Below are 57,671 nucleotides of genomic sequence, written 5' to 3' on the forward strand. Positions count from 1 at the left end.
TAGTCGCCCAGCAAATCCTCCAGGAATATAACCTCCAAGACCCAGAGCTTTGGGCTGATTTGGTCGAGACCTATCGCGGCAACCCCCTCAAGCTCCGGCTAATTGCCACGGGGATTCAAGAATGGTACGGCGGTTCTGTGGCGCAATTTCAAAACCAAGAAACAATTATCGGTGGCAATACCCTACGGGATATCCTCTACAATCTCACCTGCCGCATTAGCAACTCCGAACAGGAAGTGCTCTACTGGCTGATGTTGTGGGGCAAATCCATTACCCTCGAACAACTGCAGGCTAACTTTCATGTAGAAATGCCCTTTGCCAGTGAAGTTTGGGATGCGGTGCGCTCCCTTGACCGACGTTTCCTCCTGGAGAAAAAAGAAAATCATCGCCCCTACTTTGGCCTGCAACCGTCTATCCAGCGTTACCTCGCCCAGGAATTTACCCGGGAATGTTGCCAAGAAATTATCCAGGCGATCGCCACTCTCCCCCAAACCCACTTTAATCACCTCAAACATTTCCCCCTCATGCCCCAGGGAGCCGATCCAAATATCCTGACTTCCCCCGTTATTTGCCCGATCCTGAAGGGACTGCAAAACCGTTATCGGGATTTTTCACAAATCCAAGCAAATTTGCGGCGACTTGCCCAAAACACGCCCCCTGCAAACTCCCTCCAGCACGACTATCGCCAAACCAATCTCACCCTTCTATATGAAACCTTAACGACCTATTTTCTCTAGCCCATCCGGAGATATTTAAAGGAAAAACTTTTCTGGGAATCTTCTGAGGCGATCGCCCTTCTCTGATAGACTTTGGGGTGTTTACAAAAAAACTAAATGACTGGTGGTTTTGATCAACAGTCGCAGTCTGGAGGATAAAAAGCGTGGAAAGCACCCTCGGTTTAGAAATTATTGAAGTTGTCGAACAAGCGGCGATCGCCTCTGCCAAATGGATGGGGATGGGCGAAAAAGATACCGCCGACCAAGTGGCCGTTGAAGCCATGCGGGAACGGATGAATCAAATTCATATGCGCGGTCGCATCGTTATCGGTGAAGGGGAGCGGGATGATGCCCCCATGCTTTACATCGGTGAAGAAGTCGGTATTTGTACCCGTGAAGATGCAAAAACCTATTGCAACCCCGATGAACTGATCGAAATTGACATCGCCGTTGACCCCTGCGAAGGCACCAACCTCGTCGCCAATGGTCAACCCGGTTCCATGGCAGTCCTCGCCATTTCCGAAAAAGGCGGTCTGTTCCATGCCCCCGACTACTACATGAAAAAATTGGCCGCGCCCCCAGCCGCCAAAGGGAAAGTTGACATTCGCAAGTCAGCCACCGAAAACATCAAAATTTTGTCTGAGTGCTTAAATCGTAGCCCAGAAGAATTAGTCATTATCGTGATGGATCGCCCCCGTCACAAAGATCTGATCAAAGAAATTCGGGCCACTGGCGCCCGGGTTCGTTTGATTAGCGATGGGGACGTTTCTGCGGCAATTTGTGCTGCCTTTGCTGGGACGAACATCCATGCGCTGATGGGAATTGGGGCCGCTCCTGAAGGGGTGATCAGTGCCGCCGCGATGCGTTGTTTGGGTGGTCACTTCCAAGGACAACTGATTTACGATCCCGCCGATGTGAATACCCCCGAAAGTGCGGACTGGAATCGCGAAGAAAATATCAAACGCCTCAAGTCCATGGGTGTTGAAGATCCGGACAAGGTTTACGAAGCAGAAGAATTGGCTTCCGGTGAAACAGTTCTGTTCGCGGCCTGTGGGATTACCCCCGGCACCCTCATGGAAGGAGTTCGTCTGTTCCATGGTGGCGCACGCACCCAGTCTCTGGTTATTTCTAGCCAGTCCATGACGGCTCGCTTCGTCGATACCATTCACATGTGGGACAACCCCCAAAATATTCAACTCTAGGATCGGGCTTGACGGCGATCATTGGAGTTTAATCTGTCTGCAACAAAAGGGCGATCGCCAACGAGGGGTCGCCTTTTTTTCGTGCGCTGTCAGCGATTAGGATGCCGTAAAGTTACATAAATTTTCTTTACAAAACCTTTTGTCCCTAAATGTTCGGAGACTACATTGCATAGGAAGTTAAAAAAATCCTTTAATAGAACTCTGCGCTTCCCTTGGATGTTGGAGCCCTAGAGAGATAAAACCTTTAGAGAAAACCCCATGAATATCGTTGTTGTTGGCCTGAGTCATAAAACAGCCCCCGTCGAAATCCGCGAAAAACTCAGTATTCAAGAAGCGAAAATGGACGAGGCGATCGCCCACCTCAAATCCTACCCCCACGTAGAGGAAGTCGCCGTTATCAGTACCTGTAACCGCCTTGAAATCTATGCCGTCGTGCAGGAAACAGAACAGGGCGTGCGGGAAATTTGCCAATTTCTCGCGGAAACCGGACAACTCCAACTCAACCGCCTGCGCCGTTACCTCTTCACCCTGCTGCACCAAGATGCCATTCGTCATTTATTGCGAGTCGCTGCGGGCCTAGAAAGTCTCGTTCTCGGCGAAGGCCAAATCCTCGCCCAGGTCAAAGCCGCCCACAAACTCGGTCAACAGCACAAAGGCCTAGGGCGCTTACTGGATCGGATGTTCAAACGGGCGATCACCGCCGGGAAGCGCGTCCGCAGCGAAACCAACATTGGCACCGGGGCCGTTTCCATTAGCTCCGCCGCCGTGGAATTGGCCCAGATGAAGGTCAAGGATCTTTCCGATCAAAAAATTGCGATTATCGGGGCCGGGAAAATGTCGCGTCTGTTGGTGCAACACCTCGTTTCTAAAGGGGCCGAAGACATCACTATCGTCAACCGTTCCGAACGGGGAGCGCGGGATCTTGCGAAAAAATTCCCCGATGTGGATCTGCAATTAGAACTGTTGCCAGAGATGCTCAATGTCGTTGAACAGGCGGACATTGTCTTTACCAGTACCGGGGCGACAGAACCGATTCTTGACCGAGCGAAACTGGAAAATCTCGATCTTCACACCTTAATCTTGATCGATATTTCTGTGCCCCTTAACGTTGCTGCCGATGTGGAAGAAATCGCCGGCGTTCGTTTATATAATGTAGACGCCCTCAAGGAAGTAGTGGCCCAAAACCAAGCATCCCGCCGCAAAATGGCCGAAGAAGCCGAAGCCCTTTTAGAAGAGGAAGTAGAAAACTATATCCAATGGTGGCAGTCCCTCGAAACCGTTCCGACCATTAGTTCCCTACGCAGCAAAGTCGAAAGCATTCGGGAGCAGGAGCTGGAAAAAGCCCTCTCTCGCCTCGGTGCAGAATTTGAAGAGAAGCACCAGGAAGTCATTGAAACATTGACGCGGGGGATCGTTAATAAAATTCTCCATGATCCGATGGTGCAACTGCGGGCCCAACAGGACATCGAAGCCCGTCGAGTTTGTCTACAATCGCTGCAAATGCTGTTTAACCTCGAAACGGAAGAGGCGATTTAGTAAGAGTCTAAGGCATTATTAAACCCAATAAATTTCGGTTTGAGCCGGTGTTTTCGCTAGGATGATGAACGCGGAGACTCCGGCTCTGTAAGTTTATTTTTTAATTTCTTTTAAATTTCTGAGGTAAATAAATGCGCCAAAATCGATGGAAAAAGGCGATCGCCAGTTTGTTGATCGTGATCAGTTGTACGTTGGCTGCTTGTGGTGGCGTCGGTAGCCTCCAGGGCTATAGCAATGGCACCTATGGCTATCAGTTTCTCTATCCCAATGGTTGGATTCCCGTTGACGTCAGCAAGAGTGATACTGGCGTAGATGTGGTGTTTCGGGATTTGGTGGAATATTCCGAAAATTTGAGCGTCATTATCAGTGATGTTCCCGCCGACAAAGCCTTAGGTGACCTGGGAACTCCCACCGATGTTGGCTATCGGTTTATGAAAGAAGCAAGCCAAAATAGCGATCGCCAACCTGAATTGATCCGGGCCGAAAGCCGCACCGACAAGGGCCAAACCTACTACACCCTCGAATATCGCGTCACCCTCCCTGAAGGTCAAATGCGCCATGACCTCGCCACCGTTGCCGTCAAGCTAGGCAAACTCTATACCTTTAATCTCTCGACCCGCGAAAGCCGTTGGCCCCAAGTGGAGAAACTCTTTAACGCGATGGTCAATTCCTTTAAGGTCTAATTGATGAGCCATATTGAAGCAATATTTTTGACACCTTGATCCGCCAGTGTATCCACCTGGGTATGCTGTAATTGCCTTTGTTTGCGCCGCCTTACCTTAAAACACCATGGAATTTGTCCTTGCGTCCGCTTCCCCAGCCCGTCGTCGTTTACTCCAAGGCATTGGGATCAACCCCATTGTCCACGTGAGTCACTTTGATGAATCCCAAATTCACCATGATGATCCGGCCCAGTTGGTCGAAGCCCTCGCTGCGGCCAAAGCAAAAACCGTGGCCCAACATCGTCAAGATGCTTTAATCCTCGGCTGCGATTCGGTGCTCCATGTCCGGGGCGAAATCCTGGGGAAACCGGCCTCCCCTATTGAGGCGATCGCCCGGTGGCAAACCATGCGGGGCCATTACGGTTTGCTCTACACAGGCCATGCCCTCGTGGATCAAACCCAAAACCAACTGCTCGTGCGCCACGGAGTTACAAAAGTCTATTTCGCGGCCATTGACGATGACACCATTGCGGCCTATGTGCGCAGCGGTGAACCCCTACAATGTGCGGGATGTTTTGCCCTTGAAGGAAAAGGGGGACTTTTTATCGAAAAAATTGAAGGCTGCCATAGTAATGTTATTGGCTTGAGCCTGCCGCTATTGCGGGAAATGTTGACCCACCTCGGCTATACCGTTCAGCACCTGTGGCCCTAGGATCAGCGGCAATGTTCAACAAATAGGGCAATGTTACATTTACTGGCATTTTACCAACGACATTTTAGGGATGGGATATTCTGAGAAGAAATAACATCCGCCCAGCCACCATCCCCAGGCTTTTATCCATACCGCGCCCCCATTTTTGCGCCAACCCAGTGACCAAGGAGATTCCACCATGTCCTTAAGCGATGAATTTAAGCAAGCTCTCCGCAGCGGCGACCTTTCCAAAGCCTTTACGATGGTGGCGAGTAAGGCAGCAACCCTAAATATTACGACTCGCATTGTCCGTCATCCTGACCAGGGTGAGCCCTACCCTCCCGATACGAGTCTCCATACCCAAGTCGATCTCATTAATGGCACCGTCGAAAATGATGTCGGCGAGGCCGTACTCAATACTGCTCAGTACCAAAATCTCCAGCATTTTCACCAACAGCAAGTTGCCCTAGGTCACCGTAAAATTCAAGAAAACTTCCAGGGTTTGCAACAGCTATTTCAGTTGCTCGTGACTCTGCAGCAATATGACCGCTTGATGAATGCCGAGGAACCCCTAGATTTGAAGTTTCTTGAAATTCCTAACCAAACGCTCATGGCCGCCACGGTTAAGGTTGTTGAGCCTTTTTCGGAAACGCCGCCGGATAGTGACAAAATTCCCCCTCTGCCCCATAATCCCCTGCCAACGGTAGCCCCAGAGGCCCCGACCGAATCAGCTGCGGAACCTCAGCCCAGCCTTGTCGCAGAAAAGAACGAGGCGAAGGATCTAGCGGATGCTGATTCTCTCAACTTTTTAGATAATTTTGCGGAAATTGCCCTGGATGAAACGCCAGAGGCATCTCTGACGATCCATGAGGCCCCAGAAATTGAAGATTGGGAAACCCCCGTTGATACCACGGCGGCAGAACGGGCTAACGGCGATCGCCCCGATGCCTATGTTCCCAATTTGGCAGATTTTGAAGTAGACAGCGATCCCTTCGGAGATGAGGCAGTAGACGATTTAGAATTAGAAGATTTACTCGAAGACCCCGAAACTCCCGTAGCAGAGACAGCGACATCGTTAGAAACCACGGATCTAGATGCGGTCGATGATGAGACTTTATTTACATTTTTGAATCAGGATTGGCACAATCACCCAGGCGTCACAGAGATCAAGTCCCTCGATGGGCCGGAGACAGACCGATTGCCTTTACCTCCTCTTCCGGAAAATTGGTTGGAGCAGGAACTGGCCGCAGAAGCAGAGGCTTTACCCGATCTGGCAGAGTCCGAAGCTAATGATGGTGATAGTGAAGCAGATTTAGAGGACTTCAATGAAACCATCGCTGACTTTGGGGAGGATATTTTCATCGAGGATCTGGCCCTCGGCGGACTCCCGGAAGATGAACTTGGCGATCGCCTAAGCCAAGCCTTCCCGGATGTCACCACCGCCGATTTTGACAGTGACCCGGAAGCCTCATCAGGGTTGACGACAGATGAGGCCTTGCCCAGCGAGGAATTCAGCGAAGAAGAAGAATTAGACTTAACGGACTCTGATTTAGAACGTTTAGAGACTTTGGCCGCCGCTGACTTGGACGATCTTCTGGGGAGTAATGAAGAAACGCTCATTGAAACCACCGAAGCAGATGCGGCGATCGCCCCCGAAGAAACCATTGCAGATCACCAAGACCTACCCACGGATCTAGAGGATTTGGACGCCTTTGATTTCAACCTCTTCCCCACAGATTTAGACGAAAATACCCTCGGCCCCTTAAATGCCCCAGACCTTGGCAGTTCAGACTTAGCCCTGGATCTAGAATTAGATGACGACGAAGATCTAGACCTCGATCCCGATGCTTTTGATGCCGATTTTGAGCTTGGGGCGGATCCCTTGGCAACGGCAGATCCCCTAGCCGAGGAAGACTTCGATCTGCCCAGTGATTTTGAGCTTGATCTCGAATCCATTGATCATTCCAACAATATCAGTGATGATTCTGGGTCAGATACCGATTCCCTAGAAGCTCCAGAAGCTCTATCTGAAGAAGATTTCGAGCAATTTGACGATTTTGAGTTTGACCTCGATCAGATGGATCTCTCTGGGGAAATGGCCCTTGATCCCCTCGATGCATCCTTTGATTTAGATCTAGAACAACAAGACTTCACCGAGGATATTCACGTCGCCCCGGCTGATCCTGATGCCCCACCGGAATCCACGACGGATCCCGACGCTTGGCTGTCAGAGGGAGCCGACCCAGAGGAAGAAGACGCTGATATCTTTAACCTAGGGGAACTCGATGAGGCAGCACTGCTTGACTTTGATCTCGATCAAGACCATCTCTCCGAACTTGAAATCGAAGCCCTTGATCACCAGGAAAATTCCCACGACTTTGAGGCCAGTGAGTTCAGCAAAGAGACTGTGATTCAGGCAGATTTTCAACAGCCAGATGACCTTAGTCCGCAAGATGCTACAGCCCTGGGTTTTGACGACTTAGACCTTGACCTTGACCCCCAGACTTTGCCACCGGAGGCCATGGCCCTTTGGGATGATGATCTTGACCTTACAGCCGATCTCCCTTCCCTAGGAGATGAAAGCAACGGCACCAGCGAGGCCAATCATCACCATGACGCAACAGCCGCCCCGACCAATGATTTCAGCGATGATAGTTGGTTAGAGGAACTTGATCTATCGGGTGAACTAGATCCTGATTTCGATCTTGCCCTTGATGACGAAAATTCAGCGATAGATATCACCAGCCTCGATAATCTGGATCAAGACAGTGCCATTGATCTATCCGCCAGCGATGAGGCGATCGCCCCCGATGGGGATCTAGATTTAGAAGAAGCGTTAGCAGATTTAGAAGAGCTGAGTGCCTTTGATAGCAAGGACTTTGATGATTTTGATTTTGGAGACGAGGCGCCTCTTTTTCTAGAAGAAGAGTCCTAGGTGTTACTGCTAACGACGCTCCCAATTGTTTCATCCCACTTTTTTGGTCTCCCATGAATCGTTCTGCTCCCGAAGCCAAATCCCCTCAGCTCCAGCCTGCTGCCATGGACCCATTTATCCAGGCTCTAAATCAGGTTTTTCTGGATGCAACCACCCTAGAGGTCAGTACGATGGTGGTCGATGCCATTGATGGTCAGCGATTCATTCCCCAGGAGGTTTACCAAGATTTGTATTATCTCAGGGAGGATACGCTCAGCCAGCAGCATTACTCCCCCGATTTACAGGCGGCCTACGGCAATTTGCGATCGCAACTGGCGCGACAATACCACGCCCTCCTCAGGGAACCGACACACCCTTTGTATCATGGTGAAAACTCCGGCCCTCTACCCCCACTCCCCAATCCCACGGGCGATGCCCAAGATCAGCGGCAAATTCAAAATCTGCTTGGCGATCGCCAATTTCTCTGTTGCCTACGCAAACTAGGAGAACTCAAAATTGCCCTTGACCAACGCAAACGACAGCACCAACAAGCGAAACAGCCCCTCCCAGAAGGCATTATTTACGCGAAAACAATCCTGCAACTGGATGGCACCATTGCGAATACCTACACCGAAGCCCTGATGAGCCATCCCCACTGCACGACAGTCCTCCAGGCCCACCAGCACAATATCCAAACCAGCGAACAGCAATGGCAGGGACTCTTAAGATTTTTTATCAGTCTCATTCAAGGCACGTTCAAACGACAACCCAAACCGAGTTCACAAACGTCCAAAGCCCGACCAAGCCTCCCCAGAGCGCCCCTTGCCAAGCCCCAATAGTTTCCTCTGTCATTTAAGCTTTTTGCCCTTTCTCCCGTGACTGTTTCCGCCCACCCCTACATCCAACTGGATCAAGAACAGCTAACGCCGCCACCGCAGTCCACACTCTGCCACGGGGTTTTATTTGTGTTGGATCACGATGACCTTTTGCAGCTCCTAGCGCTCAAAAACCAAGGGCAAACCCTAACGTTTACCGATGAGTTCAACCTCGCTTGGCGAAAATATGTGCTTTTTCGGAAAGGTGATTGGCCCCAGGCGTCCCTCTCTTTTCTGTTGCGTTACGAAGGGATCAACGTTTTAAAGACCCAAATTGGACTTGATGGCGGTGTGTTGCACCAAGTGGTAGCGGATCTACTGCCGTCGCCTTCCCTCTATCAACAGCTAGCCGAAATTCAAGGGTGGTTTATTGGGCAATTATTGACGCAATTACCCTGGCGACAACGAAAGTATGGCTTCAGTTATCTTGCCTGGCCCTTGGCGATCGCCTTTGTATTCATCTCTGTGATCTTGGGTTGGTCAACGCTGATGACGCAACCCTTACTGTGGATCCTCGTTCCCATCGTCTTGGGTCTGCTCGGCTGGGGATTGCAGACCTTATTACGACAATGGCGATATCCCCTAAAACGCTGGTTGCTCTCCCAGGTACTTTATGGCCGCTTTGCCCAGCGCGATCGCCTTAGAAACTGGGGACTCCGCTGGCTCCATTTCCTTTGATCGTTGATCAATTAACGTTAAAGCAAACTTTGGCCTAGGAGTTCATTGGCTCCGAAACCTGAGTTGTCTCCCCGTGGTTTACCCGCGACGGCAACTCCAGGCAGTAACCCGCCCCATAAACCGTTTTGATGTACTGGGGACGACGGGGCTCCGGCTCTAACTTCGTGCGCAGGTGGCGAACGTGCACCCGGATGGTCTCAATATCATCGGAAGGATCATAACCCCACACTTCCTTGAGGATTTCGCTGGGAGAAATGGTCTGACCGTGACGTTGCAGGAGACAGTGGAGCAATTCAAATTCAAGGTGAGTCAACTTGATGGTCTGATCAAACCAAATCGCCTCGAATCGCTCTGGGATTAACGTTAACGGGCCGTAGTTTAAAATTTCTGTGTGTTTGGCGGCCTGGGGAATGCGATCGCTCCGTCGCAATAAAGCCCGCACCCGCACCAACATTTCTTCGACTTCAAAGGGCTTCGTGAGGTAATCATCGGCCCCCGCATTAAAGCCATCCACCTTATCTTGGGTTTGCCCCAGGGCGGTTAACATCAAAATGGGGATATCTGCTGTGCGTTCTTCCCGCCGAATTCGTTGACAAACGGTAAACCCGTCTACTTTCGGCAACATCAGATCCAGCATGACCAAATCGGGTTGTAGCTGCACCGCCAATGCCTGACCTTTAATACCGTCTTCGGCACGACTGACGTCATAACCCGCCATTTCAAGGTTTATCGCAACCAATTCGGCGATCGCCGGATCATCATCAATAATTAAAATTCGAGGCATCACAACCAAGCTAAAGCAACTGCTTCTATCTTAAAAGGAAAATTCAAAAGGATTAAGGAATTTTCACAAAATTTCCCGGTCATGACAATCAAAATTTATGGATAATCGGCCTTATTCTTTGATTTTCAAAGGTTTCACCCACTCGATCTATTTAGAAAGAACATTACAGATTACCAAGCAATGTTAACTTTTGCGTAAATTTATCGGCACTCAGTCTCAAAAATCTAAAGAAAATCTTAAGGCGACAAGCGTGCTTTTTGGGCGCGATTCTTATGGTACCAAGCTGCAATTTCTGGACACCAAGTTTCAAAGTGAACAAATAATAATTCACAAAGTTGTTGGGCTTCTAGTTGGGCGTCTTTTTTCCAACGCAAATCTAACAAATGCATCAGCGATCGCACATTGCAACTCATAACAAAGTGTTGCCGCGCATCAAAAGGAATCAAACTCCGAGCGTGCTCCTCGGCCAAGCCTTCTTCAATCCGTTGCCGATAGCGATCGCAGGCAGCCAGACACCATTCCTTATCCGCCTGGCGTTGTTCTTCTGAGTAAAAATATTTTTTCCCTTGACGATTGTCATACTTACCCACAGGCCGTAGGTAAAAGACCTCTTCTACGTCCCGCTTGCCTTCCGCAACATCAATAATCCGCTGTCCTGTATAGCGGAAAGAATTGTGCACAACAACACCATTTGCCACAAAATTATGCCAAGGCCCTTGTACTTCCAGATCGTAGGTGGGCTGGATCCCAAGATATTCCACGGCAACCACCTTCACCGGATGTGCTTTTAAACGACGACCCTTAGATTTAGGTTTTGCCGCCCACATTTCAGGTTTTCGGATGGGGTGAAATCGTCTGGCAAAATCCTCTTCCAAGTGATTTTGATGTAGAGATTGATGGCAAGTCTGACAAAGAGAAACTAAATTCTCAAATTCGTAGGCAAGGGATTTATCCGCAAAAACGGGTACGAGATGATGGGCATGTAATTGTTTACCTTGTTTGCCACAAGACTGACAAATATAGTCGAATTTTGCATGGACTTGTGGAGCAATTTGTCGTGTCCAGGCCCCAATCTGTTGCCGCTCTGTGGCAGTGCCGCCTCTCCAAAAATGAGAATCTGCACCACGTTTGGTGAAACGTTGCGCATTCCATCGCCGTGTTTCCATAGCTGTCTCAGACAATGTAAGACGATAACCCGTTAAACCTTTATTCCAAGGTTGTTTGGTTCCAGGGGAGCGTTTATTGAGTTGGAGGCCATGATGGTAGCTCCACTTTTTCACAGATTCGATAGAGCAATTCGCTAAAGCAGCAATTTCATCGACATGTAACCCTCGTTCATGTTGCTGTTGTAGCCAAGCACGACTGCGATAACAGCCATTACCGACAACTGTTTTTAGCCCTCGCCGATGACCCGCAGGAAGTTTTAATTGAAATTTCTTGGCCCAATGGCGAATCACGTCTGGGGAACAGTCACAAATAATAGCAATTTGCTGAGCTGTTAACCCTTGTTTTACCTGTGCGGCTAACCAAGATTGCTGACTGTAGAGAGCATCGGGACGGACAACGCCGTTGGTCATGACTTCACAGGTTTTTGTCACTGCTAGGACTTGATGATCTTCATCGGTCATTAAACCCAGGGCTTCTCCCATGCGTTGCCAGCCTTGGGTCGTGTAGAGACGATGATTAACGGTGCAGTCCAGGGTTTTTCCATCGGCTAAGGTCAGGCGATAAACGGGCTGCTCACCGCTACTCATTACATCTTGGAGATGGCCAATTTCAAAATTACCAGTGTCCTCGTTCAGCACCCTTAGTGACATTTTTCGCAAGCGAGTTTTACAGTCGCGGCGGTAAAAGCCTGGTTGTTCACCTTTGCGACCACGAATTTTGCGTTCCCGTATGGCTTTTTCTCCGTTGTGCCAGAGGTCATGGAGATCGCTAATTTTAATTTTGCGGAGAGATCCAGAGGCTTGGACAAAGGTGATTTCTGTATCTCCGGCGAGACACTGTACATCAAAGGAGACGCCCACGCGATGAGTCCGGATTTGCTGCATCATCGAGTGGGGAAAATAGCCCACATTAAAAACAATCTGGGGATGTTCCAGGGGGCCATAGTGACCGCGACCACCCGCCAAAAGATGTTTGACAATTAACTCCCCTGCTTTTTGTTCATCTGGAAAATTACTCTGTTGTTCCCACACAAATTCCTCGCAGTAGTCCTGGTGCATGGCACTCCAGATGGTTTGTTGGGGGTTGGGGGTAGAGCGGAGCACTTCAACGCGAAATTTATCCATGACAATTCAAACTCAGGAGCAAATGGAGATGTAGGGAAAGAAAAGATTTGATTTCACCATAGACAAAAATAAGCGATGTCCATGGGGGTTGTAATAAAAATTGGGGCGATCGCCAAACACATTCAGAATCTATCTAGACCCTGGGCAAAGTGACTTTCCCGGCTTGGTTTTGGTATTTGCCCCCCCGATCAGAATAGGTGGTATTGCAAGGATCACCTTCAAAGAAAAGTAGTTGCACAACCCCTTCATTGGCATAAATACGGCAGTCGGTACTAGAGGCATTGCTAAATTCAAGGGTGATTGCACCGCACCAGGAAGCCTCTAGGGGAGTTGTGTTCGCAATCAGACCGACACGGGCATAGGTGGACTTACCAAGACAGATCGCGGTGACGTTGGGGGGCATCTGAATTTTTTCGAGGGACACGCCCAAACCATAGGAATTAGCCGGAATAATAAAGTAGTCACCGTATTCATCGCGCTTGAGGTCAACCCGTTCAAGGTTTTCCGGGCTGAAGGCTTTGGGGTTTACAACGGTGCCAGGGATGTGGCGGAAAATGAGAAATTCTTCGGGGCTGAGGCGAATATCGTAGCCATAGCTAGACAGGCCGTAGCTGAGGGCCGGTACAGTTTGCTGGGGGGACAGTTGGATCTTGCGGATCAGTGAGGCTTCAAAGGGAGAAATCATCCCCTGTTGGGCTTGTTCGAGGATCCAAATATCGTTTTTCAGCATGTTCCCTACGGCAAAAATCAGACATTATATATTCCCACAACTGCTTACAAATTTATAGGCCTACGGCCAGGCGATCGCCCCTGAAATATCCCAACCGCGCCCCCGGAATTCCCCAACCGCCAAAAAACACTCCCTGCTTTAAAATACCGTTTGTAGCCAAATCGCTTTAAAATCAAGCCATTATAACCAGACAAAGGAGTATTTCCATGAGCGCAGAAAGTATGATGTTCAACGGCTTTATCATTGCCATCACCGCAGTTCTCTTTGGTGTAGCTTGGGGATTTTTGATCCTCAAAATCCAAAATAAAGCAGGCAAAGCCGAATAGGTTCAGCACACGATTGTTAGGATAGGGGTATAGCCTTATATCCCTCCCTCACTGGCGATCGCCCTCTAAAATCATGTTTAACTTCTTCAAAAATAAACAAACCGAACCAGCCGCCCCACCCCAACCAAAAGACCCAACACCACGGATTGAATTTTTCAACGGCATCAGCGAAGAACTCAGCAACGTTAGCCTGCAGCGCAACCCCAAAACAGGGGTCAAATCCGTCTCCATGACCTTTGCCCAACTCAATGCCCTCGACCGTTTTCAGAGCTTTACCGCTGGTTCTAATGGCATTGTCCGACTGATCGACGAAGAAGGAGACATCGCCGTTACCCCCTCCAGTTGCCGCATCGTCTTTGGTGGTGAAGAAGGAGACGAACTGCGGGGCGTCATTTGTCGCTTTGAAATTGATAATGCCGACCACTGGGAAAGATTCATGCGTTTCATGCACCGCTACGCCGATGAACATGGCTTTGCCTATGGTGAAAGTGCTGAAACGTCCGATGAACCATCTCCATTAGCATCAGAAACAGATTCAGAAGCTTAGGATGCAGGATTAAGCCCCTTGTCATCCCAAAAGCGCATCGATCCCCATAAAGAGTATCAGCGGTTACGAATTTAGCGAAGAAAGAATGTGATTCTTTATCACAACTTCTTGCGGTGGCGAGAGATTTTTAGGCCATTCGAACTATCAGCAGGAAAATAAACAATTGTCGGAATCAAATAATATTGGTCTCCTCACAATGGGAAAGAATAATCCCCTCGTTTATTTTCTTGATATTCATAATTAATTGATTAGTTCGAACTCCCATAAGGTCGAAAATTGACAGTCTGACCTGCAGCTTGAGAATACTCTTTTTAGGATGGTAAACAATGCTTGGAGAAATGTGGTCATTTAATGGCAGGTATAAGATCCTGCACATGACCTGGTTTGCTTTTTTCCTGTCGTTCGTGGTGTGGTTTAATTTTCCACCTTTCGCAACCACCATCGCCCAGGACTTTGGCTTAGACAATGCTCAACTAGGCACAATCGGGTTGTGTAATGTTGCTTTGACGGTGCCCGCACGGATCATTATTGGGATGCTGTTAGATAAATACGGCCCCCGGTTAACCTACTCATTATTGTTGATCTACGCTGCGGTTCCTTGTTTGATTTTCGCGACGGCCCAGAGCTTTAATCAACTGGTATTAGGACGCCTCTTGATGGGGATTGTTGGGGCTGGTTTTGTGATCGGGATTCGGATGGTCGCAGAATGGTTTCCCCCCAAAGATGTGGGTACAGCAGAAGGCATTTACGGGGGCTGGGGCAACTTTGGCTCGGCATTTTCGGCCTTTACCATGGTGATTTTTGGGATCATTTTGGCTTTCCTCCCCGGTGCGTTTAATTTCGGCCAGCCGGAAAGTTTTAAGATTCTCTTTTTCCCGGAATTTAATACGGCTATTTTGAATTGGCGGGCGGCGATCGCCGGTACAGGGATTATCGCGGCTTTGTATGGGATGTTGTATTACTTCAGCGTAAGTGATACCCCCCCTGGGAAAACGTACCACCGCCCGAAGAGTGCCCGGGGCATGGAAGTCACCACCAAAAAGGATTTCTGGTTCCTGTTGGCCATGAATTTGCCTTTGACCCTGATTTTGATGGTGCTGGCGTGGCGTTTGCAAAAGGTGAATTTTTTAAATGGCACTGGCTTGGCGATCGCCATCCTGGCGCTAGTGGGCCTCTACCTGTTCCAGACCTACAACTGCTGGACTGTGAATAAGGACTTAATGACCGGGAAAAAACGCTATGCCCCGGAAGATCGCTATGACTTTAGCCAAGTGGCCATTTTAGAACTGACCTATATTGTGAATTTCGGTTCTGAGCTTGCGGTGGTGACCATGTTGCCGGCTTTCTTTGAAGGCACCTTTAGTTTAGACAAGGCAACGGCGGGAATTATTGCTTCTAGCTATGCGTTTATGAACTTGATGTCCCGCCCAGGGGGAGGCTTGATCTCCGATAAGATGGGCAGCCGGAAATGGACAATGGTTGTCCTCACGGTGGGCATGGGGATTGGTTATCTCCTGATGAGTTCGGTAGCAGGTACTTGGCCCTTGGCGATCGCCGTTTTGTTAACGATGGCCTGTTCTTTCTTTGTGCAAGCCGCAGAGGGGTCAACCTTTGCGATTGTTCCCCTCGTCAAACGACGCATTACCGGGCAAATTGCTGGAAACGTTGGCGCCTACGGCAATGTGGGAGCAGTAGCCTATTTGACAGTGCTATTGTTGCTCACCGAAGCTTCGGCAGGGGCCAATGGGGGCGAACCCGTGATGGCAGCGGTGAATGCCGGTTTCTTCCAAGTGTTGGGGATTACAGGTTTAATTGTTGCTTTCCTCTGTGCCTTTTTCCTCAAAGAACCCAAGGGTTCCTTTGCTGAGTTCCATGAAGGCGAAACAGAAATGACAGCGACTCCTCCCGTTGAGGAAGAAGCAACCTATTAGGTTTTTGAGATTAGTTTAGGCACAACCTGTAAAACAAAAGTCATGGCAAGTAATGGCGTTTTACAGGTTTTTTCTATATACGTGCTTTGGGGCCATGGTAAGTCTCTCTTGATCATCGCCCCAGGGGATTTTTTCCTTAATGAATGCCATTTAATTTTCTGGCATTTTTTAACTCTATTATTGAAGTCTTAAAGTTAGCGGTTTAGCAATGGATCAACGCAAAACGAAAACCCTTTGTCCCTATTGTGGTGTTGGTTGTGGCCTCGAAGTTTCTGAGGTGATCAAAAATGAACAACCCACCCTCAAAGTCATGGGCGATCGCCAACATCCATCCAGCCTCGGTAAAGTCTGTGTTAAGGGCGCGACCATTGCCGAATCCCTCGATCAAGACCGCTTACTTTACCCTATGTATCGGCGATCGCTACAGGATCAATTCCAGCGCATCAGTTGGGATGACGCCTTTGAGCTAATTGTAGAACAGATCAAAACGGTACAGGCAACCCTCGGTGTTGAAGGCATTGCCATGTATGGCTCCGGACAACTCCAAACCGAAGACTATTACACCGCCCAAAAACTCCTCAAGGGCTGCCTCGGTACCAACAATTTCGATGCCAACTCCCGCCTTTGTATGTCCTCCGCCGTGGCGGGCTATATCCAGAGCTTTGGGGCCGATGGGCCGCCCCCCTGCTACGAAGACCTAGAATTAACCGACTGCGCCTTTATCATCGGCAGCAATACCGCCGAGTGTCACCCGATTGTGTTTAATCGCCTACGCGAACACCACAAACGCTCTAAAGCAAAATTAATTGTCGTTGATCCCCGCCGCACCAAAACTGCTGAAGTGGCCGATCTTCACCTGGCGATCAAACCCGGCACCGATATTGATTTACTCAACGGCATTGCGCATCTATTACTGAAATGGGGCAAAATCGATACCCTCTTCATCGATGAATGTACCAAGGGCTTTTCTAAATATGCGATGCTCATCCAGAGCTATACTCCCGAAACGGTGGCCCGACGCTGTGGGATTCGCATTGATCACCTCGAACAAGCGGCCAAATATTGGGCCAATGCGGACAATGTTCTGTCCCTGTGGTCGATGGGGATGAACCAATCCGCAGAGGGCACAGCCAAGGTACGCACCCTGATTAATTTGCACCTAATGACCGGGGAAATTGGCAAGCCGGGGGCCGGGCCTTTTTCCCTCACGGGTCAACCCAATGCCATGGGGGGCAGAGAAGCGGGGGGACTGGCCCATTTACTGCCGGGATATCGCCTCGTCAAAAATCCAGAGCACCGCGCCACCTTAGAAAAAGCCTGGCAATTACCCCCAGGAACTATTTCACCACTACCCGGAAAAGATGCCTGGGCGATGATCGAGGGGCTAGATATGGGGACAGTGGGTTTGCTGTGGGTGGTGGCGACGAATCCAGCGGTGAGTATGCCCGACTTGGAACGCACCAAGGCCGCACTGTTAAAATCTCCTTTCACCATTTGCCAGGATGCCTATTACCCCACGGAAACGTCTAACTACGCCCATCTCCTCTTGCCAGCGTTGCAGTGGGGCGAGAAAACAGGCGCAATGACCAATTCGGAGCGAGCTGTGACCTATTGTCCCCAGTTCCGCGATCGCCCCGGTGAAGCCTGGGCTGATTGGGAGATTTTCGCCGAGGTGGGACGCCGCCTTGGATTTCAGCAACAGTTCCGGGCGGTATCTTCAGCAGAGGTTTACGCAGAATTTGTGCAGCTCACGGGCGATCGCCCCTGTGATATGACGGGGCTAAGTCACCAACGTTTGGCCACCGAAGGGCCGATCCAATGGCCCTGTCCCGCTGGTGAGACCAAGAGTGAACCAGAAACAACAGCCGACAACCGGGGTTTATTGCAAAAATTATTCCACCAGGACGAACCCCTCAAGGGCAAACGGCTTTACACCGACCGACGGTTCCATACCCCCGATGGCCGGGCCAGATTTGCGGCGTACCACTCCCGGGGTCTGGCAGAGCCGCCAAACACCGACTATCCTTTTGTGCTGACCATTGGACGACTTTATGGCCATTGGCATACGATGACCCGCACGGGACGAATCAAAAAAATCCAAAAAATGCACCCAAATCCTTTCCTGGAAATTCACCCCCGCGATGCAGACCGTCTCAGCATTACCGACGGGGAAATGGTGGAAGTGCGATCGCCGCGCGGTATGGCCCGATTTCCAGCGCTGATCACGAAAAATATTACCCCTGGCACCGTTTTTGCGCCGATGCACTGGGGCGCTTTGTGGGGAGAAGATACCGAAGCCAATGCCCTGAGCCACGCTGAAGCCTGTCCCGATTCATTGCAGCCGGAATTAAAAGCCTGTGCCGTGAATGTGCAAAAAATCACCGGCCCTGTTCCCCAGGAAAAAGCGACAGCCGAGCCTGTATTGCAGCAGCTTTAGGACGATCCGAAACCTGGGTTATGATATCCCTTTTGAACGTGAGCAATTGGGGTTGGTATGGCAGTGGACTACGACTTGGTGGTGATTGGGGCAACGGGGGCCGGCATTGCGACGGCAAAACGGACGATCGCCTCTGGCAAAAAAGTTGCTTTAGTGCAGCAAACAGGGGAGCCACTCCAGGATCAACAGGTACTCGCCCTCGAAAAAACCTTGCTACACCTGGCCGAACAGCTCCAACCAATGGATATTGCCGCCTGGGTTAAGGGAGCGATCGCCCCGAATGATTTCTATGAACCCTTGGCACGCCTGGCAGAAGCGGGCGTTGATGTAATTCCAGAAATGGGTAGTTTTGTCTGGAAACCCAGCACCTGTTTTGTCACCGCAACCCGTCGCCTCCAAAGCAAACATTATGCGATCGCCACAGGTACCACTTGGGCTACGCCTCCCCAGGATGTTTTTTTAAGCCCCACTGACCTCTTAAATCCAGAAATTTGGCGCACCCTGCCAGAAAAAATTGTCCTTGTCGGTCACGATCCCCATTGTCTTACCCTTGCCTACTGCCTCGCAAAATTGGGAAAAACAGTCACGTTAATTAGCGCAAAAAGCCTATTGCCCACGGAAGATCCTGACTGCGTCCAACGGTTACAGACTTGCCTCGAAGTGGCGGGGGTAACGCTCCAGTTTGGGATCATCCCAGACCTTTTTAACCAGGAAAATAAAGCCGTCATTTGGGCCAAAGAGCGCCGGGGTTTAACGACGCAACTGAATTTGCCCCCCGATTTTTGTCAGCCGCCCCAGATGTGGTTACGGGTTGACCCTGAGCTTAGAACTCCCCGCAGCAATATTTATGGGGGCGGGCCAGTGCTTGGTGGTTATGCTTTGCCGGAATTGGCGATCGCCGAAGCGACAACCCTCGTGAACAATATGGCCCAGCGCCGGAAAATGCCCTGTGTCTACGGCGAAATTCCCTATCGTTTGTTTGAACCGCTACCTTTTGATCATGTGGGTGCCCAAGGTCAAAATCTGCCCCCCGACGCAAAAATCCTGAGTAAGACTCTAATGATCGATCGCGTTGATCAACTGCAATTTCCCCAAGACTTAACGCTCAAATTGTGGCTCGATGGCCAGGATCAACTGTTGGGGGCCACCATCCTCGGCGATCGCTCCGGCAAACTGATTTACCATTGCCGTGATTTGATTCAAACTAAAAAACCTTTCCAGACATGGGACAATCTCCTAGAAAATGCGGGCCTTTTGGCGGAGATGGTGTGGTGATGCAGCGTAAAACCCAGGCAAAATTTATCGTTTTTGAAGGGATTGACGGTTCCGGTAGTTCAACCCAAGCCGAGCTTTTGTACCAACATTTTCAGCGACAAAAGATCCCCGCCGTCCTCAGTCCCGAACCCTCCAATGGCATTATCGGCAACCTCGTTCGAGAAACTCTGCGGCAACGGCTGCGCTTTACCACCGATCCAACCCAACTAAATCGGCAACTGGCCTATCTCTTCGCTGGCGATCGCCATGATCACCTTTACAACGAAATTGACGGCGTCTTCAAACAACTTGCCGCTGGGATCCAGGTGATTACGACCCGCTATTATTTTTCTTCCCTCGCCTACAACGCCAGCAATGCCGCCGAATACGAATTTATTTACCGTCTCAATCAAGATTTTCCCAATCCCGATCTGGTGTTTTACTTCGATCTTCCCGTGGAGGTGGCCCTAGAGCGCGTCCAAAGGCGATCGCACCAAGAAATCTACGAAACCAAAACCAAACTTACCCAAGTGCGCCAAAACTACCAACAAATTTTTCAAACCTATCCAGGGAATTGGCAACAACTCGACGCCACCCAACCCCCTGAAACCATCCACCAGCAAATTCTCCAAACTATTGCTGATTATTTTGTAACTGCTCCTGAATCTGGGTCGGACTAGGCGGTGTCCCAAATTCCTCCAGGGGCTGCAACTCCAAATCAAACCCATTCCCATTGGGCGGTGGTAGCGGCGTGCCACTATCGAGGGGCTCAAGCTGAAAATCATTATTCGGATTGACTCCCGGCACCTGGGGAATCGTCGGCGTGCTGGGATTCAGGCCCGGAGTTTGTTGACCCTCAAAGAAAGAATCGAGGGCTTGCTCTCCCTGGGTTCCTGCCCCTGTTCCCAAGGCTACCCGCTCCCCACCAATGGATTTGAGCCAATCTAAAACCTGAATGACTTCCTGATAAGGACGCTTTTCCGACGCATTGAGAACGACAACACCATTAGGATTGCGCCCTAAATAATCCTCAACAATTTGTGAAAATTGAGCCTGGGTCTCAATCAGTTGTTTTTCCACATAGATTTGCCCAAAGTCCGTCAAACTCACAATGACCATATCGGGCATTTGGGTCGTTGCGCTCTCCGCCACAGGTAAATTTAAGTTAATCGCTTGCTGTCGCGATAAATTCACTGCCGCCAGGATAAAAAAGGTCAGCACACAAAAAATCACATCGATCAGCGGAATAATTTCGATGCGCAGATCCGGCGCAGAATTTTCTTGCCAGAGTTGGAACGGCCTTAAACCCAAAGTTTCTGGCTTAATTGGCTCACGCTTCATTTTGGTCTCCTTCAATGAGCATTGCATCTACATTGTCAACAGAAGCAGGTAATCCTTCGAGATAATTTTGGCGATAGAGCATTTCCAGTTCACTGCCTGCTTGACGGAAAAGGCGCACCTGATTGCTCGAAAGCGCTTGGAATAAACGGTAAAAAGCTAGGGCCACAATCGCGACGATCAAACCCATCGCCGTCGAAAAGAGCGACTCACTGATCCCCAAGGTCACCCCCGTGGTCGAATCTGTACCTAAATCACTCAATTGGATTGATCCTAAGGAGTTGATTAAGCCCAAAACAGTTCCCAGGAGTCCCAACAAAGGTGAGAGGGCAATGACCGCTTCTAGGACTTTTTCACCGCGACGCATATTCGCCAATTCTTCATCAGCGGCCGCTTCGAGAGCCAAGTGAAAAATTTCTGGGTCGGTGGCCTGTTGCTTCAAAGGAGCATAGAGAAAGCGACCAAGGGGATGTTTTTGGCAGGTGCGGGCTATTTCACTCACCGCTTGCCATTGGTAATGGGCCGCATCCAAAATTTTGTCCTGGACCCGCTGGCTTTGTTGGATCACTTTCCACCAAAACCACAGCCGCTCAATAATCGTACTCAGAGCCATAATCGACAAGAGTACTAAGGGCCACATCGCTGGCCCCCCACGGTTTAGGATATCTAGAACATTCACCGAGGCACCTCACTCCGGTCACACCAAAAAAAAGACTGCTCCAATTCTAAGGTTTTTAATGGTGTTTTATTCGTCTGTTGGAGGGCAGAAATTTTTAGGGAAGTTTCTGGATTTTTTGATTATTGGATCGGATTGTGGATCGTTACCAGTTTCGTCCCGTCGGGAAAAGTCGCTTCTACCTGTACTTCATCCACCATTTCGGCGACCCCGACCATGACATCATCACGGGTTAGCCAAGTCTGTCCTTCGCTCATCAGTTCGGCGACCAGTTTACCTTCCCGTGCTCCTTCCAGGATTAAGCCTGAAATGTAGGCCACCGCTTCAGGATAGTTGAGCTTGAGTCCTTTATTTTTCCGGCGTTCCGCCACTAGAAAGGCCGTGAAAATGAGCAGCTTGTCTTTTTCCTGGGGCGAGAGTTGCATGGTTTGGACTGATACGCAGATGAATGTGATTTTAGTCTACCTTGACTCCCCTAAATTCAAACCCACTACCCCAGTAATCAGGTCGAGAACTTTTTATTTTTTCTGAGCTAATCAGTAAAGTAATATGGATAAAAATGTGTAAAGCTATATGTACTCATCGTTTGAGTGGCATCATCAACGGAATATTAGTAACAAAGCAAAACATGGAGTTGATTTTGAAACGGCCCAATATGCTTTCTTCGATCCCCATCGTTTAATTGTCCATGATGCTCAGCATAGCGAGGTGGAAGAACGATGGTTCTGCATTGGTAAAGTAGAAGAGCGTATTCTGACGGTGCGGTTTACCTATCGCCATCAGGTTATTCGTATTTTTGGTGCTGCTGAATGGCGTAAATGGAGAAAATTTTATGAGCAATATCACGCCGGATCCCGCTAAACCGATTGGTGAAGTTACTGTGGTGAGAGATTTTTTACCGGCACCGGAGGAATTGATTCCCAAGAAAAACCATGTGCGGGTGACGATGGAATTTACCCAGGAAAGCATTGAATTTTTTAAACAAGAAGCAAAACGCCACAACGCTTCCTACCAAGCGATGATTCGTAATCTTGTGGATGCCTATGCGAGACAACACCAGTAAGGTTTTGAAACTATTGCGCCACGACAAAGGGGGCCAGTAACCCGATCGCCATTCCACCCAAGACCAGCCAGAGAGAATTGATTTTGTATTTGATCAAGAGAGATAATGCGGCGATCGCCACTCCAATGGTCAGAGGATCAACTAAAGAAGATTGCGCCAGAAACACGGTGACAACGGTCATAAGACTCAGCGCACCAATATTCACCCCATCGAGAAAGGCCCGGAATGATTTGGCCTGGAGCAGTTTCGGCAAAATTGGATTGAGAATCACCACAAACAAAAACGAAGGCAAGAACATCCCCAAGGTGGCAACCCCGGCCCCTGGTACTCCACCGAGCAAATAGCCGATAAACGTCGCCGTCGAAGATAAAGGCCCTGGGGTGATTTGACCAATGGCGATCGCATCGAGGAGTTGCTGATCCGTTAGCCAACCGAGGCGCTCCACAAAATCTGCCCGCAAAAAAGCCACGAGGACGTAGCCACTGCCATAGAGCACCGCCCCCACCTTAAGAAACATTAAAAAAAGCCAGCCCAAACTGAAATTTGCAGGGGTGCCATTCAATAACAACAGCAACGGAGCGGGAACAATGCTACGGGTTTGTTTTGTTTTTAGCCATTGGCCCCCTAGTTTTTTCCCTAGGCCAATGAAGCCACTCAGAAACAACAACCACAGTTCATGGAGGCCGACCAGGGATAGCACCACATTAAATACCGCTAAACCGATCCCAAATCTATCTTTAATTGCCTTTTTCCCAAGCTTCCATAGGGCCTGGGCAATAATGGCGATCGCCACTGGTTTGACCCCATAGAGCAGCCATGTCCCCTGGGGTGTTGTGCCAAACTGCTGATAGGCGATCGCACAGAGCAGCATTAAACCCACCGCCGGAGCCGTAAAACTAAGGCCCCCCATGAGCAAGCCCCACCAACCGGCGCGCTTAAAACTGAGGTGGATTGCCATTTCCGTGGAATTGGGGCCAGGAATTAAATTTGTTGCGCCGAGAATGTCGAGAAATTCCTGTTCCGTAAGCCAGTGGCGTTTTTTTACCACCTCGTCGTGCATCATCGCAATGTGAGCCACAGGGCCGCCAAACGCCGTAAAACCTAATCGCAAAAATAATCGAGAAATCTCCTGCAGTTCAGACCATTGCGCCATGATGAATGTTATCGAAATGTTTAATCATTTCCCCCTCTGCCTAGGCCACAACCCCTAATAAATTCGTGCCACAATAAGTGAAAGATGACTATTGCATCACAGTGTAGGAGGGTTACCTATGGTTGCTACGCCAATTAAAACCGAAAAGCGGTTAACGATCCAGACAGAAAAGGTTAACGACAACACCACAACGATTCGTTCACTGGACTGGGACCGCGATCGCTTTGACATTGAATTCGGTTTGCAAAATGGCACCACCTACAATTCCTACATTATCCGGGGCGAAAAGATTGCCCTTGTGGATACCTCCCACGCGAAGTTTCGGCAGCTATACCTCGATGCGCTTACCGGCGAGATTGACCCAAAAACCATTGACTACATCATCATCAGCCACACAGAACCGGATCACAGTGGTCTAGTGAAAGATGTTTTAAAAATTGCCCCCCAAGCAGTGGTGGTCGGCGCAAAAATTGCGATTAAGTTCCTCAAGGATTTGGTACACGATCCGTTTGAATTTATCGAAGTGAAAAGTGGCGATCGCCTCGATTTAGGCAATGGTCACAACCTTGAATTTGTCAGTGCACCGAACCTCCACTGGCCCGACACGATTTTTACCTACGATCCGGCAAGCGAAATTCTGTTTACCTGTGATGCCTTCGGGATGCACTATTGTTCTGATGCCACCTACGACGAGGATCTCCAGGCGATCACACCGGATTACCGTTTTTACTACGAATGTTTGATGGCTCCCAACGCCCGCTCGGTACTGAGTGCAATGAAACGGGTGGACAAGCTCGACGGGGAAATCTCCTTAGTTGCCAATGGCCATGGCCCCCTGCTGAAGCACAACACTAAGGAAATGATGGAATGGTACCGCCAGTGGAGTGAGGCCCAAACCAAGGGCGATAAAATGGCGGCGGTATTCTATGTCTCCGATTATGGCTACAGTGACCGTATTTCCCAGGCGATCGCCAAAGGGATTACCAAAGCTGGAGTTGCCGTAGAAATGGTCGATCTCAAAGTCGCAGATCCCCAGGATGTCCACGAAATCGTTGGTCGCGCCGCAGGGCTAGTGATTGGCATGCCCCCCATCGACAGCGCCTACAACGCCGAATTAAGCAAAGCCGTGGGCACCATTCTCGCCGCATCAAAGGATAAACAAGTTGTGGGACTATTTGAATCCTACGGCGGCAACGACGAACCCATTGATCCGTTGCTGATGCGCTTCCGGGATGCTGGCCTGATCAAAGCTTTTGATTCGATCCGCGTCAAGGATGAACCCAGCGAAGGTCTTTATCAGCTCTGTGAAGAATCTGGTACTGACCTCGGCCAATTGCTTACCCAAAAAGAAAAGCTCAAACAACGGAAAAATATCGATACTGAACTCGATAAAGCGATGGGACGCATCAGTGGCGGTCTGTATATTATCACCGCCCAGAAAGGCGACATGAAAGGGGCAATGGTCGCCTCCTGGGTGACCCAAGCCAGTTTTGAACCCCCCGGTTTTACGGTAGCCGTAGCAAAAGACCGAGCGATTGAATCCCTGATGCAAGTGGGCGATCGCTTTGTGTTGAATATCCTCGAGGAAGGGAAATACCAACCTTTGATGAAACATTTCCTCAAGCGTTTTCCCCCCGGCGCAGACCGATTTGAAGGGGTAAAAGTGCAAACCGCGAAAAATGGTTCCCCGATTTTGAATGATGCCCTGGCCTACCTCGAATGCGAAGTGGTCAGTCGGATGGAATGTAGCGATCACTGGATTGTGTATAGCAAAGTCGCTGCGGGTCGCGTCTCCAACCCCGATGGTTTAACTGCTGTTCACCACCGCAAAGTGGGTAATTACTACTAACTAAATAACTTGAATTTTTAGCTTTCACAGGGGAGTATTCATTATTGAGTACTTCTTTTTTTCTTGGATTAAAATAAAACAGTAAACATTGCAGGCGATCGCCATGGTTCATCCCGCTCTTAGTGCTATTCTTGAACGACTGCGAGACTCTCTCAAAAGAATCTATGGGCCAGAACTCAAAGACTTAATCCTATTCGGGTCACAGGCGAAAAATACGGCAAAAGAAGACTCAGACATTGACATTGCCATTGTTTTAAAACACAATTTTGATTTGGATCAAGAATTAGAAAAAACCAGCGCCATAATTGCTGATATCTGCTTGGAATATGACATTTTAATCAACCGCATTTTTATGGACAATGAATATTTTGAAAAACACCGGAGTGCTCTAATTCGAAATATTCAGCGAGAAGGTATTTATTTGTGAATTGCCAGCAGCAAAACTTAATGAGTAAGGCAACTGAAAGTTTAGAAGCAGCCAAATTATTACGAGATAATCAATACTTTGATTATTCGGTTTCGCGAGCTTACTACACAATGTTTTACTTAGCCGAAGCTTTTTTAGAAGGAGAAGCAAAAACTTTTTCGAGTCATGCTGCTGTAATTTCTGCTTTTGGTCGAGATTTTGCTAAATTAGGTAAAGTGCCGCGGGAATTCCATCGTTTCCTTATTGATGCCCAGTCTCTTCGACAGACAGGTGACTATGGAAAGTTCCAGGCAATTTCTGAATATCAAGCGAATCAACAGATTGAAAATGCTACAAAATTTCTTACTTTTGCTAGGGATTATTTCAAAGAATTTTAAGAATTATGTTGCCTAGAAAGCGATCGCCAAAGGGACTTTTACACTGCAACTATCGTCTTTTAATAAAAGTGAGTTCCGTTCGCTGTGAAACCCCATTATTTTCTTTCTTCATTCCTGCTCTGTAGCTGTTTTTCTGTCTCCCCAGCGGCCCTAGCTGAATCAGAATCCAAAAATCAATATACCCAAACCGTCACTCGCACTGTTCTAGCTGAAGGGTTGCCGGAAGCGGCCCCCAATCAAATTTTGGAGTTGGTGCGTTATGAAATTCCCCCCTTTGCGACCCTGCCACCCCACATCCATCCTGGCTTGCAAATCGCCCGGGTGGAATTTGGCTTGTTGACCTATGCAGTGATCGAAGGCACGGCACTCATCACCCGCACAGATGGCACAAAAGAAACCTTAACTGCGGGACAAAAAACCCTCCTCAAACCTGGGGATGCGGTAACAGAATCCGAGGGAATGGTACATTTTGGCCAAAATGAAACCCCTGACCCAGTTATTTTGCTCGCCACTTCTCTGTTGACCGTCGGGGAACCAAAAGCAATCCTCATGGAAGAATAGTTAATTGAGAGGATAGTGGGTTTCTAAATAAGTTAAAGCAGAGGGGCGATCGCCAATGTTTTGGTCGAGGGTTTGTTTGAGAAGATCTGATAAAATATCGCGAAATTGTGGCCCCGGTTTATAGCCTAATTCTTTTAAATCAAAACCATTAATGGGTGCTTGGATAAATTGCCAGCGGCGGAGATAATGCCATAAATCGTGACGCATTTTTTTCGGGATGATGGCAGCTAGCAAGATAATTTCTGGCAAGGATAAATGCTTAAGGGCAAAGACTTTTTCACTCAGTTTTGTGGCCTGGAAAAGTTTGGGCAAAATTTGCGCTTCATGCTGGGAAATTGTCTCTAACCGTTGCAAACTATCCTTTGGTAATTGCAGGCGATCGCCCACTTTTAAGCGTTCTGCTGTGGTCAAATTTAACAACAAAGCTTCCAGGCGAAGACGCCAATGTTCCAATTCATAATCGGGGTCATGATAGCGTAACCAACGATCCACACAGCGAATTTGCCACCAAACCGCATCTGTTAAAGCCAGATTTTTATGGATGCATTTCAACGCGCCCAGATCGTCTAACAATTGTAATGCGGGCTTCCAATATTTTGCTGTTAAAAGATATTTTAATTCCGCCCTTAATCGCGTCGTGAGTGCTGGGGCCTGGGGTTTTTCGTGGTGCAATTTGTCGTAAATGCCAGAGGCGATCGCATAGCGAATATATTCCTCCGTCTGCACTTCTAGCTGAAAATTTAACCGCACCGCAAACCGCACCGCCCGATAGATGCGCGTCGGGTCTTCGATGAAACTGTTGGCATGGAGCACCCGAATTTGCCGTTTTTTGAGATCCCAAAGCCCCCCGAAAAAATCGAGCAATTCCCCCGATCGGGGTTCCGTCAGGCGCAAACAGAGGGCATTGATCGAAAAATCGCGCCGATACAAATCCTGTCGAATCGAACTCGCTTCCACTTCTGGATTCGCCGCTGGATAGGGATAAAACTCCGTTCGGGCCGTGGCAATGTCCAGCCACAGGGAACCCAACACCGGATCTTTGTGCCACAAAATCGCCGCCGTTTGGAATTCCCCATGCACCGATAACCGCGCGTTGGGTTGGCGCTCGCAAATGTAATTCGCCAAAGTCACCCCTGCTCCCACATCCGCCGCCGTATGGAAACCATCTACCACCAGATCAATATCCTGGAGCAGTAATTCTTCGTCGGAATCTGAAAGCAATACGTCCCGCACCGCCCCACCGACGAGGTACAAATGCCAGCCCCGTTTTTCGGCTTCCGTTGCCACCCCTTGCAATAACTGCCACAGGGAAGGGGCCAGCCGTTCCGCAAAAATTTCCCGCAAAGGATAGCGATTTTTGTCATCCTTGGGAGTGGGTAACAGATCAAGAGGCTGCTCGTCCTGGTGATGTTGTCGCAAAACATCCGTCCGCGTCACAATGCCCAAAAGTTGATCACCCTCGATCACTGGTAATCGCCCCACATCGTCCGTCACCATAATCGTTTCAATGTCGCGCATGGTCGTGTCCGGCTGGATCGTGCGCACTTCTCGACTCATATAACCCTTAACGGGGGCATGGTGAAAGCCATGGTGAATCGCCAAATCTAGATCCCGCCGCGAAATGACCCCAACCAGTTGTTGCCGATCATCCACCACCACTAACCCGGAATGGCCGTAGCGAAACAACACCCGCTGGGCTTCCTCGATGGAAGTTTGGGGCAAAATCGTACGCACGGGGGCCGTCATTAAATCCCGCGCCGTCAGGGCAGGGGGCACCTGGGCAATGAATTCGGCATAAATTTTGTGTAACATTGCCTCTGGTTTGTTGAGGCGCAAGCTTAGGGATGCGGCTTGATCGTGACCACCGCCACCATAGGGCGTAAACAGTCGATTGAGACTTGTTCCCACAATTCGCGATCGCCCGATGATCACCATTTTCCCTTCCGCATCGGTCTGATGATAAAAATGCCCCAGTAACAGCGCATCGAGGTCGGTCATTTGCATCATCTGCTCGACGAGATTCGACAGTCCCGGCACAAAACTCGCTGTTTTTAGCAAGACTCGCGCTACCCGATGGCCATCAACATTTTCCCGCTCCAGGTTGGCGATCGCCTCCGAAAATAAATGTTGCACCAAAGGCGAAAAACCGGGTTCAGCATACTCCGCAATAATTTTCACCATGGCACCCTGACCCATTAGCCACGTCAAAGCCTGGGCATCCCGTACCGTTGTTTGGTCAAAGGTGAGTGACCCGGTATCCACATGAATCCCCAAGGCCATCACCGTCGCCGTATAGGGATCGAGTTCTACCCCCCGCGCCTGCAATTTTTCTGCAATGATCGTCGTTGTCGCCCCCACATCTTCAATTTCCACGTAGGTCGCCGGAATGTCTCGCTCCTGATCAAGGTGATGATCATAAACTTCGATCTGCTTCACCTGGGGTCGATCTAGCCATTCCTGGGCCTTACCCAGCCGTTGTCGCTGCTGATTGTCCACCACCATAATCGTCCGCAACTGCTCCGGGTGCACCGAGCGCATCTCAATAAACGGAAACTCCCCCCGATAGAGTGCGAGAAACCGCTTTACCCCTGGATGTGCGCCGCCAGTCAGCACGACCCGCGCCCCAACCCGCAAATATGCCAAGCCAATCGCTGCTCCCAGGGCATCAAAATCAACGGTTTGGTGACAGAGAATTACATCCATAAAAAAGACAATCGACAAAAATTCAATACTTAATATTTATTTAATCCAAAAGAGTTTTGGTAGTCACCAATTAGAAAATCTATCATTGCAATTAATAAAGATGATTCAAAAGAAGCTCAATAAAAAAGAGGGAAATACTAGTCATAATTAGAGCTGGTCAACTAAAATTATGCGTACTTAATTTTTGGTATTTCTTAGGCAACCAGATAACTCAATCCCCAGAAATAGCACACTTGTTCTCAAAACAAGATTCATTTAAGACTTCCAAATAACTAAAATCACACCAGCAGTAATTAGCCCCGAACCAACTATCCTGCTTATAGGAATGTTTTCACCGAATAAAAAATAACCAATAAATATCGAAAAAATGTAAGTAACAGATAATGCTGGTGCGGCAATGCTTAAATTCACTCTAGCCAATAAGAAGATATACGCCCAAGTTCCCAGACTGTAAAAGAGCAATCCGCCAACTAACTCTGGAATCAATAAAATTTCAATTATACGATAGACAATATTTTCAGAGACAATTTCATTTATTTTTAAAGCTCCTGTTTTCAAAAAAAATTGGCCGCCAATACTTGTTATGATATAAATAGAAAGTAAAATCAACTCATACAATCCCAAAACACTCAAGCCTCTAATTTTCAAGTTATATGTAAGCTTGTATAATAAAAAACATCGACAACAAAACCCAGTACAAATACATTATTTATTTTTGATAACTTAACCTATTCTTAGGATAAATTTGCTGGGCAAATGGTATGTATTCATTATCTGGAATTTTAGAACCCGCACCAATACTGGAACGAGCTCCTAAAAAGACATTGTTGCCAATTTCAATAGTTTTAACATAAAGCAACAAATTATTACGCCTAGGTTTAATTATATGTGAACATATAGTAACTTGGCCGCCAAAGATAACATTGTCACCAACAATTAAAAGACTACGATCAACTACCTGAATACCAGAAGTCCAATATATATTTTTGCCAATTTTCGCTCCCCATAATCTTAACCACAAAGAAAATGCCCCTGGGAAAAACAACAGTAGCTGTTCAAACATAGGGAAAGTACTATAGAAAACTTGTAACTGATGGCTTCCCCACCAAGGACTATACTCGGAACCAACTAAATAACTGATACCTTCTTCAATAGGATAAAAGTATTGATGTATGCGATGAATAATTGGCGGAAATATGTATATTATAAAAAATAATAACAAAAGAATACTTATGCTAGGTTTGTAAGACAGCATAATCAAGCATAACAATATGCACGTAATTAATAGAGCTGGAAAAAAAGCAATGCTTCTACCTAAAAAACTCATGTTTTCACTATTTTAGCTAAATTAAATTATCAAATTCAAATACCTTCAATTTCAATTTTAAACTATACACATTGCTGAGCAGAAAAAGGCTTAAAAGAATCTTGCTCATCTAACCTTTGAAGTACACTAGGAGGAAGACTATCAGTCATCATAAAACGCAGCAAATCTAATCTTTGTTGACTATAGATTTCTGTTTGTAACTCCTCAAGAATCTGAACTTTATTAGTTCGCGAAAGATAGCCTTTACCTTGCTCTATGGCATTGAGTAGACGCTGAGGACCATACTGAACCATTTGCAAAAATTCTGTGAGTGCATAGTAAATACTTTCTAGGCTTTCAGGAGTATAGTCCCATTCCTGAAGTGTCACCACTCCTGCTGCATGATGGCGCGATTCAGCTTCGAGAAATCCTCTTAAAGTAGTTGCCATATTCTGTTGTAAACATCCTTTCGCCAAAGAACGATAGTGACTAAAGCCCCAACCTTCAAGAACAAGCTGTACTAAAGTCATCAAAAGTGCCTTATCAAAAGATTCAACAATTTCCCCCATAAATGCCAAGAAAGTGTCTCCGTTAAAGATGGGGGGTTTGTCTAAAAAAGTTTGAATTTGACTGAGATGAGTTGCTTCATCTGCGGCAAACAGACTATAAAGCATACGCTCTTCTCTGGAATCAGCCAACAATAACATTTTAGACATATATCCTACCCCTGCATGCTCAACCCAATAAATTTCTTCTAACAAATCTCGATTTGCCTTTTGAAGAATAATAAATTGTTCAGACTGGTTTGCTTCCTGAAAAATACTTACTTGATCTAGTCCTAAAAAGGAAGCATCCCAATATAAAACTTCATTTAATGGGCTAGTGTTATGGTTGGAATCTTTTAATGCTCCTTTTAGAATTTTTTTTAAAGGAGTAAAATTGGAAGAAAATGGTAAATTATATGAACTAAAATTCAATGAATTCATGATTGTCAATTGTCATTATATAATCTTGATGTCGAAACGAAGTAATTGGCTTTCGTCAATTTATCATCCTGCTAGTTTAGACACAGGTTCCGGCAATTCTCCTGTAGCTACCATACGCAAGCCTGCTTTCGTCATATTAGTTTCTGATAAATCAGTGAGGCAAACCAATTCATCACCATCGGAATGACCTGGATTTGATTTTTCAAAAAATGATATATGCGGGTTTTTACGTCTATTTTCGGGTATTATTTTTAGCTCTGGACTAAGAATTTGAGGATTAGGAAATCTAACAACACCATGATCGGAATCATACAAATCTCCGAACTGATGATCCGCTAATTCCTTCATAAAGATTTCAAAATGCTCTGGAGTCTTAATATCATAACGTGGATAAAAGTCTCGAAAAAAGGTACAGAGCAAGCGATAAGTTCGATAACCTGAAGAAATAAGTAGCCAGTATAATTTTTGGGAGGAAAGGCCATGAATACTTTTGACAGCTTTAATCCAAGCCTGAGAAAGGATAGGAGATGACCACATTGAAGGGTCAGTGATTGTGTCACCAGAATAAACAATTTTTACTAATTCATTTTGAAACTTAGTTTCGTAAAATAAGATTGTGGAAAAGCCTTTCAATTCTTTCGTCTCAATTGAATATAATAAAATCGCCCAGTCCTTTTGTGATAAATCTTCTATAAAATCATCCCAGCGCCTACCGGGAAAGTGTGTCTCATGCAAAGCAAACATTTGCTTTCTTTGAGCGACAGATAATTCTTTAATGGCTATTAGATATGAGTGTATCATTTTATACTTTTTTAACAAAAAAACCTAGTTAATGATCATCTTAGTAGTGAATCATAAAATAGTTCTAAAAATATAATAATAGATCAAGAAACTTTAGATAGGCAATGCTTATAAAGGTATGTTTATACTAACATCTTAGCTGTTATGATTGCGTTGTGATAAGTCCCTAATAATCTTCTGTTTTGGTTTGTTAGGATTAAATAGGATTAAAGCGGATCCACAGTTTGTTGTGTTGTGTAGGTAAAAAATGAAAACTAATGCAAGTCTACTGTTCGGGTGTTTGATAGGAATCTCTCTTTTGGGATATCTGAGTTTTCGTTACAAATCTTCAGATACACAATCAGAGTTAATGGCCCAAGAAATCGTTCCGGAGCAGTCACATATTTTTGCGGTAGGTCGCCTAGAACCAAAAGGCGAAATTTTAACTATTTCTGGACTACTTGGGAGTAGAGTGGCAGAAATAACTGTACAAGAAGGAAATTGGGTCGAAAAAGGGCAAATTCTTGCTTTTCTTAGTGATTACCAAGTACAGTTATCTCGGCGTAATTTTGCTGCCAGTCGAGTAAGAGAGCTCTTTGCACAGTTTCAAGCCGAAACAAATGCAGCCAAGATCCAAGTTCAAGAATCGCAAGCCCAATTAAGATTAATAGATCAACCCCAAGCATCAGAAATAGAAGCTCAACAAGCTGTCCTAGAAGGGGCAAAGGTAGAATTGGAAAACTCTACGATAAGATATGAGCGTTATCGACAATTACGAGATAATGGTGCGATTTCTGATCAAGCCTTAGAAGATCAACGATTACTAGTAGAACAAGCTCAAACAAAAGTTGAACAAGCTCAAGCAACCTTTGATCGATTAACATATTCTCGTTTGAGTAGCCTTCAAAAAGCCAATATAACCGTAAATTATTCTCAAGCAAACCTCGAACAAATCAAGAATCGGATCCCCTTGGAATCAGCTCAGCGAGAACTGGAGCTTGCTGAGGCGCAACTTGAGCAGACAATTATTCGTGCACCTGAATCAGGGAGAATTCTTAAAGTTTTCACTCATCCTGGTGAAGCTTTAGATTCACGAGGGCTTCTAGAACTCGGTGACACCCGTAATATGTATGCAATAGCAGAAGTATATGAAACAGACATCACAAGGGTTAAAGTTGGTCAAGTTGCAAAAATTCATAGCCCTGTTTTCGATAAACCTATTCTGGGGTATGTAGAAAAAATTGGACAATCTGTTTATAAAAATCGCTTAATTAGTGACGATCCTGGAGCGCGTGTAGATTCAAGGATTATTGAAGTTGCTATCAGACTAAAATCAAGTGATGAGGCCGCAAGCCTGAGTCGCTTGCAAGTAGATGTAGAAATTGATTTATAACTCTGATTTTTTATGTTGAATAAAAAAGTATGGAGTAGTCTTCTACTAGCCTGGTCTAATCTTACCTATTCTCCAGGGGGCTCTTTCTTGGCAATTATAGGCAGTGGCTTTGCTGTTTTACTAGCCTTTGTTCAAATAGGGATCTTGGGATCTGTCCTAAGTAGTGCTGTATTGATTTATGAACAGCTTGATTTTGATCTTATTTTAATTTCTAATAAATCGTTAGAATTCAGTTTTACGCAGCCTTTTTCGCAGCAACAACTGTATCGCATTCAAGGTTTAGAAGAAGTAGATAGTACTGCCTCTATCTATCTGTCGTTTGCAGACTGGAAAAATCCTGATACAAGGGAACCCAATACAATTTTTGTATTAGGTTATGAGCCAGAAAAGTACCCTTTTCAAGCACCTGACATTAATCACAAGACAGAAATAGTAAAACAGCAAAAAACAGTACTTTTTAACGAAAAGAGTGATTTCGATGATTTTGGTGCAAGTTCATTTGAAGTTGGAACGATGACAGAAATAAAAGAAAGAGAAGTCAAAGTTGGTGGCTTTTTTTCTATGAGTAATAGTTTTAGATTTAATGGCTCTATTTTGATGAGTGCAGATAATTTTACTCAATATTTCCCACAGCGTTCTTTAGATGATGTGAGCTTGGGCTTGATAAAGTTAAAATCCAGTGTAAATCATAAACTTATCGCCCAAAAAATTCAAGAAATAATACCGGATAATATCAGCGTTTTTAGCCGCCAAGAAATCAAGAAAAAGGATCAGTATTATTGGCTGACATCCACAGCAATAGGAACAGTAATACTATTTGGAACTATTAGTTCTTTTCTGATTGGAGCTATTATTATTTATCAAATTTTAAGTGTTGACGTAACTGAGCGTATACCTGAATATGGCGCCCTAAAAGCAATAGGATATAGTAATCGCGAAATTATTAATGCTATCATTAATCAATCTAGTATATTAGGATTTTCAGGATTCCTTGTTGGCTGGGTATTATCTTGGCCAATGTATAGTTTCATGCGCTCAGAGACAGCACTTAGTATTTACATAGATCCAGTAACAGTAGTTTTCGTTTTATTTCTTACAATATGTACATGTAATATTTCAGCAATTCTAGCATCTCAAAACATCATGAAATTTGACCCCGCTGATATTTTTTAAAAAAAACTAGAATTATATGATTCACCAGATCAAAATTCATATTTTATTATTTGAATTTTCTCTTGCTTGGCGTAATCTAACTTATAACTTTAAGCAGTTCATAGTTAGTATTATTGCCGTAAGCTTTGCTGTGGTTTTAATGCTAACTCAAATTGCTTTTCGTGAGGGTATGATTGAGAGTAATGTTGCATTTTTAAAAAAACTAGATGCCGATATCATATTAGTCGACTCAGAGCGTAACTTTACTTCATTAGAGCGGACATTTGATAAATATAGACTGTATCAAGCTAAATCACTAACAGAAATTATTTCTGCTGAACCACTATATTTAACACTAGCCACATGGAAAAATTTTTCAAATAATACTGAACGTATTATTCGTGTTTTTGCATTTGATATTGAAGAACCTGTCTTTTTATTTCAGAATATTCAAAACTATCTTCCTAATTTAAGCCATGAAAATACTGTTCTTGCGGATACAGCTTCCCGAAATGTATATGGACCACTCACAATTGGTACACAGACAGAATTGTCTGGACAAAGAATCAAGGTGGTTGGAAATTTTCAATTAGGATCGGACTTTGTAGCAGATGGAAACATTCTTATGAGTGATGAAAACTTTTTAAGAATTTTTGGAAGCAGACCTTCCGGATTTTCAGGTGACTTCAGAAAAACTCTTAATAATGTTGACCTAGGTCTTATAAAAGTCCAAGATCAATCGTCGATTGAGCAGGTAATTTCAAACTTAAAAAGAATTCTACCCAAAGATGTCGCTATTTTTACTAAACTAAATTATGTTGAACGAGAAAAAAACTTTTATAGCGAAGTTACTCTTGGGTTTATTTTTAAGTTTGGTGCAATTACAGGCTTTTTTATTGGTATATTCATAACATATAATATTGTTAGTGCAGACATCAGGAAAAATATGCCTCAATACGCAACATTAAAGGCAATAGGTCACTCCCAAAAATTCCTCTTGAATGTGGTTTTATTTCAGGTGATTCTAATAGCCATTTTAGGTTTTATACCAGGATTGTGCCTAAGTCAGATGTTATGTGATTTTATCAGCCAAATAACAGGTCTTTTGATTCCAATAACCTATCAATCAATGCGATTAATTTTCTTTGCAAATATCTCAATGTGTCTGACAGCAGGAGTATTTTCTGCCCAAAAATTGAATTCAATCGATCCTGTAGATATTTATAGTAGAAAATTTTAGTTTGAGTTAAACTTTTCTCGCAAAAATATTTCAGAATATGATTCAAATCAAAAACATCAACCATTACTATGGAAAAGGACACTTTAAAAAGCAAGTCTTATTCAATATATCCCTCGATATTCAGCCTGGTGAAATTGTGCTTATGACAGGGCCTTCTGGTTCAGGGAAAACAACTCTTTTGACTTTAATTGGAGGGTTAAGATCTGTACAAGAAGGAAGCTTAAAAGTTTTTAAAACAGAATTATTTAAACAGAGAAAAAAATCTCTAGAAAATATACGAAAAAAAATTGGGTTTATTTTTCAAAGCCATAATCTTTTGAGTTCATTGACTGCCTTGCAAAATGTGCAAATTGCAAATATATTGAGCGATGTTTCTTCTGTACAAGAGTCTAAAAATCAAGCAGAAAAAATACTCAAAGCAGTGGGATTAGAAACGCATTTAGATGCTTATCCCTCTCAGCTTTCTGGTGGCCAAAAACAACGTGTAGCTATAGCTAGAGCTCTCGTAAATAAACCAAAGCTTATATTGGCAGATGAACCAACTGCTTCACTCGATAAACTCAATAGAGAAGATGTTTTAAGATTGCTTCATCAATTGGCTAAGGAGCAAAATTGTACAGTTCTATTTGTGACCCATGATACACGAGTATTGGGAATCGCTGATCGAATAATCAACCTAGAAGACGGAAAAATAACTAATTCATTAGAGTGCTGAGATTGTCATTCCATTAGATATGAATTAAAGTTTGAGAATCAATAAATCAATTGGACATTAATATTAATTAGTCTCATATTACGTAACTTACAATATTAATATTCTCTACAAGAAATGTTGCATTTATTCAGGAAATGGAAACAAAGCAGCTATAATGACTCACCATAAATTCAAGGCCAGTGAGCAAAAAAAATCTATTGTGGTATCCCAGCGGATTTTAGCAGTTGTGAATGGTAAAGGAGGCGTTGGTAAAACAACAACCGCCGTTAACCTTGCGGCCATTTTTGCCGAAAAACAGCAGGTTCTCTTGGTGGATAGCGATCCCCAGGGATCGGCCTCTTGGTGGGTAGACCGTAACCCCGATGAATGGCAACTGGATGTCAGTAGAGAACATCAACCAGATTTACTTCAAAATCTCCGACAGATTAAAGGCTATGACTTGATCGTGGTGGATACCCCTCCGGCCTTGCGATCGCAGGCCCTCAAGACCGTCCTCCGGATTGCGGATTATGTGATCTTGCCGACACCACCAGCGCCGATGGACTTAAGCGCCTTAATTGAAACGGTGCAAACGGCCATTAATCCCGTTGAAATTAGTCACCGAGTGCTCCTGACAAAAGTCGATAGTCGCAGCCTCCGGGAGAGCATTGATGCCCAAAATACCTTGATTGAGTTGGGGATTCCGGTGTGCCATGCCTTTGTGCGCAGTTATAAAGCCCACGAGCAAGCTGTCCTCGCAGGCGTTCCCATGACCCAAATGCGTGGTAAAAAGGCTAAGGATGCGGAAACGGATTATCGTCGTGTCGCGGATGAACTGCAACGAGATTGGACTTAACGGTTATGGCTAGCAGCAAACAAAATTTATCGGATTTATTACGGCAGGAGGCAAAGCAGGACAAAACCAAGGCTGCTGCCCCCGAAACGGCGGTTAATGATACACCGGAGAAACCTTCACCAACGGCCCTTTCCCGGATGACGAAGGCGCAATTACTGGCCCACATTGAAACCCTCTACGCCCAACAGGAAACGGTCGCGACAGATTCTGTTGATCAAACATTGCTCACGGAGAAGGAAACCTTGGCGAGGGAAGTAAAAGCCCTGGAAGAAAAAATTGCCGCCCAACAAAAGGCGATCGCCAACGCGGAGAAAACCATTAAGACCCTCGAAGCGGATTCTTCTGAAAAGACAAAGCTCGAACAAGAGTTAGACGCACAACGGGGCCTCGTCGAAAAGTTATACGGTCAAATCCAAAGCCTCGAAGCGCAACAGACGGAAAAAGAAGCCGCCATAGAACGCACCGTTGAGGAAGACCGCGCCCTTGTACTGGCCCGCATTGCCAGTTACCAAGCAAATTTGCAATTTCCCGATCAGCCCCCCTCCAGTATCCCCGATGAGGAAATCGGTTGGTTTGATTAGGGGAAAAACCGCCAATGCTCGGAATTCTGGGGCTTGATAGAATAGATCTCAGGATTTTTACGCAGCACATTTAACAACTCAATCATGATTAAACGGTTTTTTTATGGGGCGATCGCCATTGTCTTGGCTTTTACCCTGATCTTTACCCCAGCGGATAATGCTTGGGCGGCCCGCAGTGGAGGACGTATTGGTGGCGGTTCCTTCCGCAGTGCCCCTAGCCGCAGTTTTTCCCCTGGCCCAGCACGACGGGCTCCCGTTGGGGGTGGCTATGGCTACGGATTTGGGGGTGGATTTGGGTTCCCCTTCCTGCTGCCTTTCTTCGGATTCGGTGGTTTTAGCGGCATTTTTGGTCTTTTCATTATGTTGGCGATCGCCGGCTTCCTTGTCCGCACCTTCCAGAATGTGATGGGGGGTGGCATGAATGAGGGCGACAGTCTCGGTTACTCTGCCCCCAGTAGCAAAATTTCCGTCGCCAAAGTACAGGTGGGGCTGTTGGCCCAAGCGCGGGATCTCCAGCAGGATCTAAATCGCCTGGCGAGCACCGCTGATACTGGCACCCCAGCCGGACGCGCCAAGGTTCTACAGGAATCGACTCTGGCCCTGTTGCGCCACCCAGAATATTGGGTCTATGGTGCGAGCGAATCCCTCGAAGCTGGGGTTGATGCTGCCGAAGCCAAGTTTAATCAATTGGCCCTGAACGAACGGAGTAAATTTACCGCCGAGACCCTCAGCAACGTTGACAACGAACGGGATGTGGCTGGGAAGCGTGCAAGTGCTGATTTGGTCAAAAGTGACGGCACACCAAACGAATACATCATGGTAACAATCATCGCTGGGGCCATGGGAAAAGTGGATTTACCGAAAGTGACAGATTCCCAATCTCTCGAACAAGCGATCCGGCAAATTGGTGCCCTCGGTGGCGATCGCCTTTTGGCCCTCGAAGTTTTATGGACGCCCCAAGCGATTGGTGACACCCTCAGCACCGACGATATTTTGACTTACTACCCCGACATCAATCTCGTTTAATTAGGTTCAACGCTAAAGCAATTCAACGCAAATCATGACGATTTAAAGAATCCCCTCAATATAGGGGATTTTTTTTGATTTCTATAGAAATTTGCCCTAGCAATCTCCTCCTGATTGAATTGTTGTTAAGCTTTACAGGCTTCAATGACGCAAATTTCCTCGGCGGTTCTAACAATGCGCGTCAGTTTTAAGTCTGCCGCCGCCAACAGGGTTTCAAACTCAGCGGCGGTGCGTTCTTTGCCACCGGGACACATCACCAGCATATTGATATCGAGCATTTTTGCGCCACTAGGTTGATTTCCCTCTGGAACCACCGCTTCACAGATCAAGATTTTGCCGTCATCCGGCAGTACAGCGCGACAATTTTGCAAAATGGCGATCGCCTGGTCATCGCCCCAATCGTGAATAATGTGTTTGAGCAAATAGGCATCGCCCCCCGCCGGAATTGTTCTAAAGAAACTGCCGCCAATCCGTTGACAGCGATCGCCGACCCCATGGCGGTTTAACGTTGGTGCCGCATTATCCACTACATAATCTTCATCGAACAAAATACCTTGTAATTGGGGATATTTCGCCAAAATGCTGCCGAGCAATTCCCCGTAGCCCCCACCCACATCAACGATGGTTGAGAAAGCCGAAAAATCATAATGGGCCAAAATTTCCGGCTCTTCATTCCTGGAGAAACTGTTCATCGCCTCTTCAAAAATGGCAGCCGCTTCTGGATGATTGCCGAAATATTCAAACACCCCCTGGCCATAGCGATGGTCAAAGGCAGGTTCACCGGTTTTAACGCTGTGGAGAATATTACTCCAGGCTTCGTAATGCTCTGGTTCGCCCAACATCACCACAGAACCTCGCATGGATCGGGGATGATCACTGCGGAGAAAATCGGCAAGGGGCGTCAGGGCAAAGGTTTGGGGGGCCGTTTCTTGGAAAATGCCCACACTGGCCAAGGCCCGGAGAATGCGATACAAAGCTGTTTCGTCTGTTTCGGTGAGATGGGCTAACGCACGGCAAGGTTGTTCTCCGGCTTTGAGGTGATCGGCGATCGCCAATTTTGCCGCCACATAAATGCACTGGGAAAGCCAATAACCGGAGGCCATTTGGAGCAATTGGGTATGGAGAGGGAGGGTTGGCGGTTCCATAGCGTGAAAAATCCTGATTTAAGTAAGGAAATCACTGCAATTTTAGAAATTCTGCCCCTGTCCCTAGCCACCCTGTAGGATTTATTCACGAAACGGGATCTTGCCAAAAAATTCGCCCCCAGCACTACAGACCAGAGACGAAAATTTCAGTGTGAAGTTTAGAAAGTTAATCGTTCTAGGCGTTTTGGAACACCGCAGCGGCCGCTTTCACCCCAGCCCCAGACTCAAAATCACCGTGACCCAACCCTTGGAGAGTTGCTTCGAGGGCGGCGATCGCCGTAATCACATCCCGGTCATGGACAAAGCCCAGGTGACCAATCCGGAAGATTTTTCCTTTGTAATCATCCTGGCCGCCAGCGAGGGCAATATCAAAGTTTGTCCGCATCGCCTTGCGGATATCTTCTGCGCCAATGGGGGCAGGATCAACGGCAGTAACCGCTGTGCTGGCATTACCATCGGGGGCAAAGGTCTTTAGGCCCAAAGCCTTGACTGCGGCCCGGGTAGCATCGGTTAAGCGTTGGTGGCGAGCAAAAATATTCTCTAAGCCTTCCCGTTGCATCATTCCCAGGGCTGCCTGGAGCGCAAAGATCAGATTCACCGGAGGTGTAAAGGGGGTGGTGTTTTTCGCTAAATTCTTTTTCGCAGCCTTGAGATCAAAGTAGAAACGGGGAATTTTTGCATTTTCGTAGGCCGCCCAAGCCTTTTCGCTGACGGAAACAAAGCCCAAGCCCGGCGGAATCATAAAGCCTTTCTGGGAACCGGAGGCGACCACATCAAGGCCCCATTCATCGGTGGGAACATTGCAGGCCCCTAGGCTAGTCACCGCATCGACGATCATCAAGGCCCCGTGGGCTTTGACGTAACGGCTGATGGTTTCGAGGTCGTTAAGGACGCCAGTAGAAGTTTCTGAGTGGGTGACGACAACGGCTTTGATTTCTTTGGCGGTATCGGCTTCGAGTTTGGCGCGGAAAACTTCGGGATCCAGTGCTTCACCCCAGGGGGCTTTGACCCGTTCTACGTCCATGCCGTAGGTTTCACAGACGATCGCCCAACGTTCACCAAATTTACCGTTATCGCCGACGAGGACTTTATCGCCCGCATTAATAAAGTTGATCAAACCCGCTTCCATCGCGCCGGTACCGCTAGCGGCGAGGCAATACACATCGTTCTGAGTTTGGAAGAGCCATTTGAGTTGCGCAGTGACCTCGGCCATGATTTCGCTAAACTGGGCGCTCCGGTGACCGATGGGGTGTTTGGCCATTGCTAGCAAAACCTGCTCCGGCACAGGGGTCGGGCCGGGAATCATCAGCATATGTTTGTCTTCCATGGTGTGTTTGTCCTTCGCTTAGACCGTGATTGAAAATGCCGTTAATCCCCAAAAGTCTAGGGACGTTCCGCAAAAGCTAAATCCTATCCTATGCGATCGCCCAGATCAAGCCACTGAGATGCTGTCTATTTGTTCACGAAAAGCAAAAGTTTCGCAGAGCAGCAACGGAAAACGTTAAGGATGATTGAGAAGCGTCACAAAGTCCAAAAAAACGAGGCTCAAGTTATATCCTGAAAGCACCTTAATTCACCGATTAACCGAAAGCTTTCCCTCGGCTGAGGTGGATAGAAAGGCAATGTTTTGTACTGTTCCAAAGCCAATGAGTGACCAATTTGTTGAACAAAAAACAACGGGGTATTTTCAGCGCCTCGGCAATTCGCTTGTGGGAATTTTCCTAGGGGTTGTTCTCTTTTTAGCGTCCTTTGGGGTGCTCTACTGGAATGAAGGCCGGGTAGACCTCTCGAAAATTGCGGCCACAGCCACCGAAATTCCCGCCACCGGCACCACCACGATAAAAGCCAATAGTTTTGTATCAATTACGGGTAACCTAAGCAGCCCAGAAACCCTCGGCGATCGCCCCTATTTAGAACCCGGTGAATACATCGCCCTCCGGCGCAAAACAGAAATGTATGCCTGGGAAGAAAATAGCCGCACCACCACCCAGAAAAATGCCGGGGGTTCAGAAACGAAAACGACAACTTATACCTACGCCAAGGAGTGGGCCGAAAATCCGGATGATTCTTCTCGTTTTAAGAATCCAACGGGCCATAATAATCCAGCCAAAAGCATCGAAAGTCAGGAACTACGGGTTTCCCAGGCCCAGGTGGGTGATTATCAACTGGATGTAAATCAATTGCAGTTTCCCATCAACCAACCCGTTAATTTAACGGCGGCCCAGATCCCGGCAGAATCAAAAAACAAACTCAACGGCAGTTATTTATTTTTTGGGACAGGTAGCCTCAGCAGTCCAGAAATTGGCGATCTGCGCCTCAGTTATCAAGCCCTAAACAAAAATATTCAAGCGACGGTCTTCGGTGATTTGGGCAATGGTAACCAACTCACGCCCCACCAAGGCCGGAAAAATGTGACTTTTTATCGACTCTTTCCCGGTACCCGTGACCAGGCGATCGCCAACCTAGCAAACCGACATAAGTTGATCACCTGGGGCCTACGGTTTGGGGGCTTTTTGCTAATGTGGATTGGCTTAAATTTAGTGGTAGAACCTCTCGGTGTTGTTCTAGATATCATTCCCTTTTTAGGAGATTTAACCCGCACCGCCACAGGTTTTGCCACGTTTATTGTGGCAGCGATTTTGTCTGGGTTAACGATCATTGTGTCGATTATTCTTCACAGCCCGGTCATGATTTTCCTCGCCCTCGGTCTCTGTGGCTTCATTGTCTACCGCTGGACAAAACGTAAAAAAACCAAGGATCAACTGGCTTAGGTTCTCCCTGGTCAAGCAAGAATTTAAAAAGATTTGGGAACGGCGGTCGTTCCTTTTTTTGTAGCAATTAGCCCAAACGACGCTTGAGGAGCGGTTGAATGGTCGCCAAGGCAATCGCCCCAAACCCCGTCAAAATTCCGAGCACAGCCCCAAAGTTTAAATTTCCCCAGGGAGCGCTGAAGACCACACTCTGGAATGTCCAATCACTGTGCATATACAAATAGCGAATCGGCTCAATGGCATAGGTCAAAGGGTTTAAGCTCGCGACAAGCTGTAACCAGTTCGCCATGAAATCCAAGGGCGCTAGAGCGGTACTGGCAAACAGTAGGGGTAAATTCACCACAAAAATCACCGCAATCAGTTCAATATGTCCCGGCAGCGCAAAGGCTAAACCCAAGCTCAAAGCTGTTACCGCCAAGACGATTAAAAACACCACTAAGGCGATCGCCCCCAGACCCAAGGCACTGGGTAAACCGGCCCCCAATAAAGCACTGGCCCCAACGATCACCGCCGTTTGAATCAAGGTCAGGCCCATGATGTAAATCGTTGAAGCCGCCACGATGGAATAGCGCGTCGCTAAAGGAGCCACCAAAAGCCGGTTTAAAAAGCCAAATTCCCGGTCAAACATCACGGGTAAACCTGCATTCAATGCCCCGGAAAAGGCCGTAAACACGATAATCCCTGGGGCGAGAAATTGGGCATAGTTGATGTCGTTGCCAAACAGTCCCTGGGGCGCTTTATAAAACAAGGCCCCAAACAAAATCAGCCACATAAACGGTTGAATAATCCCTGCCACCAAGGTCGTCGGTCGCCGTTGCAGTTGAATCACCAGCCGTTGGGTGAGGGCTACCGTTTCCTGAAAAAAATCCTGCCAGCCATTGCTCTCAGAGACATTGACCTTAGCGGTGGGGGACAGAATCGAGTTGGGCGTAAAGATAGATTGACTCATAACGGTTGTTTCGCGTCACCAAATAGGCGCAGATTTTGGCTCTTTTCTCAGGACTAGATTAACGTATTTCACCCCAAATCATGGCCTTCATCGCCGTTAGGACGCGCCTTGTCGGGTGGGAAAATTCCCTCTAAAATCAGTGGGGCTTAACGAAAGCTAAACCTTTACTCCCTGTCGTTTTTAAACGCGATCGCCTTTATGACCAGCTTGACCGACATTTCAACGGCAGACCTTGCCGCCGCCTTGACCACTGACGTTGACTTTAACTTGGAGCTGCCCGATCCAGAGGATGATCAACTCCACGACGCGGAATTTGATACCCAGATCGAGCGGGTCTGGCAAATTTGCGATCGCTTTGATTTGCAAACAGACATTTGGCGGGGCCGGATTATGCGGGCCGTGCGAGATCGGGAGAAACGTGGCGGTGATGGGCGCGGGACAGGCTTTTTAAACTGGCTCAAACAGCGGGAAATTAGCAAGAGTCAAGCCTACGGCCTCATCGAACTGGCCAACAGTGCTGATACTCTCCTCGCCGAGGGGCAACTAGACCCCAACAGTATTAATAATTTCAGTAAAAATGCTTTCGTCGAAACGGCGAAATCGGCCCCCGAAATTCAAAAACTCGTCGCCGATGCCGCCCAAAAAGGCGATCGCATTACTCGACGGGAAGTAAAACAACTGGCCGACGAATGGACGAGCATGAGTTCGGAGCTGCTCCCCGATGAAGTAAAAGAACAGGCCGCCAGCGGTGCCCTCCCCAGTCGGTTTCTCTCGCCTTTGGTAAAAGAATTAGAAAAGCTGCCAGAAACCCACGTCACAGCGATCCAAGAAGAAATCCGCGAAGCCCCCAACACCGACACCGTCAAAGCGATGACCCGTGAAGCGAAGAGTTTGGCGAAATATATCGATGCCGCCGCCCAGGTGCAGACCCTCCGTAAGGCGAATATTGACCTGGAAATGGCCCTCGAAGAAGCGCTGCGTTTGGATTGTCTGGGTACTGCCGCCGATCTGGTGAAACAGGCCACCCAGATGGAGCAATGTGTGGTGAAGCTCTTTACCACCTGGAAGCGCCTAGGAAAATTAGCCGATCGCCTTTATGTGGATACGGGGGCGAGCAATCCCTATTTACGGTCGATGTTGGGCACCCTAGAAGCCCTGAGTAGCGAGGTTTTGGAAGTTGATTTAGATGATTCCGGCGAGAGTAGTGTGCGGATTCGGATTTTGGGAGAAGAGTAAAATAGCGGGTAACAGTTTCAGTTAGGAGTAAAGGATCCGATGGGTAGATGGTTCGGGGCGATCGCCTTGGTACTGGCTTTAGTTTTCGGTTTGGGACAAGGGCCGAGTTTTGCTGAAGGTACAACAGATGAGCCTGTGGTGGAATGGCTGACCTTTGACGTGCCCCAGGCCGACCAAGCAAAATTTATCGAAAAAGAACTAGAAATCTGGAATCCTATCGATCGGCGATCGCCTGCCTTTGTGCGCAAAGAAATCTGGCAAGATGCCGACCACCCGGATCAGCTCACCGTTGTTGTTTCCTGGTCAAGCCAAGCCCTACGGAAAGTCGTTTCCCCAGAGGCCGTTAATGCCGCTGAGAAAGCCTTTGATGAAGCCATGGGCAAAAGTTACCCGATCCTTGAAAAGAAAGAATTCCGCAATCTTTCTACGACTAATTGACATTGAAAGAAACAGAGGCGATCGCCTCACTAAATTTTTGTCACATTAATATTCATAAAAAACATGATTCTAAGCACCACCAACACCATCGAAGGAGCAACCATCACCAGTTATCAGGGGGTCGTCACCGCTGAAGTGGTCTATGGCACCAACGCCCTCCGGGATTTTTTTGCGGGCATCCGAGACATGATCGGCGGTCGCACCGCTAGTTACGAGCGCATCTTTGAAAAAGGCCACCAGGAAGCGCTGCGGGAACTAGAAAGCAATGCTAAAAAGTGTGGAGCTGATGCCGTAATTGGCATTAGCATGGACACAGGCACGATCAATATCGACGATAAAGGCGTTCTGCTGCTGATCACAGCCACTGGAACCGCCGTAAAACTGGGGTAGGAGTTCTGCCCCCAATTCCCGAACAAAACTCTCTAAAACAAAACGGGCTAGTAACGTTGGAAGCCCGAAAGTCTTGGGGTTATTCAAAACCGATAATTTTAACTGGGGTGCCAGGATTCGAACCTGGGAATGTCGGAACCAAAATCCGATGCCTTACCGCTTGGCGACACCCCATTGCGTTTAAGCCTTTAGAAATATAACACCAATTTTTCGGAAGCGTCAACAGTCTCATCAAATCTTTTTTGGGTGGCCCTGGATAATTGTCAAAAACCCAAAAATCCAGTAAACCTTAACCGTTGCCCTTAAACCTCATTATTTTTTGATGTCAGATTTGATTAAACAACTCCAGTCCAGTTTTGGCGACAGTGAGTGGCATGACCTCGCGCCCCATGCGGCCCGTGATGCGCTGATTGTGGTACACCCTTCCCTGGATTTATTGCAGGTGGGAGAGGCGATCGCCACGGATAATGCGGCCCTAGTGGGCAAATGGATGAGCGGTGGCCTAGTGCGTAAGCCCACAAAAGAAGAACTAGAACGCTGGAACCAAGCAACCCAGACCCTCGTATTTGCGACATTAATTGTGCAGCCCTTTGTGTTGATCAGTGGCGACCGCCCAGAAATTTAAGGGGCGATCGCCCGGAATTTTTTCGCTGGGACGACGGGTCTTGTGGGGTAAACTGATTGAGAACAATCCATTGCCCTGGTGTGAGGCCCCTAATCATCGCGTATGATCGGGTTTGAGCCTCATTGATGGTCTGGCGATAGATAGCAATCATCTCCCGTCGTGGGTTTGCAGCGAACCAAGCTTGTTTTTCTGAGAGTATGAATGATTCTGTGAGCGTAATGCCCAATCCTAGTTCCCCATCGGTATCCCCAGGACAACCCTACCTGTTGCAAAATCTGCCGGATCTGTTGCCGGAGGGAAAAGTGTTCCCGCGCCGGGCACAACAGCAAATTGACCTGCTCCTCTTGGCCCTAGAAGCGCTGGAGTTGGGCGGCTCAGAGCTAATGCTGCGCTCTGCCCAAAAACTAGAATTGACAGAAATTATCCCGAATCGGGTCGTCCTCTGGCGATTGCGGCGCACCAACCCCTGGCGACGTTCCCACACCCACGGCCACCTGACCCCCACAGAAGCAAAGGCGTTGGTATTGATCATTGGCGATCGCGCCAAGAATTTACTGGCTTTATTGCGACAACTTTTACCCGCCGCCCAGCACCTCCGGGAACGCAATCTCCCCCTGGACAGTCATTTCCGCCTTTCGGAATACCTAGAGCGGTTTCGGGCCCACTTCCGGAGTCGGATGAATCCCCGGCGCGTCCGTGTCACCCTCTACAACCAGTCAAAACAAGATTTAAACGAACTGGCGATCGCCCTCCTCGAAAAACTGCTGTTTTGCACAGGCACCGTTGGCACCCAACGGCTATGGGTCAGCCTCTTTGATGGAGAAGTGAGCTAAACAATTACCATGAATATTCGTCGCCAATATAACCTCCCCAACTGCACCCTCACCCTTGAAGGATTCGATGATGGGAGCGGCAAACTCCTCGACACCCTGACCATCCTTTCCAATGTGGAATGTCGTTTTACTACCTCCCAGAAAGTGCTCAGCGGTGGGAAAATTTTCTTTGATCACCTCGTCCAAGCCGTGAGTGAATATGCCCAGGGTATTTTAAGCGGTCTCCAACGCCCCCCCGAAATCCTCGATGCAAAAGGCCAAGTTCGCTTAGAAACAGCCACGGCAACCTATACCCATCATCTCCATTGGCAACAACCCGATGGCAGCGCCGCCGAAACCCTCGAATTAACCACGGCGGAGTTGTTTGATTTAACCGAAGCCATTGATCAATTCCTGGCCGATGGTTTGACCCTCCCGGATTTTGTTTTGCCCCTAACGCCCCTGAGTCGTCGCCATTGCGTACCAGAAGAATCCTTTGCGGATCGAGCAGTGCCGCCCCTGGTTGGCGTCAGTGGGTTAGCCTTAACAGCTTTTGCACTGTTCTTTGTCCCAGCGCCGGAAACAACACGTACCGACAGTGAACAAGTTAGCTCTGGGGAAGAAACGGAACAACTCGCCAGCGCAACTTTACCGGATACGGCCCTCTGGACGGAAGCTGATTTTGATCGCCTTGGTGAAACCTTACCCACCATTGCCACAGACCGCGATCTTCAGTTAATGCAAGCTTATCTCTATGGCACTTTGGATTCGGCCTGGACGGAGCGCGATACCACAGAGAATGCTTCCTATCGCTTGGCCCTGGGAACCGATGGTCGTCTTTTGGGGGTGCAACCCTTAGCTGATGCTGCGGTAACAGCGGGAACAACGGCCTTGGGTGAGTTGGGTCATACTCCAGAAGTGGCGGCGATCGCCAACGAACAAGCCATGGCTCAATTTCGGGTGAATTTTGCAGAAAATGTCCTGGAAGTAAGCCCCTGGGATGGCTTTCAAAGTTCTAGCGAATTGGATTTTGACTCCCGCGAAGTAGAAGGAGAAACGCTCCGACAATTGATCCAACAGGTCAAAGACACCATCGCCGCTGAGTTTGACCGAGAAAATGCCACCATCCCCCAAACCCTGGCCTATACCCTAGGGGTGACCAACGAGGGGGCGATCGCCATTGTCGTCGCCGATAATAACGCTGCGAAAACAGCCCTTGATCAGACCCCCCTCCCGGCCTTGGTCGAACCAGCAGCAGCGGGCATTGTCCCTGGCGAAACCATCTTGCCCACGGAACCGCTGACCCAGGTGAATGTGGTTTTTCAACCCAACGGTGTGATCGAAGTGAGTCCCTGGGCAGGTTATCGTTAAAAGAAAGCGACCACCTGAAAGCCATGGTCTACAGCACCCAAGATTTAATTGAAATCCTCAACCAAGAATTAAAGGCAACCCTCCGGGGCGATCGCCTTTTGCTCTCCCCCGATGCGCGGGTGGGGGTACCAATCGTGACCATGGCCCTCGATCAAGACCAACTGGGAAAAGTGTTTGCCTGTCAGGACTTTACCCAACAGATTCATCAATACCAACGGGAAAATCATGTTTCCGGCATCGTTTGGCGGGAAATCAGCGTCGGCGATCGCCAACTGCGCCTGCCGGAAATTCACCAACAACTCATTGCCATCGACAGCGACAAAGCAATTCTCCGGGCAGCGAAACAAAATGTCCTCGACTTTTGGCACCACATCACCACTGGCTTAAACCTCTGGCAGTTAGTCGATCATCAACTTTCTCCCTTGACTTTTACGGAGCTAGAGCGGGCCAGTCGACTCGCTGAATGGGCGGAATTAGACGTGGGCCACGGTGAATTTTACCTCGCCCTCTGCTGGGGCAACCCGAAGGAATGTCACTATCGCTGGGCCGCCCCCAAATCTGGGTGCGATCGCCTCATTGCCGCCGCCGAACAACCCCAACATCTCAACATCTTCTAGCTCCTAAACATTTTTTCTGATCCCTCGCCCCTGCGCTAAAATTGTGAAATAGACGTACTAATTTCTTCCCGCTTCATTGAGTCTTTATTATGGCGATCGCCCCGAGTTTATTTTTTGCTTAATTTCCATATATTTTTTTGGGCCGCAAAATCTCCGCTCCACCCCCTTGGTAAATCTTGCCGCAGATTCAGCCCACTCCTCCCAGAAGCCTTTTATGGTATAATTTTTGCCTGATTTAACCCAAAAACAGGCTACAGAGTTTCTACGCCCAAAATTCGGAGTTCGTCCATGACCAGTAATTACAGTGCCCAGCAGATCCAGGTTCTCGAAGGATTAGAACCGGTTCGCAAACGTCCCGGAATGTACATCGGCACCACTGGTCCCCGTGGCTTACATCACCTCGTTTATGAAGTGGTTGATAACTCCGTCGATGAAGCCCTTGCCGGATACTGCACAGAAATTAACGTTGAAATTAATGTTGATGGCTCCGTTACTGTTACCGACAATGGGCGTGGCATTCCCGTTGATGTGCACCCCAGTACCGGAAAATCAGCCCTCGAAACCGTGATGACCGTGCTCCATGCGGGCGGAAAGTTTGGCGCAGGTGGCTATAAAGTCTCCGGTGGTCTGCACGGGGTCGGCGTTTCTGTGGTTAATGCCCTCTCCGAATGGGTCGAAGTTACCGTATGGCGCGACGAAACCACCTACAAACAACGGTACGAACGGGGCGTCCCCCAAGGCGAACTCGCCGAAGCCCCGGCCCCGCAGCATTTATCGGGAACATCCGTTTGTTTTTTGCCCGATGCGAAAATTTTCACTGAAACTACTGTTTTTGATTACAACACCCTCGCCGGACGCCTGCGAGAATTAGCATACCTAAATGCTGGCGTCAGAATCGTCTTTACGGATCATCGCTCCGAAAAACAGGCCAGCAATACTTATTTTTATGAAGGGGGCATCAAAGAGTATGTCGCCTACATGAACCGCGAAAAATCACCCCTCCACGAAGAAATCATTTACGTGACGGGCGAAAAGAACGGTGTCCAGCTAGAAGTAGCCTTGCAATGGTGTACCGATGCCTACAGTGATAACCTGCTGGGCTTTGCCAACAATATTCGCACCGTTGATGGCGGGACACACCTTGAAGGCTTAAAAAGTGTCCTCACCCGCACGATGAATACCGTTGCCCGCAAACGCAATAAGCTTAAGGATAATGATTCAAATTTAGCGGGTGAAAATATTCGCGAAGGGTTAACCGCGGTAATTTCGGTTAAAGTGCCCGATCCAGAATTTGAAGGGCAAACGAAAACGAAGCTCGGCAACTCCGAAGTGCGGGGGATTGTTGATTCCTTTGTGGGCGAGGTGTTAACGGAATATTTTGAATTTAATTTAAATGTTGTTGATGCGATTTTAGAAAAGGCAATCCAAGCCTTTAAAGCGGCAGAGGCCGCCCGACGGGCGCGGGAATTGGTGCGCCGTAAATCCGTTTTAGAGTCTTCTTTGCTCCCCGGTAAATTAGCCGATTGTAGTGAGCGGGATCCGGCGAAGACAGAAATTTATTTAGTGGAAGGAGATTCTGCGGGCGGTAGTGCGAAACAGGGCCGCGATCGCGCTTTCCAAGCGATTCTGCCATTGCGGGGAAAAATCCTCAATATTGAGAAAACCGACGACGCAAAAATCTATAAAAATAACGAAATTCAGTCCCTGATCACGGCCTTAGGGATGGGCATTAAAGGGGAGGAATTTAACCCGGAAAAACTCCGTTACCATCGGGTGGTGATCATGACCGACGCGGACGTGGATGGAGCGCACATTCGGACACTCCTATTAACCTTCTTCTATCGGTATCAGCGGGAATTGGTTGATCAGGGTTACATTTATATTGCCTGCCCGCCCCTCTATAAGCTGGAACGGGGTAAAAATCACGCCTACTGTTACAGCGATCGCGAACTGCAAGATCAAATTAGCCAGCTTCCTGATAACGCGAAATATAATATCCAACGTTTTAAGGGTCTGGGGGAAATGATGCCCCAACAGCTCTGGGACACCACGATGAACCCAGAAAGTCGTACCCTCAAACGCGTTGAAATTGAGGATGCGGCGGAAGCGGATCGAATCTTTACGGTATTGATGGGTGATCGCGTTGCCCCCCGACGAGAATTTATCGAGATGAATGCCCCCAAACTCAACATGGACGATCTCGATATTTAATTGACATTTTCAAAACCAGACAAAAAGCCTCCTAATCGCAACGAAAAGGAGGTTTTGTTTTTTCTTAAAAAATTAGCAATTCAGCAATTAATCATGCATTGCTTTCGCGAGTTCAGCCGCAACGAGGGGACGGGAAAACTGTGGCGGTGGTAATTCTCCACGACGGAGCATTTCCCGAACCTTCGTGCCAGAGAGGTGAATCCGATCTTCAGGGCCACTGGGACTGGTTTTCGAGGTCGCCATCTGTTCTGTTTTCTTACAGAAGAAGGCGTGTTCAAATTTCATCGGGGTGATGCCAAGGGCTTGGGGATCAAACTCATCAAAAATCTTCTGGGCATCGTAGGTGCCGTAGTAATCGCCAACACCGGCATGGTCACGACCAACGATGAAGTGGGTACAACCGTAGTTTTTCCGGATTAGGGCGTGGAAAATCGCTTCACGGGGGCCAGCGTAACGCATCGCTGAAGGATTAATCGCTAAAATCACGCGCTCTTGGGGGAAATAGTTTTCCAGCATAATTTCATAGCAACGCATCCGCACATCAGCCGGGATATCATCGCTCTTGGTTGCGCCAACGAGGGGATGGAGGAATAGACCATCGACGGTTTCGAGGGCACATTTAATGATGTATTCGTGGGCACGGTGGATCGGGTTCCGGGTTTGGAAGCCAACCACGGTTTTCCAGCCGCGCGCTTGGAAAGCGGCCCGGGAGGCGGCGGGATCAATTTGATATTTGGGGAAAAGGGGGTGATCATCCCGTTCGAGTAACCAGACGGGGCCAGCGAGATTTACAGCACCCTGTTCGTAGACGACCTTGACGCCAGGATGTTTTTCTTCGTCGGTGCGATAGACGTTGATCGCTTCGTGGGCTTTATTGTAGTGGTATTTTTCGGTCAGTTCGAGGACACCAATAAAGCGACCGTTGGGACCATCAAGGCGTACCCAATTGCCTTCTTTGAGGGGATCAGCAATTTCTTCGGAAACGGAGAGGGTGACAGGCACAGACCAGGGCAGGCCATTGCTGAGGTGCATTTCTTCAACTACGAGTTCGTAGTCTTTTTGCTCCATAAAACCCTTGAGGGGACTGAAGCCACCGATGGCAATCATTTCGAGGTCGGACTGGGCGCGGGCATCGAGGGTGATGCGGGGGAGGCGATCGCCTTGGGCGAGGAATTCTTGCTTCTCAGCGTCGGAGGCGATGCGGTTAATTAATTGGCCACCGTGGGGCGCAATTAGACCGGATGGGGTACTCATAAAATTTAGGATATAAAAGCATGGCTATCTGCAAGCTCTCATGGTATCAGTTTCTGTTCTTTCCATTGTGGGAATGGGGCGAGTTATGTTTCGTAGTGGAGGATCTCCAGGTGGGAAAATTGCCGTTCTTGGGCGATCGCCTTCAGTTTGCGGTCAGCCTGTTCAAATTCCCGTAGGTAATAGGCAAAATCCGGGTGCTGGGGATCAAGGCCTTGCCATTTCTCTTGACAATAACGGCGATGCTGAGTCCAGTTGACGTGTTCGAGGGTGGCGATCGCCGCATGGATATTCAAAGTTGCCCGACGCACATCGATTTCGGTGGTTTCGGTGAGGTAGAGCAAAGAACCAAGGCTATGCATCCGTTCGGGGTGGTGGGTCAAAATATCGAGCATCCGGCCCAACAATTGATTATGGACATGGTTTTGTTTAATTTCTAAGGGCGTTTCAAGGATTTGTTGCCAGAGCCAACGGTGGTGGGACAGGCTAAACATCACTTCCTTTTCGGCGAGGCGCGCTTCGATGGGGTGACGCTGGGCCGGACTGTGGAGATAGATCCTTAGCAGCAATTCTTCGGCCTGGGCGAGGGCAATGGTTTGGGACGAAAGGGCGATCGCCTCTGGTTGCACCTCCGGGGTCGCCGTCGGATTCCGGGCTTGGGCTTTGCGGAAACGGTTTACCTGGGTTAGGAGGGTCGCTTCCAATTGTTTTTTGTAGTGGGAATCTTCGTGATTAATGAGTTCACTGGCTTTAGCGATGTAGTGGCTCCGAAAACTCGGATGATCAATTTTGGCGATCAGGCGAATCATTTGTTTAATCACCCCTTGGAATTGGTCGGCTTGGGTGACATCTTGGCCCAGCAAAATTTGCTCCAGTTGCCAATCGAGCCAGAGGGGCGCCGTTGTAAGGGCCGTTTGATACTGCGCCGGGCCTTGGTCTGTTTGCAAAAACTCGTCCGCATCCTTGCCCCCAGGGAGATTGAGGATTCGCACCTGGGCCTGGCCACTGTAAATTAGGGGTTCGATTTCGGTGAGGGTACGTTGGGTGGCTTTGATCCCCGCCTTATCTGCGTCAAAGTTAAAAATAATTTGCTTAGAATCGGTGTACCGCAGCAGTTGTTTAATCTGCCCCTGGGTAAAGGCAGTGCCGAGGGAAGCCACCGCATTGTCAAAGCCCGCTGCGTGGAGGGCGATCGCATCGAAATAGCCTTCGACGACCACGGCAGCATCCTGTTTGGCGATCGCCCCCTTTGCTTGGTCGAGGGCAAATAAAGTCCGGCTCTTGTCAAATAAGGGCGTTTCTGGGGAGTTGAGGTATTTTGGTTCTTCGTTCGTGAGGGTACGGCTGCCAAAGGCGATCGCTCGGCCCTGGACATCGTAGATCGGGATCATCAGGCGATCGCGGAACTGATCATAATGGCCGTTCCCAGACTGGCGTGGTTTAATTAAGCCTGCTTTTTCGACCAAATCGATGGGATAGCGCTTTTGTTCCACAAGGTAATGGTAGAGAGTATCCCAGCCTCCCGGTGCATAGCCCAGGCCGAAGTTTTGAATCGTTGCTTCCGTTAATCGCCGTTGCTCGCGGACATAAGCTAAGGCCGTTTGCCCTTCCGGTTGCCGTAGGGAATATTGATAAAAATCATTGGCGATCGCCACAATTTCGTAGAGCTGCTCCTTGAGGGACAGTTCCCGCTGGATCTCTTGGTGCTGTTCTGGTTCGAGGGTTTTGACCTGGACTTGATACCGTTGGGCCAAGTCCAGCACCACCTGGGCAAAGGGAGACTTATTGATCTCCATCAAAAACTTGATCGCATTGCCCCCTGCCCCACAGCCAAAACAGTGATAGAACTGCTTCGTCGGACTCACCGTAAAACTGGGGGTCTTCTCATCATGGAATGGACAAAGCCCCAGTAAATCCTTGCCCCGCTTTTTGAGCACCACATAATCAGATACCACCTCCGCAATATCAACCTTGGCGCGAATTTCTTCGATGGTGTCAGGATGAATCGAGGGGTAGGCCATGGATTACGTCGCAAAAATCTAAACAGAATGCATCCTTAAAGATAAAAGAAAATCTCCGGGGACGCCGCTACAACCAATAAATTGATCTGTCCTTGGCTTTCTCCCCACAAAAAAAGCCCACAAACTGTGAGCTTAGAGAATGTGCAGTTGATAAACGAATGTGTAACAGAGAGTTCATGACAAAAACAAGAATCCAGTCCGAATACTCAAGCTTGCTTTTCCGAATCTATTTCAGAAAATCTTGGAGCTGCCAAAGAACTAGCCTTGATCAAACTCCCCTGTTCAGCACTCTGGAAAATAGCGAATGTTCGTGAGGATTATTGCTTTTGGATATGGATGGACAGACGTAGTTTGGAACAGCGTTTTCACCTCTTTTTTCTATTGTTTAGATTAAGCTGTTTAATCTGCCAGGAGAAGCGCTTTGCTTCTTGTCTCTAACGATATCACCCAATTTGGGAGATCTGGGGGAACGTGATTTTTCTTTGGGCCACTAAAAGTAGGCACTTACAAAAGATTAAAAAACATAAAAATTCAGCCATAGATCCAGGGCCAGGAGGGTCAACCCCAAAAGCAGACTGAGATAAAAATAGGTCCGCCAGCGGACAACATTCATCAACAAAATCAGGGTGATGCCATTGAAGAAAGTCCCAGTCAGGAGAAAGCCAAGGGCAACACCAGGGCTATTATTCCCTAAGATCAGATCGGCGATCGCCGCCATTTGTGTCGGTTGAACGGCGTACAAGATCCCCGCGCCAAATAGACCCGTCATACCGTGGCTGAGTAATGTTTCTAGGGGGAAAAGGACTTGGCCACAAGCCATCACACCACAGGCGATCAGGAGCCAGACCGACCATTCCAGCAGTTCTTGCATAAGGTTTTGGCTCGCCATAAGGGATCGAAATCGGCGAGAAGTGGGCAGAATGGTTAATTTACTCGGTGGCGAAAGGGTGTCTGGTTGGGTATTGGGAATGCGGTGGGAACTGGGGCGGGCGATCGCCGGATACAAAAAAGTGTCTAGATCTCCCTGTTGATAACTGCGCTGTTGACGCGCCCCCACAAAAATACTGGCAATTAAAAGCAAAATCCCTAGGCTCAGGCTGCCATAGAACAACAGGAGTCCCCCCCGTCCAGGTAGCTGCTGCCAAAATTTAGTCAGCACAAAGGGACTCAGGGAAACAGTCCCCAGCCAAAAGGCGATCGCCCCCACCGAGGAGCCGGATTGCCACAGGAGCCGTCGCAGGAGGGGCAGCCCGCCCACTTGACCCACAGGTAAGATAAAGCCGAGGCCAAGACCAGCCAGTAATTGTAACCAGGCGCTTTGGGGAAGAACTTTTTCCCACCAGGGACGGGGCGTAAAAATTAAAGCCACCGTCGAGAGACATACCCCCACAAAAAGCCAGGGCCAAAGGATCAGCCATTGGGCGATCATCAGGGTAAACCACTGTTGCAAAGCGACCATTACCACACCTAAATTCCAGAAAAATTGCTCCATTTACCCTAACCGATCCCTGGTCTTTTGCTCGATTTTGAGCGGCGATCGCCCTGGTCAGACACCCCCCTGGAGATCTTCTTGCAACCCTTGGAAAAAGGAGCTTAATGGGTTATTAGTATAGAATTGAAAAACTTTGTTTATCATCATTTTTTAACTGAGAGGAATCAAACCATGGATTGGCGAGTTGTTGTTGTTTTAGCTCCCGTAATCATCGCTGGCTCTTGGGCAATCTTTAACATTGCTGCGGCTGCCCTGAACCAACTCCGCAATATGCAAACGAAGAAATAAGTCTTTATCTCTACTGCTTTTCGCGTAAATTACCCTTTGTTTTTGACAGGAGCAGCCCCTAGGGGTTGCTTTTTCATCCCCAGCAAATCTATGACTGTGCAAATCCGTCGTCTCCACCCCAGCCGTCCCGTTAACGTCAGCATTTTGCAGTACCAAGTGGCGGTGCCCGATGCCAAACCCCAGCATATCCTGGAAGAAATTGTTTGGCATAAAGAAAAAGAGGTGGAGCAACTACGCGATAAGGTTTCTCTGCTAGAGCTACGCCAGCGGGTCACAACGGTGCCGCCCGCAAAAGATTTTCTGGGGGCCTTAGTCCACG

Annotated in this window: 56 protein-coding genes and 1 tRNA gene (2 of these 57 running past the window's edge); 38 read left to right on the plus strand and 19 right to left on the minus strand. The window is 47.9% G+C overall.

Annotation, left to right across the window (positions count from 1 at the left end):
• The 8 genes from AWQ22_RS06660 to AWQ22_RS06695 form a co-directional block, all read left to right on the plus strand.
• Positions 1-737 carry the 3' portion of an NB-ARC domain-containing protein gene (locus AWQ22_RS06660; protein WP_030006515.1) on the plus strand. Its footprint begins 892 nt before the window's first position, so only the last 737 of its 1,629 coding nucleotides appear in the window; the start codon falls outside the window, past its left edge; the stop codon is at positions 735-737.
• 143 nt (positions 738-880) lie between these two features.
• Entirely contained in the window at positions 881-1,918 is a 1,038-nt protein-coding gene (gene glpX, locus AWQ22_RS06665) for a class II fructose-bisphosphatase (protein WP_062433689.1), read from the plus strand.
• Positions 1,919-2,176: 258 nt separating this feature from the next.
• Positions 2,177-3,454, plus strand: coding sequence for a glutamyl-tRNA reductase (locus AWQ22_RS06670; RefSeq protein ID WP_030006516.1), 1,278 nt, complete (start codon positions 2,177-2,179; stop codon positions 3,452-3,454).
• Between the two features lie 131 nt (positions 3,455-3,585).
• Positions 3,586-4,137 carry a photosystem II reaction center PsbP gene (gene psbP, locus AWQ22_RS06675; RefSeq protein WP_065710565.1) on the plus strand — a complete coding sequence of 184 codons (552 nt, stop codon included), beginning with the start codon at positions 3,586-3,588 and terminating at the stop codon, positions 4,135-4,137.
• A gap of 106 nt (positions 4,138-4,243) precedes the next feature.
• Positions 4,244-4,828, plus strand: coding sequence for a nucleoside triphosphate pyrophosphatase (locus AWQ22_RS06680; RefSeq protein ID WP_065710566.1), 585 nt, complete (start codon positions 4,244-4,246; stop codon positions 4,826-4,828).
• A 178-nt stretch (positions 4,829-5,006) separates the two neighbouring features.
• Positions 5,007-7,742 (plus strand): hypothetical protein, encoded by a 2,736-nt coding sequence (locus tag AWQ22_RS06685; RefSeq protein WP_065710567.1) that lies wholly within the window; start codon positions 5,007-5,009, stop codon positions 7,740-7,742.
• A 53-nt stretch (positions 7,743-7,795) separates the two neighbouring features.
• Positions 7,796-8,560, plus strand: a complete 765-nt coding sequence (locus AWQ22_RS06690; RefSeq protein ID WP_065710568.1) for a hypothetical protein — start codon at positions 7,796-7,798, stop codon at positions 8,558-8,560.
• A 36-nt stretch (positions 8,561-8,596) separates the two neighbouring features.
• Positions 8,597-9,274: a hypothetical protein gene (locus AWQ22_RS06695; RefSeq protein ID WP_065710569.1), complete on the plus strand. Its 678-nt coding sequence runs from the start codon at positions 8,597-8,599 to the stop codon at positions 9,272-9,274.
• A 34-nt stretch (positions 9,275-9,308) separates the two neighbouring features.
• Here the strand turns inward: AWQ22_RS06695 and AWQ22_RS06700 are convergent, their stop codons facing one another.
• The 3 genes from AWQ22_RS06700 to dcd form a co-directional block, all read right to left on the minus strand.
• Positions 9,309-10,058, minus strand: coding sequence for a response regulator transcription factor (locus AWQ22_RS06700; RefSeq protein WP_012306928.1), 750 nt, complete (start codon positions 10,056-10,058; stop codon positions 9,309-9,311).
• Positions 10,059-10,294: 236 nt separating this feature from the next.
• A complete protein-coding gene (thyX, locus tag AWQ22_RS17370; RefSeq protein ID WP_065710570.1) occupies positions 10,295-12,349 on the minus strand; it encodes an FAD-dependent thymidylate synthase in 2,055 nt (684 codons plus the stop codon).
• A 133-nt stretch (positions 12,350-12,482) separates the two neighbouring features.
• Positions 12,483-13,079, minus strand: a complete 597-nt coding sequence (gene dcd / locus AWQ22_RS06710; protein ID WP_062433702.1) for a dCTP deaminase — start codon at positions 13,077-13,079, stop codon at positions 12,483-12,485.
• Positions 13,080-13,285: 206 nt separating this feature from the next.
• Here dcd and AWQ22_RS06715 point away from each other — a divergent pair, with 206 nt between their 5' ends.
• From AWQ22_RS06715 to tmk, 6 genes are all read left to right on the plus strand, one after another.
• Positions 13,286-13,405 carry a PetM family cytochrome b6-f complex subunit 7 gene (locus AWQ22_RS06715; protein WP_012306931.1) on the plus strand — a complete coding sequence of 40 codons (120 nt, stop codon included), beginning with the start codon at positions 13,286-13,288 and terminating at the stop codon, positions 13,403-13,405.
• Positions 13,406-13,478: 73 nt separating this feature from the next.
• Positions 13,479-13,952, plus strand: coding sequence for a photosystem II reaction center protein Psb28 (gene psb28, locus AWQ22_RS06720; protein WP_065710571.1), 474 nt, complete (start codon positions 13,479-13,481; stop codon positions 13,950-13,952).
• Positions 13,953-14,278: 326 nt separating this feature from the next.
• Positions 14,279-15,883: an MFS transporter gene (locus tag AWQ22_RS06725; RefSeq protein WP_065710572.1), complete on the plus strand. Its 1,605-nt coding sequence runs from the start codon at positions 14,279-14,281 to the stop codon at positions 15,881-15,883.
• 208 nt (positions 15,884-16,091) lie between these two features.
• Entirely contained in the window at positions 16,092-18,320 is a 2,229-nt protein-coding gene (locus AWQ22_RS06730; RefSeq protein ID WP_065710573.1) for a molybdopterin oxidoreductase family protein, read from the plus strand.
• 57 nt (positions 18,321-18,377) lie between these two features.
• Complete coding sequence (locus tag AWQ22_RS06735) at positions 18,378-19,595, plus strand: FAD-dependent oxidoreductase (protein ID WP_065710574.1); 1,218 nt, start codon at positions 18,378-18,380, stop codon at positions 19,593-19,595.
• Positions 19,595-20,254 (plus strand): dTMP kinase, encoded by a 660-nt coding sequence (tmk, locus tag AWQ22_RS06740; protein ID WP_065710575.1) that lies wholly within the window; start codon positions 19,595-19,597, stop codon positions 20,252-20,254. Before AWQ22_RS06735 ends, tmk begins: the two co-directional genes overlap by 1 nt.
• Here tmk and AWQ22_RS06745 read toward each other — a convergent pair.
• The 3 genes from AWQ22_RS06745 to ureA form a co-directional block, all read right to left on the minus strand.
• Positions 20,208-20,915: a biopolymer transporter ExbD gene (locus AWQ22_RS06745; RefSeq protein WP_065710576.1), complete on the minus strand. Its 708-nt coding sequence runs from the start codon at positions 20,913-20,915 to the stop codon at positions 20,208-20,210. The genes tmk and AWQ22_RS06745 overlap by 47 nt on opposite strands.
• On the minus strand, positions 20,905-21,525 hold the full coding sequence (locus AWQ22_RS06750) for a MotA/TolQ/ExbB proton channel family protein (protein WP_303396470.1): 621 nt from the start codon (positions 21,523-21,525) through the stop codon (positions 20,905-20,907). Before AWQ22_RS06750 ends, AWQ22_RS06745 begins: the two co-directional genes overlap by 11 nt.
• Positions 21,526-21,710: 185 nt before the next feature.
• Positions 21,711-22,013 carry an urease subunit gamma gene (gene ureA / locus AWQ22_RS06755; protein WP_065710577.1) on the minus strand — a complete coding sequence of 101 codons (303 nt, stop codon included), beginning with the start codon at positions 22,011-22,013 and terminating at the stop codon, positions 21,711-21,713.
• Between the two features lie 148 nt (positions 22,014-22,161).
• Here ureA and AWQ22_RS16370 point away from each other — a divergent pair, with 148 nt between their 5' ends.
• The gene (locus AWQ22_RS16370) at positions 22,162-22,449 is read left to right on the plus strand and encodes a BrnT family toxin (RefSeq protein WP_071925380.1); all 288 of its coding nucleotides are present in this window, start codon (positions 22,162-22,164) and stop codon (positions 22,447-22,449) included.
• Positions 22,421-22,651 carry a hypothetical protein gene (locus tag AWQ22_RS06760; protein ID WP_065711658.1) on the plus strand — a complete coding sequence of 77 codons (231 nt, stop codon included), beginning with the start codon at positions 22,421-22,423 and terminating at the stop codon, positions 22,649-22,651. The genes AWQ22_RS16370 and AWQ22_RS06760 overlap by 29 nt, the downstream gene beginning before the upstream one ends.
• A 10-nt stretch (positions 22,652-22,661) precedes the next feature.
• Here AWQ22_RS06760 and chrA read toward each other — a convergent pair whose 3' ends face one another.
• On the minus strand, positions 22,662-23,804 hold the full coding sequence (gene chrA / locus AWQ22_RS06765; RefSeq protein WP_065710578.1) for a chromate efflux transporter: 1,143 nt from the start codon (positions 23,802-23,804) through the stop codon (positions 22,662-22,664).
• 118 nt (positions 23,805-23,922) lie between these two features.
• Between chrA and AWQ22_RS06770 the strand changes: the two genes are divergently transcribed.
• From AWQ22_RS06770 to AWQ22_RS06785, 4 genes are all read left to right on the plus strand, one after another.
• A complete protein-coding gene (locus AWQ22_RS06770; RefSeq protein WP_065710579.1) occupies positions 23,923-25,653 on the plus strand; it encodes a diflavin flavoprotein in 1,731 nt (576 codons plus the stop codon).
• 103 nt (positions 25,654-25,756) lie between these two features.
• Positions 25,757-26,080 carry a nucleotidyltransferase domain-containing protein gene (locus AWQ22_RS06775; protein WP_065711659.1) on the plus strand — a complete coding sequence of 108 codons (324 nt, stop codon included), beginning with the start codon at positions 25,757-25,759 and terminating at the stop codon, positions 26,078-26,080.
• A gap of 20 nt (positions 26,081-26,100) precedes the next feature.
• Positions 26,101-26,457 (plus strand): HEPN domain-containing protein, encoded by a 357-nt coding sequence (locus tag AWQ22_RS06780; RefSeq protein WP_065710580.1) that lies wholly within the window; start codon positions 26,101-26,103, stop codon positions 26,455-26,457.
• Between the two features lie 84 nt (positions 26,458-26,541).
• Positions 26,542-27,018: a cupin domain-containing protein gene (locus AWQ22_RS06785; RefSeq protein WP_065710581.1), complete on the plus strand. Its 477-nt coding sequence runs from the start codon at positions 26,542-26,544 to the stop codon at positions 27,016-27,018.
• On the opposite strand, the gene AWQ22_RS06790 is transcribed toward AWQ22_RS06785, so the two are convergent.
• The 5 genes from AWQ22_RS06790 to AWQ22_RS06810 all read right to left on the minus strand — a co-directional run bounded on the left by AWQ22_RS06790 (position 27,019) and on the right by AWQ22_RS06810 (position 32,757).
• Positions 27,019-29,721 carry a CBS domain-containing protein gene (locus AWQ22_RS06790; RefSeq protein WP_065710582.1) on the minus strand — a complete coding sequence of 901 codons (2,703 nt, stop codon included), beginning with the start codon at positions 29,719-29,721 and terminating at the stop codon, positions 27,019-27,021. It abuts the gene before it with no gap.
• Between the two features lie 255 nt (positions 29,722-29,976).
• Positions 29,977-30,345 carry an EamA family transporter gene (locus AWQ22_RS06795; protein ID WP_065711660.1) on the minus strand — a complete coding sequence of 123 codons (369 nt, stop codon included), beginning with the start codon at positions 30,343-30,345 and terminating at the stop codon, positions 29,977-29,979.
• Between the two features lie 85 nt (positions 30,346-30,430).
• Positions 30,431-30,784 carry a hypothetical protein gene (locus AWQ22_RS17085; RefSeq protein WP_232321521.1) on the minus strand — a complete coding sequence of 118 codons (354 nt, stop codon included), beginning with the start codon at positions 30,782-30,784 and terminating at the stop codon, positions 30,431-30,433.
• A gap of 326 nt (positions 30,785-31,110) precedes the next feature.
• The gene (locus AWQ22_RS06805) at positions 31,111-32,013 is read right to left on the minus strand and encodes a ferritin-like domain-containing protein (protein WP_065710584.1); all 903 of its coding nucleotides are present in this window, start codon (positions 32,011-32,013) and stop codon (positions 31,111-31,113) included.
• Positions 32,014-32,076: 63 nt separating this feature from the next.
• Positions 32,077-32,757 (minus strand): hypothetical protein, encoded by a 681-nt coding sequence (locus tag AWQ22_RS06810; RefSeq protein WP_232321523.1) that lies wholly within the window; start codon positions 32,755-32,757, stop codon positions 32,077-32,079.
• A 304-nt stretch (positions 32,758-33,061) separates the two neighbouring features.
• Here AWQ22_RS06810 and AWQ22_RS06815 point away from each other — a divergent pair, with 304 nt between their 5' ends.
• The 7 genes from AWQ22_RS06815 to AWQ22_RS06845 all read left to right on the plus strand — a co-directional run bounded on the left by AWQ22_RS06815 (position 33,062) and on the right by AWQ22_RS06845 (position 39,735).
• Positions 33,062-34,186, plus strand: coding sequence for an HlyD family efflux transporter periplasmic adaptor subunit (locus AWQ22_RS06815; protein WP_084448970.1), 1,125 nt, complete (start codon positions 33,062-33,064; stop codon positions 34,184-34,186).
• Between the two features lie 12 nt (positions 34,187-34,198).
• Positions 34,199-35,359, plus strand: coding sequence for an FtsX-like permease family protein (locus AWQ22_RS06820; protein ID WP_065710587.1), 1,161 nt, complete (start codon positions 34,199-34,201; stop codon positions 35,357-35,359).
• A 16-nt stretch (positions 35,360-35,375) separates the two neighbouring features.
• Positions 35,376-36,578: an FtsX-like permease family protein gene (locus AWQ22_RS06825; RefSeq protein ID WP_084448971.1), complete on the plus strand. Its 1,203-nt coding sequence runs from the start codon at positions 35,376-35,378 to the stop codon at positions 36,576-36,578.
• 37 nt (positions 36,579-36,615) lie between these two features.
• Positions 36,616-37,293, plus strand: coding sequence for an ATP-binding cassette domain-containing protein (locus AWQ22_RS06830; protein ID WP_065710588.1), 678 nt, complete (start codon positions 36,616-36,618; stop codon positions 37,291-37,293).
• A gap of 154 nt (positions 37,294-37,447) precedes the next feature.
• Positions 37,448-38,128, plus strand: a complete 681-nt coding sequence (locus AWQ22_RS06835) for a ParA family protein (RefSeq protein ID WP_065710589.1) — start codon at positions 37,448-37,450, stop codon at positions 38,126-38,128.
• Positions 38,129-38,133: 5 nt separating this feature from the next.
• Positions 38,134-38,709 (plus strand): hypothetical protein, encoded by a 576-nt coding sequence (locus AWQ22_RS06840; RefSeq protein WP_065711662.1) that lies wholly within the window; start codon positions 38,134-38,136, stop codon positions 38,707-38,709.
• An 84-nt stretch (positions 38,710-38,793) separates the two neighbouring features.
• Entirely contained in the window at positions 38,794-39,735 is a 942-nt protein-coding gene (locus AWQ22_RS06845) for a DUF1517 domain-containing protein (RefSeq protein ID WP_065710590.1), read from the plus strand.
• A 125-nt stretch (positions 39,736-39,860) separates the two neighbouring features.
• On the opposite strand, the gene AWQ22_RS06850 is transcribed toward AWQ22_RS06845, so the two are convergent.
• Both AWQ22_RS06850 and AWQ22_RS06855 read right to left on the minus strand, forming a co-directional pair.
• Positions 39,861-40,880 (minus strand): methyltransferase, encoded by a 1,020-nt coding sequence (locus AWQ22_RS06850; protein WP_065710591.1) that lies wholly within the window; start codon positions 40,878-40,880, stop codon positions 39,861-39,863.
• A gap of 175 nt (positions 40,881-41,055) precedes the next feature.
• Complete coding sequence (locus AWQ22_RS06855; protein WP_065710592.1) at positions 41,056-42,207, minus strand: alanine--glyoxylate aminotransferase family protein; 1,152 nt, start codon at positions 42,205-42,207, stop codon at positions 41,056-41,058.
• Between the two features lie 319 nt (positions 42,208-42,526).
• Here AWQ22_RS06855 and AWQ22_RS06860 point away from each other — a divergent pair, with 319 nt between their 5' ends.
• On the plus strand, positions 42,527-43,651 hold the full coding sequence (locus AWQ22_RS06860; protein WP_232321525.1) for a TMEM43 family protein: 1,125 nt from the start codon (positions 42,527-42,529) through the stop codon (positions 43,649-43,651).
• A 67-nt stretch (positions 43,652-43,718) separates the two neighbouring features.
• On the opposite strand, the gene AWQ22_RS06865 is transcribed toward AWQ22_RS06860, so the two are convergent.
• Positions 43,719-44,600, minus strand: a complete 882-nt coding sequence (locus AWQ22_RS06865; RefSeq protein WP_030006543.1) for an ABC transporter permease — start codon at positions 44,598-44,600, stop codon at positions 43,719-43,721.
• A 198-nt stretch (positions 44,601-44,798) separates the two neighbouring features.
• Between AWQ22_RS06865 and AWQ22_RS06870 the strand changes: the two genes are divergently transcribed.
• The 3 genes from AWQ22_RS06870 to AWQ22_RS06880 all read left to right on the plus strand — a co-directional run bounded on the left by AWQ22_RS06870 (position 44,799) and on the right by AWQ22_RS06880 (position 46,664).
• On the plus strand, positions 44,799-45,836 hold the full coding sequence (locus AWQ22_RS06870; protein WP_062433759.1) for a hypothetical protein: 1,038 nt from the start codon (positions 44,799-44,801) through the stop codon (positions 45,834-45,836).
• Positions 45,837-45,875: 39 nt separating this feature from the next.
• On the plus strand, positions 45,876-46,274 hold the full coding sequence (locus AWQ22_RS06875) for a TIGR03792 family protein (RefSeq protein ID WP_065710594.1): 399 nt from the start codon (positions 45,876-45,878) through the stop codon (positions 46,272-46,274).
• Positions 46,275-46,337: 63 nt separating this feature from the next.
• Complete coding sequence (locus tag AWQ22_RS06880; RefSeq protein ID WP_030006546.1) at positions 46,338-46,664, plus strand: YbjQ family protein; 327 nt, start codon at positions 46,338-46,340, stop codon at positions 46,662-46,664.
• A gap of 102 nt (positions 46,665-46,766) precedes the next feature.
• Here AWQ22_RS06880 and AWQ22_RS06885 read toward each other — a convergent pair.
• Positions 46,767-46,838: transfer RNA gene (locus tag AWQ22_RS06885), tRNA-Gln, on the minus strand.
• Between the two features lie 148 nt (positions 46,839-46,986).
• Here AWQ22_RS06885 and AWQ22_RS06890 point away from each other — a divergent pair.
• The 5 genes from AWQ22_RS06890 to gyrB all read left to right on the plus strand — a co-directional run bounded on the left by AWQ22_RS06890 (position 46,987) and on the right by gyrB (position 52,300).
• Positions 46,987-47,289 (plus strand): DUF2288 domain-containing protein, encoded by a 303-nt coding sequence (locus AWQ22_RS06890; protein ID WP_062436565.1) that lies wholly within the window; start codon positions 46,987-46,989, stop codon positions 47,287-47,289.
• A gap of 197 nt (positions 47,290-47,486) precedes the next feature.
• Entirely contained in the window at positions 47,487-48,122 is a 636-nt protein-coding gene (locus AWQ22_RS06895; RefSeq protein ID WP_012306959.1) for a DUF3038 domain-containing protein, read from the plus strand.
• A 9-nt stretch (positions 48,123-48,131) separates the two neighbouring features.
• Entirely contained in the window at positions 48,132-49,472 is a 1,341-nt protein-coding gene (locus AWQ22_RS06900; protein ID WP_065710595.1) for a DUF4335 domain-containing protein, read from the plus strand.
• 23 nt (positions 49,473-49,495) lie between these two features.
• A complete protein-coding gene (locus AWQ22_RS06905; protein WP_030006549.1) occupies positions 49,496-50,089 on the plus strand; it encodes a hypothetical protein in 594 nt (197 codons plus the stop codon).
• A gap of 288 nt (positions 50,090-50,377) precedes the next feature.
• Positions 50,378-52,300, plus strand: coding sequence for a DNA topoisomerase (ATP-hydrolyzing) subunit B (gene gyrB / locus AWQ22_RS06910; RefSeq protein ID WP_065710596.1), 1,923 nt, complete (start codon positions 50,378-50,380; stop codon positions 52,298-52,300).
• Positions 52,301-52,387: 87 nt separating this feature from the next.
• On the opposite strand, the gene sat is transcribed toward gyrB, so the two are convergent.
• The 3 genes from sat to AWQ22_RS06925 form a co-directional block, all read right to left on the minus strand.
• Positions 52,388-53,554 carry a sulfate adenylyltransferase gene (sat, locus tag AWQ22_RS06915; protein ID WP_065710597.1) on the minus strand — a complete coding sequence of 389 codons (1,167 nt, stop codon included), beginning with the start codon at positions 53,552-53,554 and terminating at the stop codon, positions 52,388-52,390.
• 83 nt (positions 53,555-53,637) lie between these two features.
• Positions 53,638-55,572, minus strand: a complete 1,935-nt coding sequence (gene dnaG, locus AWQ22_RS06920) for a DNA primase (protein WP_065710598.1) — start codon at positions 55,570-55,572, stop codon at positions 53,638-53,640.
• Positions 55,573-56,086: 514 nt separating this feature from the next.
• The gene (locus AWQ22_RS06925; protein ID WP_065710599.1) at positions 56,087-57,031 is read right to left on the minus strand and encodes a permease; all 945 of its coding nucleotides are present in this window, start codon (positions 57,029-57,031) and stop codon (positions 56,087-56,089) included.
• A 204-nt stretch (positions 57,032-57,235) separates the two neighbouring features.
• On the opposite strand from AWQ22_RS06925, the gene AWQ22_RS06930 reads away from it, so the two are divergent.
• Positions 57,236-57,352, plus strand: a complete 117-nt coding sequence (locus AWQ22_RS06930) for a photosystem II protein Y (RefSeq protein ID WP_012306966.1) — start codon at positions 57,236-57,238, stop codon at positions 57,350-57,352.
• A 96-nt stretch (positions 57,353-57,448) separates the two neighbouring features.
• Positions 57,449-57,671: the beginning of an indole-3-glycerol phosphate synthase TrpC gene (gene trpC, locus AWQ22_RS06935; RefSeq protein WP_065711663.1), read on the plus strand. 662 nt of this gene lie beyond the right edge of the window; only the first 223 of its 885 coding nucleotides appear in the window; its start codon is at positions 57,449-57,451; its stop codon lies beyond the right edge, outside the window.

Source organism: Picosynechococcus sp. PCC 7117, from assembly GCF_001693275.1.
Lineage (GTDB): Bacteria > Cyanobacteriota > Cyanobacteriia > Cyanobacteriales > MRBY01 > MRBY01.

Coding starts and splice junctions, on each gene's coding strand:
- AWQ22_RS06670 (WP_030006516.1), top strand. CDS start 2,177: ATGAATATCGTTGTTGTTGGCCTGAGTCATAAAACAGCCCCCGTCGAA.
- psbP (WP_065710565.1), top strand. CDS start 3,586: ATGCGCCAAAATCGATGGAAAAAGGCGATCGCCAGTTTGTTGATCGTG.
- AWQ22_RS06680 (WP_065710566.1), top strand. CDS start 4,244: ATGGAATTTGTCCTTGCGTCCGCTTCCCCAGCCCGTCGTCGTTTACTC.
- AWQ22_RS06685 (WP_065710567.1), top strand. CDS start 5,007: ATGTCCTTAAGCGATGAATTTAAGCAAGCTCTCCGCAGCGGCGACCTT.
- AWQ22_RS06690 (WP_065710568.1), top strand. CDS start 7,796: ATGAATCGTTCTGCTCCCGAAGCCAAATCCCCTCAGCTCCAGCCTGCT.
- AWQ22_RS06700 (WP_012306928.1), bottom strand. CDS start 10,058: ATGCCTCGAATTTTAATTATTGATGATGATCCGGCGATCGCCGAATTG.
- thyX (WP_065710570.1), bottom strand. CDS start 12,349: ATGGATAAATTTCGCGTTGAAGTGCTCCGCTCTACCCCCAACCCCCAA.
- dcd (WP_062433702.1), bottom strand. CDS start 13,079: ATGCTGAAAAACGATATTTGGATCCTCGAACAAGCCCAACAGGGGATG.
- AWQ22_RS06715 (WP_012306931.1), top strand. CDS start 13,286: ATGAGCGCAGAAAGTATGATGTTCAACGGCTTTATCATTGCCATCACC.
- psb28 (WP_065710571.1), top strand. CDS start 13,479: ATGTTTAACTTCTTCAAAAATAAACAAACCGAACCAGCCGCCCCACCC.
- AWQ22_RS06725 (WP_065710572.1), top strand. CDS start 14,279: ATGCTTGGAGAAATGTGGTCATTTAATGGCAGGTATAAGATCCTGCAC.
- AWQ22_RS06730 (WP_065710573.1), top strand. CDS start 16,092: ATGGATCAACGCAAAACGAAAACCCTTTGTCCCTATTGTGGTGTTGGT.
- AWQ22_RS06735 (WP_065710574.1), top strand. CDS start 18,378: ATGGCAGTGGACTACGACTTGGTGGTGATTGGGGCAACGGGGGCCGGC.
- tmk (WP_065710575.1), top strand. CDS start 19,595: ATGCAGCGTAAAACCCAGGCAAAATTTATCGTTTTTGAAGGGATTGAC.
- AWQ22_RS06745 (WP_065710576.1), bottom strand. CDS start 20,915: ATGAAGCGTGAGCCAATTAAGCCAGAAACTTTGGGTTTAAGGCCGTTC.
- AWQ22_RS06750 (WP_303396470.1), bottom strand. CDS start 21,525: ATGGCTCTGAGTACGATTATTGAGCGGCTGTGGTTTTGGTGGAAAGTG.
- ureA (WP_065710577.1), bottom strand. CDS start 22,013: ATGCAACTCTCGCCCCAGGAAAAAGACAAGCTGCTCATTTTCACGGCC.
- AWQ22_RS16370 (WP_071925380.1), top strand. CDS start 22,162: ATGTACTCATCGTTTGAGTGGCATCATCAACGGAATATTAGTAACAAA.
- AWQ22_RS06760 (WP_065711658.1), top strand. CDS start 22,421: ATGAGCAATATCACGCCGGATCCCGCTAAACCGATTGGTGAAGTTACT.
- chrA (WP_065710578.1), bottom strand. CDS start 23,804: ATGGCGCAATGGTCTGAACTGCAGGAGATTTCTCGATTATTTTTGCGA.
- AWQ22_RS06770 (WP_065710579.1), top strand. CDS start 23,923: ATGGTTGCTACGCCAATTAAAACCGAAAAGCGGTTAACGATCCAGACA.
- AWQ22_RS06775 (WP_065711659.1), top strand. CDS start 25,757: ATGGTTCATCCCGCTCTTAGTGCTATTCTTGAACGACTGCGAGACTCT.
- AWQ22_RS06780 (WP_065710580.1), top strand. CDS start 26,101: ATGAGTAAGGCAACTGAAAGTTTAGAAGCAGCCAAATTATTACGAGAT.
- AWQ22_RS06790 (WP_065710582.1), bottom strand. CDS start 29,721: ATGGATGTAATTCTCTGTCACCAAACCGTTGATTTTGATGCCCTGGGA.
- AWQ22_RS17085 (WP_232321521.1), bottom strand. CDS start 30,784: ATGTTTGAACAGCTACTGTTGTTTTTCCCAGGGGCATTTTCTTTGTGG.
- AWQ22_RS06805 (WP_065710584.1), bottom strand. CDS start 32,013: ATGAATTCATTGAATTTTAGTTCATATAATTTACCATTTTCTTCCAAT.
- AWQ22_RS06810 (WP_232321523.1), bottom strand. CDS start 32,757: ATGTTTGCTTTGCATGAGACACACTTTCCCGGTAGGCGCTGGGATGAT.
- AWQ22_RS06815 (WP_084448970.1), top strand. CDS start 33,062: ATGAAAACTAATGCAAGTCTACTGTTCGGGTGTTTGATAGGAATCTCT.
- AWQ22_RS06820 (WP_065710587.1), top strand. CDS start 34,199: ATGTTGAATAAAAAAGTATGGAGTAGTCTTCTACTAGCCTGGTCTAAT.
- AWQ22_RS06825 (WP_084448971.1), top strand. CDS start 35,376: ATGATTCACCAGATCAAAATTCATATTTTATTATTTGAATTTTCTCTT.
- AWQ22_RS06830 (WP_065710588.1), top strand. CDS start 36,616: ATGATTCAAATCAAAAACATCAACCATTACTATGGAAAAGGACACTTT.
- AWQ22_RS06835 (WP_065710589.1), top strand. CDS start 37,448: ATGACTCACCATAAATTCAAGGCCAGTGAGCAAAAAAAATCTATTGTG.
- AWQ22_RS06840 (WP_065711662.1), top strand. CDS start 38,134: ATGGCTAGCAGCAAACAAAATTTATCGGATTTATTACGGCAGGAGGCA.
- AWQ22_RS06845 (WP_065710590.1), top strand. CDS start 38,794: ATGATTAAACGGTTTTTTTATGGGGCGATCGCCATTGTCTTGGCTTTT.
- AWQ22_RS06850 (WP_065710591.1), bottom strand. CDS start 40,880: ATGGAACCGCCAACCCTCCCTCTCCATACCCAATTGCTCCAAATGGCC.
- AWQ22_RS06855 (WP_065710592.1), bottom strand. CDS start 42,207: ATGGAAGACAAACATATGCTGATGATTCCCGGCCCGACCCCTGTGCCG.
- AWQ22_RS06860 (WP_232321525.1), top strand. CDS start 42,527: ATGAGTGACCAATTTGTTGAACAAAAAACAACGGGGTATTTTCAGCGC.
- AWQ22_RS06865 (WP_030006543.1), bottom strand. CDS start 44,600: ATGAGTCAATCTATCTTTACGCCCAACTCGATTCTGTCCCCCACCGCT.
- AWQ22_RS06870 (WP_062433759.1), top strand. CDS start 44,799: ATGACCAGCTTGACCGACATTTCAACGGCAGACCTTGCCGCCGCCTTG.
- AWQ22_RS06875 (WP_065710594.1), top strand. CDS start 45,876: ATGGGTAGATGGTTCGGGGCGATCGCCTTGGTACTGGCTTTAGTTTTC.
- AWQ22_RS06880 (WP_030006546.1), top strand. CDS start 46,338: ATGATTCTAAGCACCACCAACACCATCGAAGGAGCAACCATCACCAGT.
- AWQ22_RS06890 (WP_062436565.1), top strand. CDS start 46,987: ATGTCAGATTTGATTAAACAACTCCAGTCCAGTTTTGGCGACAGTGAG.
- AWQ22_RS06895 (WP_012306959.1), top strand. CDS start 47,487: ATGAATGATTCTGTGAGCGTAATGCCCAATCCTAGTTCCCCATCGGTA.
- AWQ22_RS06900 (WP_065710595.1), top strand. CDS start 48,132: ATGAATATTCGTCGCCAATATAACCTCCCCAACTGCACCCTCACCCTT.
- AWQ22_RS06905 (WP_030006549.1), top strand. CDS start 49,496: ATGGTCTACAGCACCCAAGATTTAATTGAAATCCTCAACCAAGAATTA.
- gyrB (WP_065710596.1), top strand. CDS start 50,378: ATGACCAGTAATTACAGTGCCCAGCAGATCCAGGTTCTCGAAGGATTA.
- sat (WP_065710597.1), bottom strand. CDS start 53,554: ATGAGTACCCCATCCGGTCTAATTGCGCCCCACGGTGGCCAATTAATT.
- dnaG (WP_065710598.1), bottom strand. CDS start 55,572: ATGGCCTACCCCTCGATTCATCCTGACACCATCGAAGAAATTCGCGCC.
- AWQ22_RS06925 (WP_065710599.1), bottom strand. CDS start 57,031: ATGGTCGCTTTGCAACAGTGGTTTACCCTGATGATCGCCCAATGGCTG.
- AWQ22_RS06930 (WP_012306966.1), top strand. CDS start 57,236: ATGGATTGGCGAGTTGTTGTTGTTTTAGCTCCCGTAATCATCGCTGGC.